Raw genomic sequence first — 57,671 nt, 5'->3', positions numbered from 1 at the left:
TGCATTCATATCCATGCTCCTTTTCTTGTTATAATAGATGTGATTCGGATCTAATCATTGATCCTTACAATGAATTAATATAAAGACCAATTCTTAACAATTTATGAAGAAGAAAATTTTGGGAAATGAATGTGACAAATTGATGGCAGACCTTCACTTTCATATCCTGTTAAGATTTATACCGTATTCTTTTCACGTTGTTAGATGATATATAGTAAAGACATAAGAAATTCACGTATCATGAGGTGAGAGAGACATGACGCATCGAATATTAATCGTAGAAGATGATCAAGATATTGGAGACCTTTTGCAGGAATCCCTTACACGTGCTGGATATGAGGTGCTGAGAGCGATGAATGGCGAGCAAGCATTGAAACTTGTGAACGATTCACTCGATTTGGTGATTTTGGATGTGATGATGCCCGGTATATCAGGTATCGAAACGTGCCAGCAGATGAGAGCCTCCTCTAACGTCCCGATTCTATTTCTGACAGCCAAATCAAGTACATTCGATAAAACCGAAGGCTTACTCGCCGGCGGGGATGATTATATGACAAAACCTTTTTCACAAGAGGAGCTTCATGCTAGAGTCATTGCACAATTACGCAGGTATACTGTCTATCAGGAAAAGAAGGAACAGGAAGAAACTTTTCTTGTTGGGGGCAAGCTAAGGGTGAGCGAAGAATTTAATGAAGTGTGGAAAGAAAATCAACAACTCAAGCTATCTGATTTAGAATATCGTATGTTGAAGCTGCTCATGAGCAGGCGAAACAAAATCTTTTCAGCCCAAAATATTTATGAGAGCGTGTGGGGACAGCCTTATTTCTATTGTTCCAATAATACGGTGATGGTGCATATTCGAAAGCTACGTGCCAAAATTGAAGATGATCCTGCACGTCCTGTATATATCAAAACAGAATGGGGAAGAGGATACCGATTTGGCACATCGTAAATATACACTAGCTAAAAAGCTGGCACTGCTGATTTTGACTGCTGCGGTGGTAAGCGGTCTTGTTTTTTTGACGCTGCAAAAGATCACCAATGACCTCATTGATGGATACTTGAGTTCGGACGAGTATTACGAGGAGGAGTCAGCCAGGTATATTCAAAAATTCAGCCGCTATGTGTCTGAGAATGAGCTGTCTTCAACAGACCGAAAAGCGTTTGGTGAGTGGGTAAAAAAAGAGAATTACATTAATTTGACCATCTTCAAGGATGAAGTGCTGCAATATGACTCCATCTATTCGGCTGCTGATGAATCGGCGTATGGAAAAGAAAAGGTGACCCAGTACGCTGAGCATCATTCGTATCCAGTTCAGTTTAGCGACGGTGAAGGTCGCGTCATGGTGGATGGTTTCTATTCATCTCGTTACCACGATCTTGCCTTTACACTCGAGCTGCTCGGGGCGACGCTTATTTTTCTCCTCATTGTTCTGCTTGGCATTCGCAAAAGTTTACGCTATCTGCAAACGATTCACCAAGACATTCATATTCTTGAAGGCGGCGAGCTGGACTATGAGATGACGGTAAAAGGGCATGATGAATTAGCGATGATTGCCAAAAGTATTGAGGATCTTCGTAAAGCTTTTCTGGACAAGCTCCAAGCCATTGACGAGCTGCAAGAAGAGAGTCGCAGTCTGGTGACCGAAATGTCACACGATATGAGAACACCGCTGACGTCGCTCATGATGAACCTGGAGTTTGCGAAAAAAGAGGAGGCTGGAGCGGATCCCCGTAAAGATCAATATATAGCAAGTGCTTATGAGAAAGCATTGCAATTGAAAAATCTGTCTGATAATCTGTTTGCCTATTTTCTACTTGATAAAGAACATGAACCTGAGCTTGAGACCGTTGCAGTCAAAGAGGTCATTTACGATCTCTTATCAGATCAGGTGGCGATCTTGCAGCAAGAGACATTCAAGGTTCATCTTTTAGGAGAGCTTCCTGACAGCTATATCAACGTGAATGTCGAGGAACTTGGCCGAGTGTTTGATAATCTGATGTCCAACATACTGAAATACGCCGATCCGAAAAAAGACATCAATCTCACGTTTCTATCCGATCAAGAAATGTTTGAGATCCATGTGAGCAATGCGATAAAAGAGACAAATGACACGCAGGAAAGCACTGGACTTGGTGAACGAAGCATAAAACGAATGATGTCCCGCATGCACGGGCAGTTTGAAAAGATGGAAAAGAACGATGTTTACTACATCGTGCTGCGTTTCTGGCACATCAAAATATAGATGACAAATGAATAACATGGAATGGAGAGACAATCTAATGAAACGATTCAACAACTTCCAAAAGGTACCCGATCTCTTGCAAGGTCTTCTGAATATCTGTCTATTCTTTCTGGCCATTGCATTAAGCGTCCTCTTAATTAGTGAAACTTGGTATATTGTCCAATTCGTCTACAAGAATGTGGTCAACAAAGGAGACAGCTATTATGAAATGCTTGGTGAGCTGCTAATCTTCTTTATGTACTTTGAGTTTATTGCCTTAATTATTAAGTACTTTAAATCAAACTTTCATTTTCCGCTTCGCTATTTTATTTACATTGGCATCACAGCCGTCATCCGTTTGATTATCATCGATCATGAAGAGGCTGTATCGACCTTCTGGTGGGCGCTGACCATTCTAGCCATGACCGTTGCACTCTTTATCGCCAGTAAACGACATGCGGTTCAGGAGCATGAAGAAGTGAAGTGAGGGAAGAAGACGAACGATGACTGTTCGTCTTTTTTCGTGTAAGGGTATTGACGAGGTGAACACTTAGTCGTCATCTGTCTATTAATGAATAGAAGTGTATTTAGTTGAGTGATCAGCGGGATGAAAAAGGTTTTTAAAAAGCAATTTATCTGATGTACGTATTCTTATATGCTTTAGAAGCGTTTTCCTTCCAACGACATTCATCATCATGATTCTAGGAACAGGTGGCGATTGTATGCAAAGTTTTTAGTAGAACAATTCCCTATACTTGAAACAAACAAGCGTTAAAATAAGTCATTGGTATTATACAAAGTCAGGATTTTCTTATAAAATAGGTATATATGAATCATTTAATATGTTAATTTATTTGTTGTGAAACTTTTTTTGGAGTGTGCTTTCTTCTACACAATCATTTTCTATGGTAAAATACTCTAAAATACTATGTTATTGCTATAGAAAATCTTTATCTTTATTTAACAATAAAATTTTTGTTGGATTTCTTATAAAGGTATATAATTTAAAATAGGAAACTAAATTTAGAAGATTGTCTGGAAGCAAGAGGATTGAAAGTAGAGGTCTTATATGGAGAAATTATTATCGATAATCATTCCTGTATACAATAAAGAAAAATTCTTAAAGAATTGTGTTAACTCCATTATCAATATTAATTTTGATAAAGAGAAAGTAGAAGCCATTTTTGTAGATGATTGCTCAACAGATTTATCTGTTGATATTTTGAAAGAATTTCAAAAACAACATTCATTTATAAAATTAATTCAATTAAGTAAGAACTCAGGCAGTCCTTCCTTACCGCGAAATGTAGGAATTTCAGAAGCAAAAGGAAAGTTTATAACACTTCTTGATGCAGATGATTGGCTAGATAAAGAGGGCTTTCCGAAATTATTACTTCAAGCAGAAAAAAATGATGCCGATATAGCTTTTGGTCTACTAGTAAAACATACAGATCATGCAATCAAAAAAGGAGCAAGGTTTACTTCCTTCGAAGAAAAAAATAGGTTAATTCCATATGAAATAGACAAAATTTTTAGATCTGTAGGTCCGCCTGCAAAAATCTTTAAAAAATCGATTGTGGACAATCATCAAATTGAGTTTAAACATATGAAGTATGGAGAAGATAAATTATTCTTTATTGAACTCATCTCTAAATGCAAAACAGCGTCTATGAATACAATTCCTGTATACCATATTAATCGATATAAATTTAATCAATCTCTTGTTGGAGAGACAAGTATACTTGAAAAAACAGAATATAATTTAAAAGTACTAGAAGCAGTCTTGAAATTAGACATCCCAAAACAAGCAGCATATAATGCCATAAATAGAATTATTGAGCTTGATTTTTTAATTAGACTTTTTAAGAGAAAACGATTTATCATAAGTGAAGAAAAAAATAAATATTATGAACTCTTTTTCCGTTTAGTTAAATTAATGAAAAGAAATGGATTGAATATTGAGGATTTTATTCAATGTGATAAACTTTCTCTTTTGTTTCAACTTATTTCAAATCAAGAAGAAGAACAATTGTTAGATTATCTTCTTATCTTAACAAATGAAGGAGCAGCTAATAAATATATAGAAGATAATAAGGTTTATTATACTTTGCCGCCTTCAATCTCATATGATAAACGAATATGTGAACCTTTTTTTGCAGTATATGATGGAACTAAAAGAGTAGATGGGGAAATGTATGAAACCGTCCGTATTTATTGTGATTCACAGAAGCTTGTAAATAAAGTGTTATTAGTTGAACTAGGTAACGATTTAAATGAAAAAGAAGTACCAACAATTATAAAAGACAATATAGTTTATATTAAATTGAACGACCTCAATAAAATTGATTATGACTATAATATTGTCATAATATATGATCGTTATAATCCTGTCATAGTTAATGCAACATACCCTAGTGCGAATCCATTACATCAATTAAATAGGCAAAAATTCAAAATTGAATTTATACAAGAAAAAAATCATAAAAATATAAATCTTGACCTTTATCTAAACAAAGCACCTGTATCAGTTGTTACAACTACAAAGATTAAAGTTTATGATGATCGTGATTTTAAACACTTTATAGGGCATGAAATTGAAAAGGGACAACTTTTAAAAATTAAAGATATTACCTATAGTAAAAAAGGTACTCCTAGATTAATTTTAAATACGAATCAATTTATTACAGCTAATAAAAAGTTTATACAAGAAATAGAATTGGATCAGTTAGTGAATTACATTACTGACATTCCGCGAAGAGTAAAAATATTAAAAAAATGCAATTTGTATGAAACTAAAAACTTTAAAAAAGATCCTATTTCTGTTTTGAAAAAAAACGATTTAATTGAAGTACACTCTATAGAATTTACAAAGAATTTAATCCCGAGACTCAAAACATCAGAAGGTTTATATCTAACAGCAAATAAAGAATTTGTGAATCAAGTTATTGAATAAAGATAAAAGGCTATAAGTAAAAAACTTATACTCTAAGATTGTAGAGAACTCATGTTTTTCTACAATCTTTTTTATTTGTTAACTTTTGTATGAAGAATTAAAGTATTTAAAAAGGTCTATTACCTGCTTAGTCTCGCTAAGCAGGTGTGTGGTAATCTGACTCTTAGCTGAATTTCGCACACTGGCATTTTGTTTTCCTGTCAATCAGTAGTAGTGAAGTCTTTCTTTTCATCGACATTCATCGTCAGTATTCTACCAACAGGGAGCGATCGTATGAGAACTATTCAAAGTTTATTACGAAAAAGAAATTTCATATAGTTGGTTATTTTAATCTATTCTTATAAGTTGAAATCAAATATCCAGATAAAGAGTCCAAATCTTCGGCATCATTGAAAGTAAAACCTTCCCATTGCGGAATATCACTCATTAGGATATAGGAATGAGGATGACTAGCGCTTGCTGGCCATTCTCGCTTCTGTTTGAAGGAGCGAAAAAAATTGAAAGATATCGAGACAGAACCGTTCTCATTTGCAAGTATGCAGCAGGCAGCTCCTGTTCATATTCCAGAAAGACAATTCATGCCATCACACGACGGCACAAGCCTTGCGTATTATCCGTTTTTAGCAGAAAAAAAGAACGTGGCAAATGTCATTTTGATCCATGGCGGAGGCGCTCACAGCCTAGCTGGTTACGAGCATATCGCCGATACGCTGCAACATGATTTTCATGTGAATACGTTTTTAATCGATTTAAGAGGTCACGGCCATTCGGAAGGGAAAAAGGGTGATACACCTAGTGTCACAGATGTGTGGCACGATATTTCGCAGTTTGTGGATACGGTCAAACAGCAGCATAAAGGAGCCGTTTATCTCTGCGGTCATTCATCTGGAGCGGGATTACTGCTAAACTACCTATCTTGGCCGAAAAAAAGAGAAGTAGACGGTTACTTTTTTATTGCCCCTGAATTTGGCTATCAATCAGGCACTTCGAGCCCTAATCAAATCCCTTTTGCAACCGTTCAAGTATGGAAATTCGTTCTGTCTGCCATGACAAAAGGATTGCTGATGAGTCATTCTGAAGCCGTTCGTTTTCACTATCCAATATGGGCAGTCGAGCAGGATCCGCTTTTGTTGACAGCCATCACCGTCAATCTAGCACTTGCCTTAACCCCATCTGCACCTAAAAAACAATTTGCGATGATGGATCGGCCATATGCGATGTTAGTAGGAAGTGAGGATGAGCTGTATGATATAGAAAAATTTCCTGCCTATCATGAACTGCCCGATGAAACGATCAGAAAACAATCAGTCTATCAAGTGCTGGATGGACACACCCATTTGTCGGTGTTACTAGAAGCGGGAAAACGGATTGGAAGGGGCATCCAAATATGGAATCGTTCTATTTAGTATGAACAACTAGTCAACACTCTCCCTTTTTCTTAAAAATTTACATTGACACCATCCTTTTCTATGATAAAATCATAGTGTGATAATGAGAATCGTTATCAAACGATATGACTACATATAGAATGGATAGGTGAGGTACATGTTCAAAAAATCTTTTTGGTCGCTATTAGTTGTGCTCTCCATCGTTTTACTTGCAGCTTGCGGCAGCAATAGCAGTGAAGGCAAGTCAGATAGTAAAGAGAAAACGAGAACCGTTGAAAGCGCTATCGGTTCAACTGAAATTAAAGGATCGCCTAAACGTGTGGTGACGCTGTACCAAGGAGCAACAGATGCAGCAGTCGCGATGGGCATTAAACCAGTGGGTGTTGTAGAATCTTGGCTTGAGGCACCTACGTATAAATATTTAAGAGATGACTTAAAGGATGTCAAAATTGTTGGGCAGGAAATACAGCCAAACTTAGAGGAAATTGAAAAGCTTAACCCAGATTTGATCATTGCATCAAAAGTCCGCCATGAGCAAATTTTTGATCAGCTGAAAGAAATCGCTCCAACTGTTGCAACAGAAACAGTGTTCACATTTAAAGATACAGTGAAATTAATGGGTGAAGCGTTAAATCAGCAAGACAAGTCAAAAGAATTGCTAACGAAGTGGGATGACCGCGTCGCTGACTTCAAAGAAAAAGCGAAAAAAGACATCAAAAACTGGCCAATGAGTGTGTCTGTAGTGAACTTCCGTGCAGATCATGCTAGAATCTATCAAACTGGATTTGCAGGGTCAATCTTAACAGAGCTAGGCTTTGAAGGACCTAAGAATGTCAAAGATAAAAAGCAAGACATCATTACACTGACAGACAAAGAGAGCATTCCGCAAATGGATGCAGATGTGATCTATTACTTCATGGATGATCAAGATAAAGCCGTTGAAAAAGCATATAAAGAGTGGACGAGTCATCCTTTATGGAAGCAGCTTGACGCAGTGAAAACGAAACAAGTGCATAAAGTCGATGAAATCACTTGGAACATGGGCGGCGGTATTATTGCTGCAAACATGATGCTTGATGATATTGATGATCGTCTCGGAATTGATAAATAAGGATAACAGAGGAGAAAATGTGAAAAACCATTTTCTCCTTTTTCCATAACAGATTGAAAGCGGGAATCAGATGAGAAGTTTATTAAAAAAGGATTCGAGCAAGGCGCTGCTGTTTGCTGGATTCGTCGTATTGATGGTGGTCTTTTTTATACTCAGCATTTCTCTTGGGCAAACCTCGATTTCCCTCAAAGCCACCATCCATGCGTTTCTTCATTTTGATGAATCGGATCCAAACAGTGTCATTGTCATGACATCCAGATTATCAAGAGCTTTAATTGCAACAGTTGTTGGATCAAGTCTAGCCATTTCAGGTGCACTGATGCAGGCATTAACGAGAAATCCGCTTGCAGCGCCAGATTTGTTAGGAATTAATGCAGGTGGACTATTTTTTATCGTCATTTCGATTGTTTTCTTTTCAACAGAGTCATTAACAGGCTATATGTGGACAGCCTTTTTAGGTGCGGCAATTGCAGGGATGCTCGTTTTTCTCTTGGGCTCCATTGGAAGAGATGGATTGACACCGGTCAAAATTGTCCTTGCAGGTGCGGCGATATCTGCACTGTTTGCGTCCTTTACACAAGGTCTTTTAATCGTGAATGAACAGTCGATTCAAAGCATCCTGTTTTGGATGGCGGGTTCAGTGTCTGGAAGAAGCATTGATATGCTGCTGCCTGTTTTGCCTTATATTTTAGGTGCGACAGTTGTGGCGCTGCTTCTTGGACGCTCCATCAATGTCCTTTTGTCAGGAGATGATATTGCAAAGGGGCTTGGTCAGCGTACGCTGGTGCTAAAAATCACGATGGGGGTTCTCGTCGTCTTTTTAGCGGGTGGTTCCGTCGCTGTCGCAGGATCGATTGGGTTTGTTGGTTTTCTAGTGCCGCATATTGTGAAAAAGCTTGTCGGACCTGACCACCGCTGGGTACTGCCGTATTGTGCCGTAGTGGGGGCGTCGCTTTTACTTGTCGCAGACCTTGCGGCTCGTTTTCTGATCATGCCGCAGGAAGTACCGATTGGTGTCATGACGGCGGTAGCAGGAGCGCCTCTATTTGTTTATCTCGTGCGCAAGGGGTTGAAGACAGGTGGCTAAAACATATACAGTGCGTTCAAAGGGCGGGCGCATTTCATTTCAATTTTCAAAGCGGACGTTTTTGATTTTACTTTTATTGACGGCCATTGCTTTTGGGTTATTTATTCTCAGTCTCTGTATGGGCAGCCGATTTATTTCGCCTGTGGATGTGCTTCTTCATATAATCGGTCAGGGAGAGGGAAACACCTTTGTGCTCAATACACTGAGGATTCCAAGAACACTGCTGGCTGTCTTAGTGGGGGCCGCGCTTGCGGTATCAGGGCTTATTTTGCAAGGTTTAATTCGCAATCCGCTTGCATCGCCTGACATCATTGGGATTACGAGTGGTGCTTCGTTCGGTGCGATTATGTTTATTGTTTTTTGGATGGGCACTGTGCCTATTGCGTATCAATCCTTATGGGCGATTGCAGTGGCTTTTGCTGTCTCTTGTCTGATTTATTTGCTTTCATGGAAAAAAGGGGTTAAGCCGATTACACTTGTCCTAATGGGAATTGGGATTTCTGCCATTATGAAGGCGTGTGTGACATTTACTCTTGTTCTTAGTGATACGATGACGACGACAAAGTCATATATCTGGCTGACGGGCAGTTTATATGGTTCTACGATGAAGGACGTCACGTCGATGCTTCCTTGGATCATGATCATTTTACCGATTGTCATGGTGTTAGCAAGAACGATGAATGTGAAGGAGCTTGGAGATGATCTCGCAACAGGTCTCGGGGTGAAAGTGCAGGCAAAACGGTTATTCTTTCTGCTGATGAGTGTGACATTGGCGGGGATTGCCGTTGCTTTTGCTGGCGGTATTGAATTTGTTGGACTCATGGCGCCGCATGTTGCACGGATGATCATCGGCCGTTCGTTCATTGCGCTGGTCCCGGCATCTGCGCTTGTTGGAAGTATTCTCGTGATGCTCGCAGATTTAGTTGCTAGAACGGCTTTTCTACCGTTAGATGTACCTGCAGGTGTATTCACGGCCGCAATTGGGGCACCGTTCTTTATTTATTTGTTATACCAGCAGAGAAATCGATAAACAAAAGATGGAGGTTTTGATATGAGGCCAGAGTGGGTTGAGAGAGAATTACTTGATTTCGGGGTACACATCACAAATGAACCAATGACATCTGATCGCACACTTGCTGCGCTTTTTTCAGAAGCATCTGTCCTGCGTTTATTAGAGGCTGAAAAGGAAGCTATGCATGCACCGAATGTAGCTGTAGCGGCGTCGATGTTTTCAAAGCGTTATGCTTACTTAGCCGTCAGTTCCTCTTTGTACATGATGACGCTGTATGACGGTGTCTATCAGTTTCCACCGGAGGCATGTGTCTTTAGAGAGGATCGGAAAATTGAAATTGATGAGTCATTGTGTTCGTTTGTTCCATTAGAAGGAGATCGATATGAATGGAGAGAGCAGGTTGTGCATGCGCTGTTTACGGAGTGTGTCACACCTCTTTTAGATGTACTGAAGCGTACGTCAAGACTTCCGTATACCATTTTGTGGGAGAATATAGCGGTTCGTATCAATTCTCTTTATCGCAGCATGATGCGGGAGGCTGAAGACCCTGCGGTGAAGCAGCGCGTGCGGGAGGATTATCTGTATTTGAAGCAAGCAGCTGGTGATGTATTCGGAGCAAAACAAAATCCATTTCATCACAGCTTAAACTTAGATGACAGTTTACTAGAAACATCCAACCGAAAGACTTGCTGTATGTATTATAAGCTCGAGAAAAAATCGGAGAGTCTCGATTATTGTCTTGTCTGTCCGCTAAAATAAAAAAACACCTTATACTGAAGGTTTTTCAGCGTGTAGACAAACCCTCGCATTCGTTGTCAGGTCTGCGCGCTGGTGCTCGCCCTTCCTAGGGCTGCAAAGGTTTTCTATCAAGCTGAAAAGAAGAAAAAGGGCTAAAATCAAGATCATTTTAGCCCTTTGTCAACAATCTGAAACACCTTATACTGAAGGTGTTTTTTTATTGGTTAAATAGTTAGGTGTAAAATTAAATAAAGTTTTTATGTTATTTCATCACCTCATATTTTATGAAAGGAACTCATATGAAAAAAATTATAATATGTATCATTTTTATGATGACAATCATCGTTGGCTTGTTTTTTATTCAACCACTTAAAAACCAAATTTCTTTTCTTACAGTAAAAAATACAAATCTGACTGAATTAAAGGTAGGACATTTGAAGTTGGGGTTGAAAAAGGAAAAAAGTAGTGAAAATGAATGGATGAAAACTTCAAATTCAAATTATTTTAAAGTGAATAGAAGAAAAGAAATAGTGGCAATTTCTTTAGAAAATAATCAAAGTAATATAAACAACACAATAAATATTCATTCAACTAAGAAAGATATATATGATTATTTTGGTGAAAATACATACCGTAGAGACGATGATCAAGGATATAACATAATAGGTTATAAGGATTCGGAGCATGATATCAAAATAGAATTTTTCTACTTAGATAAAAATTTAGAGAGAATAATCATTAGTGAATTTAAGGAATAACGAAATATCCAGAATGTTTAGGAGTGGTGTAGTCATTTTATTTTAAAAGGCACTGCTTGTTCGTAGCAGTGCCTTTCTTTTTTATTCCCAAATCTCACTTGCCCATTCTGGGTGATCGATAAAGGGATTGCGGTTGTTCTGGTATGTTTGATAAATGATCTCGTTGCGGTTCTGTTCGATTTGATCGACAGGATCTTGTTTGTGCCACTTGAGAAGTACGGACATTTTGCCGTGAAGAGGGGCGCTACCATTATTCACTTTGTCGTTTAATTCTAAATCTGGAAAGCGGTCATCTCCTTCGTACCGCACCGCCATATAAAAGAGAATTCTTGCCACATCCCCTTTCACCCGGCTATGAGGTTCGAATGAGTCGCTATCGTAGAAGTTGCCCGGCGCTCCCTTATATTCATTTCCGCCCAGATCAAAATCTAAATTTCCTCGTGTGCTATTCGTTTGCACGTCTGTTGCTCGCAGATGATGGAGATCTGTACCTGGGCCCTGGCTTGTCCCAAAATTGCCGTGTGACTTAGCCCAGACATGCTCCCGGTTCCACTGGCCAACATTTCCGCCATTCGCTTGCTTTGAGCGAGAGACACCGCTATAGAGCAAGAGCACGTTGTTTGGATTTTTTGGATCTTCATCTGTTTTCTTTAAGGCATCCCAAACTTGGCTGTAGGATAGCTGCTTATGATGATCAATAATATCGTGTAAAGCTTTCTTTAAAGCGGGTCCTGATTTGCCATTAGCAGATTGATAATAGGAATCGATTTGACTTGCAGCGGCTATTTTTGCTTGTTGTGCAGATGTTTCGTTTTGAAGCTGTAACGGGGAAAATGTGATGGTTTGGCTCGGTTCATTCAGAGTAAAGCTTTGAGCATTCGCAGCTTGCGGCAGTGGGGCGGCTAACGTACCGAATATCATGATTCCGGCAGCCACAGTTCCAAATAAGGTTCTCTTCATTCGATTTCCTCCTTGATAGGGAATGTATTCTCTTTATTTCTATCATAATGCCAGAAAGAAATAAATGGATTTATCGTAAATTTTATGTAATGAGTTCATAGGAAAAGAGATTGCTATTTTATCAGCATTACTGTATAAGTGGGCATATAGGATGACAGCAAGGGAAAGGATGGATAACGTGAAAGAACTGCAAATACCTTCAAGAACGATTATGACACCAGGACCTGTTGAAGTAGATCCCAGGGTGCTCCGTGTAATGAGTACGCCCATTCTCGGTCAATTTGATCCAGCATTTACACATATTATGAATGAGACGATGACCTTATTGCGGTCCCTTTTCCAAACAGAAAATGAATGGGCTTTTCCAATTGACGGCACGTCTCGTTCAGGGCTTGAAGCTGTGCTTGCCAGTGTTATTGAGCCGGGAGATTCAATGCTTGTGCCTGTTTTTGGCCGGTTCGGTCATCTTCTCATTGAAATAGGACAGCGCTATGGTGCTGAGGTACATACAATGGAATGTGAATGGGGAACCGTTTTTGACCCTAGCGATATCATTCAGGAAATGAAGCAGATCAGGCCTAAAATCGTTGCGATGGTCCATGGTGAAACATCCACCGGACGAATGCAGCCGCTTGAGCAAATTGGTGAAGCGTGCCGAGCACTGGATGCATTGTTCATTGTAGACGCTGTAGCAACCATTGGCGGGGTCCAGGTGAAAGTGGACGAATGGAAGATTGATGCGGCAATTGGTGGTACGCAGAAGTGCTTGTCAGTTCCATCAGGTATGTCACCTATCACGTATAATGAACGGGTGGCAGCTGTCGTTGAATCGAGAAAGAAAGTGGAAAAGGGAATTGCGACTCAGGATGAATTGCAAGAGCAAATGGATATTTCTCCAATTAAAAGCAATTACTTTGATCTCAGCCAGCTCCAGGATTATTGGAGCCCTAGGCGATTAAATCATCATACAGAAGCGACAACGATGCTCTATGCACTTCGTGAAGGGGTTCGTGTTGTGCTGGAAGAAGGTCTGTCTGAGCGTTTCCAAAGGCACGCATTTCACGAGAAAGCCTTGATGAAAGGCCTTGAAGCGATGGGACTTGAATTGTTCGGTGATCCACATTGTAAAATGCCAGTTGTGACATGTATTGAAATTCCAAGTGGTATGGATGGAGAAGCGGTACGTGCCGATCTGCTTAAGCATTTTGGTATTGAAATTGCCAGCTCCTTTGGACCGCTAGCCGGACGTATATGGAGAATTGGCACAATGGGCTATAGTTGCCGAAAAGAAAATGTGCTGTTTGTGTTAGCAGGGCTGGAAGCAATTCTAATCAAACACGGTGCATCTATCCATTGCGGCGCAGGGCTTCAGGCGGCTCTTTCTATCTATGAACAAGATGAATAAAGTCAGACGGATACTCGCTATTTGCGGGTATTTTTTTATTTGGAAAAGAAAACTAAATTTTGAAAAACTAGACTTATAGACAGTGATATCGCTATACTGAAGAAGTTCTGATCATTTTTGTCATCATTTTCATTTATTTTGCAGAAAGAGGTTTTTTGATATGAAGAAAATGGGCAGATTATATATTTTGATGCTCAATATTTTTATTGCCATGCTTGGCTTTGGCCTCATTGTCCCTGTCATGCCAAGTTACATTGAAGCCTTTGGCGCAACTGGAAAAACACTCGGTTTTCTTGTCGCTGCAACTGGTCTTACACAGTTTGCTTTATCGCCGGTTGCAGGCGCATTGACCGATCGATTTGGACGTAGAAAATTGATCATTGCCGGAATTGCCGGCTTTACCATTGCCCAGTTTATTTTTGCATTTGCAGATCAGCTTTGGATGCTGTTTGTGTCTCGGTTTTTAGGTGGTGCAGCCGGGGCTTTACTCATGCCAGCCATGTTTGCATACATCGCTGATATCACAAGTGAGAAGGATCGAGGGAAAGGAATGGGGCTATTTAGTGCAGCAATGACGTTAGGCTTTGTTATTGGACCAGGCGTAGGCGGCTATTTGGTCGAGTACGGAATCGCTTTTCCTTTTCTCATTGCAGGTTCCTTTGCAGCTCTTTCTACCCTATTATCCATCCTGTTTTTACCTGAAACATTAACAAAGGAAAAGCAGGAAGAAGCACGGTTAAACAAAGACATTCATTTCAACCCGTTTGTACAAATGATGCAAGCTTTAAAGACATCGTACGGTTTTTTGTTTATATTGGCGTTTGTCCTCAATTTTGGCATCATTCATTTTGAATCGATTTTTGGCTTATATGTAGACCAAAAACATGGATTTACACCGAAGGATATTGCGTTTGTGATTACGGTTGCGGGTCTTGCTGGCGTGCTTGTCCAAGGTGCGTTGGTGAATGCCTGTGTGAAACGATTTGGTGAAATGCGCGTCGTACGTTATGCACTGCTTGGAGCGGCTTTGATGCTCATCGTCTGCCGTGTTGCGCCGTCCTTTTGGCTGATCTTTGCAGGCTCTATTTTATTTTTGTCGGCTACTTCATTTGTTCGTCCAGCCCTCAATACATTGCTGTCCAAAATGGCAGGTAATCAGCAAGGAGTAGCGGGCGGCCTCAATACATCCTTTATGAGCCTTGCCAATATTGTCGGACCGAGCCTTGCGGGGATTTTATTTGATGTGAATATCGAGTTTCCTTTTATGCTCGGAACACTGGTGCTTTGCATAAGCTTCATTGCATCCATCGTGTGGGGAAAAAAAGTGCAGCATCCTTCTGCAATTTCTTAAAATTCAATTATAAAAAACCGATCAGCACAGATGGATCGGTTTTTTTATAATGGTCATCACCTTTTATATGTCACGACAGGTGATTTTTCTTTATGAAGTGCACGAATCATGGCATCATCTACATGCAAATGCTCTTTCACTAATTGAGGAGGGGTTAAGGCCATCCACTGGTTCAACGAAATATCTGCAAAGCGATCACTTTTAAAAATTTCTAAAAACCAAAGGCTCGTTTGGCCGATATTTTGGATGTAATGTCCCATACCAAAAGGAACATATCCGACATCACCTGCTCTGTAATTAAAGGTGCGGGCAGTGCCCCCGGCTCCAAAGACCGTCATTTTGGCTGTACCGGTTAAATAGTATTGCCACTCATCATTATTAGGGTGCCAGTGCATTTCTCTCATGCCGCCAGGCTTTACTTCAACAAGCGCAGCTGCAATGGTTTTTGAAACCGGGAAATTTCGTGAATCGACGATGCGGACAGTTCCACCAGAGGTCGTCAGCGGTTTTTGGCGAAGCAGCTGGTACGTAAATGACGGCTCGATACTTCCGTATGGATCAGATACCGTTTGGCTTTCTAATGATGCTGGCGGAGAGCCTTGAAACATGTAGCGCTGCTTATTCGGAATATCATCAAACAGCTTCTCAGGAACGCCAAAATTGTCGGAGAGAATGTTTTTCGGTGTATGGGCAAACCAGTCTGTGATGGTGAACGTATCAAATTCAGAAAAAGCGCCATCATCAAAGACTAAAAGAAATTCACACCCGTCCTCAAGTCCTTGAATGGAGTGCGGAATACCTGGGGGGAAATACCATAAATCTCCTTCTGCTACATCAGCGATCATATTTCGCCCTTCTGCATCTACAGAGGTGATGCGGGCTTTTCCTAAAATCATATACGCCCATTCAGCCTGTTTATGCCAATGAAGCTCTCGCACTCCGCCTCGAGTCAGCCGCATGTTGACACCCGCAATCGTTGTGGAAACAGGCAGCTCTCGCTTCGTAATTTCTCTCGACCAGCCGCCATGATTCAAATGCATATGTGTATCGGAATATGAAAATTTCAAATTGGGAATGGTTCCGGCATCTGTTTTAGGTGGAACAAGCATATCTGGGTTCTCAATATCTCGAAGGACGTCCCGCGGGCCTAGATCGGTGGCACCAGCGCCATCCTCTCGAATTGGCTGCGGGATGTGACGCAGCTCATCATCCATTTCTCTTCCCTCCTTGTGTATCACTTTTCTCCTCCAAACTATATGAAGCTTCGGAAGAAAACATTCAATCAGGATGGGGTGAAAGAAGCATCTGAATACGTAATGCTAAGCGCAGCCTTAATGTGGTTTCAGGGTCTTTTAAGCTGATCCGAAGCAGCTCCTCACACTTCTCCAATCGATAAATGACCGTGTTGCGATGAATATACAAACGTTTTGCTGTTTCTGAAATGTGGCAATGCGTTTCTAAATAGACAGATAAGGTGTGGAGGAGATTTTGACCGGCTTCATATAACGGGTGAAGGTGCATCTGGTGAAACGTGACTAAGTCCTTTCTTGGAATAAGCTTTAATAAATCTGGCACATCCTTTGCCTGATAGAACTGAATATATTCCGACTGCGCCGAGAGATGTCCGGCTTGAAGCGCTTCTAATGCTTCACTATAGCCCTCAGACAGATGGGTGATGCGACAACTAGTCAAGCTCGCGCCAAAGGAAATGGTGTGATTTACTTGAATGCTAACGAGCATCTGCAGCTGTTTCAAAAAAGAAAGGAGCCTTTCACTCATCTCTGACCAACTGCTCGTCTCTTCCATTAATACAATGCCCATATCACCTTTGACAAATAAAAAGGAAGGGAAAGGAGAGCTTGGAAGTGCGCTGTCGAGCAGATCAACGACTTGTTCTAACATCAGTTGCTGCTTCAAAAAATGAGTGGTCTCATGATACTGATCAAGCTGACAGATCATACATAGATAGCTGCTATCTACATTTAATCCAAACGCCTTCGCAATGTATGCAGCGTCTTGCTGAGAATACGATGAACCCTCTATCCATCTGCGAAACCCTTCATTTCTAGCACGCTTGGCCGTTTGCTGGGCAGTATATTGTCTCATTCGCGCAATCGAGATTTCGTGTACTGCTTGGTCAATGATGACTTGCAGTGTTTCATCCAGCGGAAGAATGAAGGAAGGGATGACCACATACTCGCATGTTTGTTCGGTTAGATCAATCGGAAAGACAGAAAAGGTTTGCTTCGTATCTATTATCGAAAAATAATGAGGTGTCCTGCTTTGGAAAAAGGGGAGAATGCGTATCCAATCTGGGCTCGTGATGTGCGAGTTGCAGAGAAGACGCCCATGCTGGTTACACAAATAGACAGGCTTGTGAATCTTTTCGGCGATTTTTTGCAATGCTTCAAACTGGTTATCGTCTATGTTCATATCCACTAAGTCTCCTTTATTGAGAACTTAAGTTCTTGGTGAAGATGAATAAATAAATGGACAATCACTGTTCACTTCTCTGATATATATTATGTTATCAGCTCACATCATTTTAGATAGAATGTTGTCAACTAATATGACAAACAGAACTCATAATAAAATCACATACCATCAGTCATCTTCATTCAGAATTACCGGCAAATATGATATGTTGTAGACAGAAGAATTTCTTTCAGAAATATGGGTATCCCAAGAGAAAAAGGCTTTCATGTGAGGAAGCCGTCTATACATGAAAGTGGCAAGAGGTGAGAAACATGATTTATATCGGATTAACTGGCTGGGGTGACCATGACAGTCTTTATCCGCCGAAAATCGGCAGCGCGCAAAAGCTGTTTCACTATTCATCTACGTTTCCCATTGTGGAGCTGGATGCCAGCTTTTATGCAGTTCAGCCTGAACGTAATCATGAAAAGTGGATCAAGGATACGCCAGATACCTTTCAGTTTGTCGTGAAAGCATATCAAGGAATGACTGGTCATCAGAGGGGCGAAATTCCGTTTACTTCGAAGGAAGAGATGTTTGACGCATTTATCCTTTCATTGACTCCGCTCATTCGTGAAGGGAAACTAGCCATGGTTCTATTTCAATTTCCACCATGGTTTGATTGCAAAAAAGAGCACGTCCTTTATTTAAGATGGTGTAAAGAGAAGATGGGGGACATTCCATGTGCCCTCGAATTCCGTAACCGCACATGGTTCTCAGATGAATTTTATGAGCAGACCTTGTCCTTTATGGAAAAAGAAGGCTGGATTCATTCTGTCTGTGATGAGCCGCAAGTTGGAGAAGGCTCCATTCCGCCAGTCATACAAGCTACGCACCGTGATAAAACTTTGGTCCGTTTTCATGGAAGAAATAAACAGGGCTGGCTTCACCCAGCAGATCATGAAAATTGGCGTGAAGTGCGATACTTATATTTATATAATGAAGCTGAATTAAAAGAGTGGAAAAAGAATCTCGACATCCTGCATCAGCAATCAAAAGATGTCTATGTCGTGTTTAATAATAACTCCGGCGGAGATGCAGCGACGAATGGCCAGCAGATGATTGATTTGCTGGATATTACGTATTCAAGCCTTTCTCCGAAGCAGTTAGATTTATTTAGTTAAATGAGAGCTGCGGCTTTCAATTTGAATGAGACGGTTCAGTGACAACTTGAGGGAGAGATCAACATGCTGCAGAAGCTATGGTTATATCATACAAACGATTTGCACAGCCACTTTGAGAACTGGCCAAAAATCGCAGCTTATATTGAGGAAAAGCGTCAAGTTCACGATCAGATGCTCTTGTTTGATATTGGCGATCATATGGACCGAGTGAACCTTGTGTCAGAAGCTGATTATGGAAAGGTAAACGTCAAGCTTCTCAATCAACTTGGCTATGATGGGGTCACGATTGGGAATAATGAAGGCATTACGCTGCCTCATGATCAGCTCGATCAATTGTACGAGCATGCACAATTTCCAGTGATCCTGTCTAATTTATTTGAGAAAGGCAAAAGGCCAGCGTGGGCAAAGCCTTATCATATAATCCAAATGGAAAACGGACTGAAAATATGTCTCTTAGGCGTGACCATTGCGTATACACCTGTCTATGAAAAGCTGGGCTGGGAGATGACAGATCCGTTTGACAGCATACGGGACATGCTGCAGGAAGTGAAGGGACAAGCGGATATCATTGTGCTCTTATCCCATCTTGGTATCATCCATGATCGGGAGGTCGCCCGTGATTTTCCAGACATCGATATTATCCTAGGCTCACACACGCATCATTTGTTAGAACAGGGTGAAATGGACAATGGGGTACTGCTTGCATGCGCTGAAAAGTATGGGCATTATATTGGCTGTGTCGAGCTGACCATTGACACAGCGAGCAAAGAGTTAATCGAGAAAAAAGCAACGGTGCAGTCAGTGGATCAGCTGATCAGTCAATCAGATGAAGCGATCACTACCTTACAGCAAGCAGAGAGAAGAGCGAAAGCCCTCATGCAGGAGAAAGTAACAGCGATTGAATCAAGGCTAGAAACGAAATGGTTTGATGAATCCCCGCTTCCGCAGCTCTTAACAGATGCTATTAAAGATTGGTGCGGGGCAGATATCGGCATGATGAATGCAGGCATGGTGCTTGATTCATTAGAGGCAGGAATCGTGACAAGAGAAGAAGTCCATCGAATCTGCCCGCATCCCATTAACCCAATTAGGGTGACGCTTTCCGGTCAACAGCTCATTGAAACCGTTCGGCGTGCATGTGAAGAAAAAATTGAACAGCTACGCATCAAGGGCTTTGGCTTTAGAGGTGAACTGATGGGGAAAATGTTGTATAGCGGCCTCACTTATACAGTAGAAGAAGGCGGAACCAAACGGGTAAAGGATGTTTTTGTACACGATCAATTGATCAGAAAAGACGCCTTATATACGGTTGGCACAGTCGATATGTATACATTAGGCTCTCTATTTCCTCATATCCGTGACCATGAACACATTGAATATTTCATGCCGGAATTTTTACGTGATGTGCTTACTTGGCGCCTGAAGGAAGCCACATGAAATCCGCTTTAGCCTAACAACACTCGCCCTCTTGTCACATAGATTGTGATGAGAGGAGTGAAGGGATTTGGTGAATTTAACACCTATAACAATCGATGGACATTCCTTTACAGCCGTCACCGTCAAACTGCCGAAAACGAATTTTATGGCAGTGACAAATGAACATGGATATATCATGTGCGGTGCACTGGATGTCGGGCTCTTAAATGAAAAGCTTGCAGATAGAGGCATTATCGCAGGGAGAGCAGTTGGTGTGAGAACGATTGAGCAATTGCTTGATGCCCCTTTAGAATCTGTGACATACGCTGCAGAAGCGTTAGGCATTACAGCTGGAACCATTGGAAGAGACGCCTTATTAAAAATGGTCAAATAAAATGGAGAGATGATTCCTATCCCCCCGCCTGTCTGCATACACTTGTAGTGGAGAAGGGGGGATTTTTTATTGAGAATGAACCGCCGCTATCGCCCCTATAAAAAGGGCCCTTTGCCATTCCGATACGTCATGCTGCTTGCCATCTTATTCTTTGTACTCTCAACCGTCATTAGTCTATTTTTTATTAACCGCTCCATTAAACCAACCCTTATTCACATTGCTGAACTAGAAACAGAACGTATCGCCAATCATCTGATTCAATATTCCGTCCAAGACTTTGCAGAAGATCAGGAGAATATGAAGGATATGGTGGTCATGAATACAAGTGAGAACGGAAAAGTAACGACCATCGATTTTAATGCGCAGGCAACATCGAAAGCAATGGCTGACCTGTCACGTCATCTTCAAAAAAATTTAGAGGACATTGAAAAGGGGAACTTTCAAAAAGAGGCAAAAGAAGCATTAAAGGATCAAACAGATGGACATGATGGCATTATATATAACATTCCGCTTGGGCAAGCGTCCGGAAATGCACTCATCGCCAACCTAGGACCAAAAGTGCCTGTACGGTTTAGTGTCATTGGTGATCCGCATACGGACGTTGAAAAAAACATTAAGCCTTATGGCATCAACAATGCCTTGATTGATATTAGTGTTCTAATCGAGGTCAAGGTGAGAGTCATTATCCCGTTTGCATCTGAAACAATCGTGGTCAAAAACTCAGTTCCCGTCTCCATCCAAGCCGTTCAAGGAGACGTACCAGATTATTACAATGGCAGCGGAACGAACTCAGGCGCTCCATCGATTGTTCTCCCAGAGAAAAAGGAGAAGAAAGAATAACAGCCCAAGGAATGGGAACTGACCCCATAAGATGAGACAAATAAAAAACACCTTCAAGTTTGAAAATGGATCGTTGTGATCCGAAATAAAACATGGAGGTGTTTTTTCTATGGGGACAAGAGTGAGTTATCCGGTTGAAGTCAAACAGAAGGCTGTAGAAATGAGATTGGCAGGCGTACCTATGAAAGAGATCATGCAGAAATTGAATATCAAGAATAAGACGCAGGTTCAGACATGGGTGAGGTGGCATAAGGCTGGGGATACACACCGGTTCGAACAGCCTGTTGGAAAACAATATACCTATGGAAAGGGTCCCGAGTACTCTTCCGAATTAGAGAGACTGCAGGCAGAAAATCGCTATTTGAGTCAACAGAATGAAGTTTTAAAAAAGTACAACGAATTGGAAAGGAAGTTGATAAGGAAACGTCAATCAAACTGGTAGAAGAATTGTGCAAAACGATGACGGTACAGGACATCTGTGTCCATTTAGGCATCTTACGTACTTCGTATTATAGATGGAAAAAGGATCTGACTCAGAATCATTCTAAAAGACAACTAGAGAAACAGGTCGGCACGTTGTGCCGAAAGCACAAATATCGATATGGTTATCGAAAAATCACAGCTATACTAAAAAGGAGAATGCGTATTAACCATAAAACTGTTCAACGCATCATGCAGAAAAACCAGTGGCAATGCCGGGTTAAAATGAAAAAGCGTAAGAAGAATGGGCAGCCCTATGCCGTGGCCAGTAATATACTGGATCGGAACTTTCAGTCTGATCGCCCTCTTGAAAAACTAGTAACGGACATCACGTATTTGCCTTATGGACAGAAACAATTGTACCTTTCCAGTATATTGGATTTATATAATGGAGAAGTGATTGCTTTTACGATTGGTGATAAGCAGGACACAGACTTTATCTTAAACACACTTAATCAGCTCCCAGCACTGCCTGAGAATTGCGTGTTACATAGCGATCAAGGTTCTGTGTATACATCTTACGAGTATCAGAAAGCTGTTCATATAAAAGGCATTACCATGAGCATGTCCCGTAAAGGGACGCCCGCTGATAATGCCTCCATCGAATCGTTTCATTCCTCACTAAAGTCTGAAACGTTCTATCTTAACAGGATTGACCGCACTACGACCAGCATCGTAGAACGCACTGTCAAAGAATACATTTATTATTATAACAACATCCGTATTCAAACGAAACTAAACAACCAATCACCGATAAACTATCGGCAATTGGCTGTATAAAGGTGTTTTGATCCCTGTCTCAAAAACGGGGGTCAGTCCCAATGATTGGGCTGTTTTTTATTTGCGTTTCCGCTCAGCTCTTTCCCACGCCCTTAAATGAGGGTATGGATCAAAAGACCATTCAGTTCTGCCATTGTCTTTATACATGCCATAGTGAAGATGCGGCGGAAATTTTCCTGCTGTGCCTGGAGGGCCATAACCGGAGCTTCCGACAGATCCAATGACCTGTCCGGGTTCAACAATTTGACCTGCTTTGAGTCCTTTTGCAAAGCCATTTAAATGAGCGAAGTAATGATAATGGTTATGAATATCTCTAATCCCAATCCGCCAGCCGCCAAAGCGGTTCCAGCCTTTCATTTCAATCACACCATACGATGTCGCACGAACGGGAAGTCCATAATGGGCAAATAAATCCGTACCCTCATGAATTCTTCTGCCTCCAAATCCTCTTGCATCTCCCCATGTACTCCGGTAGCTGTAGTCAGCTCCGACTGGAAGAGGGAAAGCGTGCTTTCCGAGGTCAAGATGACCATAGTGCTGATATAGCTTCATAAAAGATGAAATGATTCCAACGGTTTGATCTCGTCCATAATAGTCCCATAAAGCAATTTTTAATTGATCAATGCTGTTGCCGTAATGAAGCAAGTATTGAGCAAACGTGAATAATACATCCTCATCGTCATCGCTGTTCGCTTTTCCATCCCCGTTTCCATCAAGTCCAATTCCATCAAACACTTTAATGCTTAAAGGAGAGGTATCCTGCTTATTCGGGTTTTCAGGGCCGATCCACATTTCCCGGGGAATGTAGATACCAATGACGCCTTTTTGTTTCGGTAAATCTCTTCTGCTTTTTCGAATATTGTGCTCATACTGATCAACCGCAGCAAGTACATACCATGGAACCTGTGTCGTGATGGCGACTTTTTCGTATAGTGCCATTCGCTGCTTTAGTACATCTGGCTGCTTGCCTTCCCCTTGTGCATGAACAGGTAAAGGGAGCATTGAAAGAGCGATTATGATGGCTAAAACCACTTTCACAAACGTCCATCTCCTTTCATCAAGCATCGTCTTCTACCGTTTAGTGTGGTTAGATCACCCTATTTCATAAGAAGAAAATGTTAGTAATTTTCTTGTGATTTTTTTAGGAGGCTTTTGGGTATTTTTGCAGCTCATTCCCTTGTTGTTCAATCTGTACTATGTTAAAGTGTCTAAAGAAAAGGCTTTAGGCCGAAGATTCAATTTTTTGCAGCTTCTTAGCTGCATCCATCGTATATAGCAGGAAGATTTTTGTAGATGCACCTTTAACGAATTCATATGGAGATGATGGAATTGGCAAAGAAGGAAGAGCACGTAAGAAAACCGGACTGGCTTAAAATTAAGCTGAATACGAATGAAAACTATACCGGTTTGAAAAAAATGATGCGGGAAAACAACCTGAATACCGTTTGTGAGGAAGCAAAATGTCCGAATATTCATGAATGCTGGGCAGTGAGAAGAACCGCTACATTTATGATCCTTGGATCTGTTTGTACGCGCGCATGCCGTTTCTGTGCGGTGAAAACTGGACTTCCAACTGAGCTAGACCTGCAAGAGCCAGAACGAGTGGCAGATTCAGTGGCTTTGATGAACTTAAAGCATGCTGTCATAACAGCGGTTGCAAGGGATGACCAAAAGGATGGCGGAGCAGGTGTGTTTGCTGAAACCGTTCGTGCCATTAGAAGAAAAAGCCCATTTACGACAATTGAAGTTCTCCCTTCAGATATGGGCGGCAATTACGATAATTTGAAGACGTTAATGGACACACGTCCTGACATTTTAAATCACAATATTGAAACAGTTCGCAGATTAACGCCAAGGGTTCGTGCGCGTGCTACATATGATCGTTCATTAGAATTCTTGCGCCGTGCAAAAGAAATGCAGCCCGACATTCCAACGAAATCAAGCATTATGATTGGACTCGGTGAAACGAAGGAAGAAATCATTGAAGTTATGGATGATCTTCTTGCTAACAACGTCGATATTATGGCGATTGGTCAGTATTTACAGCCTTCGAAAAAACATCTAAAAGTTCAAAAATACTATCATCCAGATGAGTTTGCAGAGCTGAAAGAAATTGCGATGTCAAAAGGCTTTAGCCATTGTGAAGCTGGACCGCTTGTGCGCTCTTCCTACCATGCAGATGAACAAGTAAACGAAGCGTCTAAAAAGCGTCAGGCGCAAGCATAACAAAGAAAACGCCAGAGATCTCTGGCGTTTTTTCTCGTGTTAATTTTGGCCGTAAGGGGCGTTTCTTCTCATGGTACGGTCGGAATTCGTCATACCATTTGCATCTTCTTTCGTAGAAATATCTCCACCTTGAGGAGAATATTTCATTTGTTGAATTGTTTTGGTTAAGATTTGATCAAAATCACGTGAATTGGTTTGAAGACGTGAAAAGTTGGTAATGGATTGAAAGTGCTCTGGATTATCAGAGACGTATACATGATAATAACGAGGGAGAACAGAAACCGCCGTTTTCTTTACTTGATCGGCAGATTCATCCCGGTTTTTGTTGCCTGTTCGATACACAATCAGTGCATCCTCATCTGTCACAAGTGTGGCTGCATCTTTGATGTTTGGCAGCTGCACAGTTAAACTTGTAATAACGTGGGCAAGATGCTCGCGATTTAAAGCAGGTGTTCTTTCTTTCTGATCTGTTACTTGCTGGCGCTGATAACGAACATACCCTGCTCTGTTTGTGTCTGCTTCCGGCATGTTGGAATTATTTCCTTCATGACGATCCGACAGACGGATGGTTTTACTTGGAGAATCTTCATCCACTTGCCGGTTCATACCTGATTGAAAGCCGCACCCGCCTAAAAGCATGCTGAGGAGAATCGCGGCTGTCAGTTGTTTCTTCATAAATGTGACCTCCTTTTTTCTTTAGCTTCGGCTAAAACGGAAAAAACATGCTTTAGCAATTGATGGAGTTCTTCCAATGAATTATCATTAAAGATGGATCGTTTAAAAAGAGGTGAGAAGATGATCGTCATTCAAAATGCTACTTTTGATCTTGTAAGAGATATTAAAGACGGTTTTGATGAAGAAGCGTTTAAAGCAAGGTACTCAGATATTTTAAATAAGTACGATTATATTGTGGGGGACTGGGGCTACAATCAGCTGAGATTGAAGGGGTTCTTTGATGACCAAAACCAAAAGGCCACATTTGATACAAAAATCAGCACACTCGATGAATACATTTATGAATACTGTAATTTTGGCTGTGCCTATTTTGTCTTAAAACGAATCAGAAAATAACGCAAAGGGGAGCGTCATGATGTATTTCGTAGACAGGAAAAAAATTGAAGAGACATTACGTTTTTTCGAGGAGCAATATGAGTTGATGCGCAGTCATCAAACATGGACAAGTCCACTAGAGAAAAAAGCGCTGGAACGAATTGTTCATTTGCTCGTCGAATGTATTCTTGATACAGGAAATGACATGATTGATGGCTTTATTATGCGTGATCCAGGAAGCTATGATGACATCATGGATATTCTTGTTGATGAAAAGGTTGTACCAGAAGAGGAAGGCAGTCAGTTGAAAAAGCTTGTCTCGTGCCGTAAAACACTTGTACAGCAATACCAAGAAGTGGTTCATCACGACTTGCTGCAGGTGATCAGCGAGGTTGAGCATGCGCTACAGGTTTTCCCAAACCGCATCCGTACCTACTTAGAGCAGGAGCTTGGCCCAGTATCAGCATTTAAATAAACCATTGGAGATGTGAGCATCATGAAATACAAAGGCTATTTAATTGATTTAGACGGGACGATGTATAAAGGAACAGAAAAGATTGAAGAAGCAGGTCAATTTGTTCAAAAGTTAAATGAGCTAAACATTCCCTACTTGTTTGTCACGAATAACTCGTCACGCACGCCAAAGCAGGTAGCAGAAAAACTTGTTTCATTCAATATCCCAGCAACAGAAGAACAAGTCTTTACAACAAGTATGGCAACAGCCAATTATATTGCAGAACAAAAGAAAGACGCGTCTGTTTACGTCATCGGTGAAGAAGGAATCAAGCAGGCCATTGAAGAAAAAGGGCTGACGTTTGGTCAGGAAGACGCTGATTTCGTTGTTGTTGGAATTGACCGCAACATTACATATGAAAAATTCGCAGTCGGTGCGATTGCCATCCGTCAAGGCGCACAATTTGTTTCAACAAATGGAGACATTGCTATTCCAACAGAAAGAGGGCTTTTGCCAGGCAACGGCTCGTTAACATCTGTATTGACCGTTACCACTACGGTCCAGCCAACATTTATCGGGAAGCCAGAATCCATCATCATGGAACAAGCCATGCGGGTGCTCGGGACCGATGTGTCTGAGACGCTCATGGTGGGCGATAACTATGATACGGATATTATGGCAGGGATGAATGCAGGAATGGACACATTACTCGTTCATACAGGCGTGACAACAAAAGAGCTGCTTCAGAAATATGACAAACAGCCAACCTATGTCATTGATTCATTATCAGAGTGGATTGAGCGATGATCATAAAAAAAGAGGACAAGCGTTATGCGCGCGTCCTCTTTTTTGCTTTATTCCACATTTCTCGCACTATGTGCCAGCCTGCTTGATGCTGCAGCAGCAATGGCGCCGACAATGTCATCTAAAAAGGTGTGGCACTCTCCTGTGGATTTATCGTTGAGTGTCCCGAGAATTCCTGGTTTTTCTTTATCGATATATCCGTAATTCGTAAAGCCGATCGAACCATAAATATTGACGATAGCAAACGATAAAATTTCATCAACACCATACAGGCTTTCGTCTGTTTCTAGAATAGACTGAAGCGGCTCGGTCAGTTTTTTTTGCTCGGCGAGTACGTCTAGTTCGATGCCTGTTAATATCGCATTTTGGACTTCTCGTTTTGCGATGACACGCTCCACATTGTGGATGCATTCTGACATGTCTAAGCCAGGATGATATTTTTCCTGTAAAAAGTAGACAAGGTCTGCTATATCTTGAATGGATACGCCTCGTTCTTGTAAACGACGTCTTGCTGTTTTTTCTACTTCGTTCATCTCATGATGATGCGGCATATATTCCTCACCCAATCCTCGTAATTTGTCCACAACGTGTAAAAAGCTTCGGATAGTAAATAGTATTCATAAATCCCTCAACCTGCGACTACGATATGATAAGAGATCGATCATATGAACGCAGGTGAAAACATGAAAGAAACCATTTATCACACATTTGGTATTGATGTGCGTCAACTTATGCCATATGGCAGTTATCAGAGCTTTCAAACGTCGGAGGCTCTCTTTATCATTGTTCCTGTGTCTCATTTGCGAGAAGAAGAACTCACAGAGCTGTTTCATATCAGTCAGTATTTACTGAATGCCGGAGACCCATACGTCGCTGTGTTTGAATTAACAAATGAAGAGAAGCCCACCTTTACTCATGGAAAGGAGCTTTATGCTTTACTAAAGGCAGCACCGCCGATCTCAAGCCGCTCGTTTCAACAGGCGTCAGAGCTGGCGGCCTTTCATGTCAGGGGAAGAGGATTTCCATATGAGGTGTCTGAAACAAAACGTGTGGGAGCCTGGAAGGAATTGTGGGCAAAACGGTTAGATCAGCTTGAAGGCTTTTGGATGCAGCAAATGCACCAAAAACCACTGGAACGGTTTGAAAAAAAATTCATCGAATCCTTTCCGTATTATCTAGGATTAACGGAAAACGCCATTCAATATTTAGTGGATACTGAGCTGGATGATGAACCGAAAGAATGCGACTCAGGCACTGTCTGCCACCAGCGTTTTTCGCGGAGGACGTGGCCGCATGAGCAGCCGCTTCGTTTACCTGTAGATTGGGTCTTTGATCATCCAACCCGGGATATTGCTGAATACTTAAGAGAAACCTTTGTCCAGCATAAGGAAGATTTAATTGAAGAGGGTTTTTCCTTTCTTCAGCAATATGAGCAGGTGACACCACTTTCTTCTTTTTCTAAGCGTTTGTTATACAGCCGCTTGTTGTTCCCGCTTCATTATTTTGAAATTGTGGAAGGCTACTACATGTCGGGAGAAACTGAAAAATCATATTATGAAGAACGGCTAGATTACGTCTTAAATGATGCCAATCGCTATGAATACTTTCTAAAGGTCTTTCAAGAAATGAGTGCCATGCGAAGCGGCGGGAGCCTCATTCCACCTGTTGGCTGGATCACAGGTCCACTGATTTGAAGTTTCAGTGAACAGATGAAACGTCTCTTTTCTCTGGAGGCGTTTTTCGTTATGCTTAAAGAAATCAATCAAAGGAGTGTTCTTCTTGACGAAACCTTATGTCTATATCACAAGAAAGCTGGATGAAGCATCACTTACACCACTAAAAGAAGTCGCTCATATCGAGATGTGGCCAAGCGAAGATGAGCCGTGTCCACGAGAAGAATTAGAAAAACAAGCAGCGAAAGCGGATGCGCTTCTCACCATGCTGTCAGATCAAGTAGATGAAGCCCTTTTATCAAAGGCTCCACATGTTAAGGTGATCGCAAACCTTGCTGTGGGTTATGACAATATTGATCTTGAAGCCGCTAAAAAGCGCAACATCACCATTTGTCATACGCCTGATGTATTAACGGAATCTACGGCTGATTTAGCCTTTGCCCTTCTGATGGCATCAGCGAGACGGATTGTGGAGGCGAGTGATTGGATTAAGGAAGGAAATTGGACAGGCTGGGGCCCGCTTCTTCTTGCAGGAGCTGATGTTCATCACAAAACCCTTGGAATTGTCGGCATGGGCAGCATCGGAACAGCGCTTGCCAAGCGGGCAGCAGGTTTTGACATGAAAGTGCTGTACCATAACCGGTCAAGAAAGCCAGAGGCAGAAGCGCAGCTCGGCGTGACCTATGTGGCTTTTGAGGACTTGCTCACGCAGTCTGATTTCATTGTCTGCCTGACGCCGTTAACCCCAGAAACGAAAGACATGTTTAATGAAAAGGCATTTGATCTGATGAAGAACTCTGCTTATTTTATTAACGTATCAAGAGGACAGACTGTGGATGAGGATGCTTTATATGAGGCAGTCACGACAGGAAAAATTGCCGGTGCTGGTCTGGATGTATTTAGACAGGAGCCTGTCAGCCCATCTCATCCGTTAACAACATTACGTAACGTCACGGTTCTCCCTCATATTGGCAGTGCAAGTGTCGAAACGAGAAAAACGATGATGCGTTTATGTGCTGAAAATATTGCGCTTATCTTACAAGGTCAGCAAGCTAAAACGCCGGTTCGTTCATCATATCAGGCTCCCTGAGTTTCGGGAGCTTTTCTGACAAAAATATTTTGAAAATATAGAATCTTGATATAAATAGCTATTAAGCGGTTTCATTCTCACAATCTCATATTTTATTACCTTGTCAAAATGAGGATACCCCTTTATAATGTGTGTACATTGAATGTCTGTGTTAGGTTAACAAATGTCTTTTTAGAGAGGACATTGACAGAGAAAGGTGGAATTTCAGGTGAAGGCAATTCGAGTTGGGCTATTAGGATTAGGAACAGTGGGGAGCGGTGTCGTCAAGATTATCCAAGATCATCAGGATAAATTAATGCACCAGATCGGCTGTCCGGTATTAATACAAAAAGTGCTTGTGAGCAATCCCGATAAAAAGAGAGATGTGGATGTGGCAAGAGAGGTCTTCACAACTGAAGTATACGATGTGATTAGAGATCCAGAGATTGACGTCATTATTGAAGTGATGGGCGGCATTGAAGAGACAAAACAATATTTAATAGATGCGTTAAATGAGAAGAAGCATGTTATTACCGCCAATAAAGATTTAATGGCACTTTACGGAACTGAGCTTTTACATGTGGCGAAAGAAAATGGTTGTGATCTTTATTATGAAGCAAGTGTCGCCGGAGGAATACCGATTCTGCGTACGCTGGAGGAAGGATTAGCCTCTGACCGAATTACGAAGATGATGGGGATTGTGAACGGCACAACGAATTTTATTTTAACGAAAATGAACGTCAATAAAAGCGCATATGAAGATGTCTTAAAAGAAGCGCAGGATCTTGGCTTTGCAGAAGCAGACCCAACAGCTGATGTAGAAGGACTAGATGCAGCAAGGAAAATGGCGATTCTTGCAAGACTCGGATTTTCCATGAATGTGGAATTAGAGGATGTAAAGGTCAGGGGCATCTCTGACGTTTCTGATGAAGACATTAATTTCAGTAAACGATTTGGCTACACAATGAAGCTCATCGGAATTGCCCAGCGAGACGGAGAAAAAGTAGAAGTTAGTGTCCAGCCAACTTTACTCCCTGATCACCATCCGTTATCATCGGTCAACAATGAATTCAATGCGGTGTATGTCTATGGGAGTGCTGTAGGAGAAACGATGTTTTACGGACCTGGAGCTGGAAGTCTGCCAACGGCAACCGCTGTTGTATCAGACTTAGTCGCAGTCATGAAAAACATGCGTCTTGGCGTAAACGGAAGCGGATTTATCGCACCGCAGTTTGAGAAAAAGATCAAATCACCATCGGAAGTATTTGCTCAGCAATTTTTAAGAATTCATGTTAGAGATCAAGTCGGGGCATTCTCCCGTATTACATCTATTTTTTCTGAAAGAGGCATCAGCTTTGAAAAGATCCTTCAGCTTCCTGTGAAAGGGCATGATGAGCTGGCTGAAATTGTGATTATTACACACCAGACCTCAGAAGAAGATTTCTCAAATATCCTGCAAAAATTAAACGATCTCGACGTGGTGGTTCAAGTGAAGAGCACGTACCGAGTAGAAGGGAACGGTTTAAGCTGATGAAGTGGAATGGACTTATTGAAGAATTCCAAGAATTCTTACCAGTAAACGAATCAACACCAAAACTAACATTAAATGAAGGGAATACCCCGCTGATCCACCTCACCAAGCTTTCGGAAAAGCTAGGGATTGAGCTTCATGTGAAAACAGAAGGCGTCAACCCAACAGGCTCTTTCAAGGACCGCGGGATGGTCATGGCTGTTGCAAAGGCAAAAGAAGAAGGCAATGATACGGTCATGTGTGCTTCGACAGGGAATACCTCTGCAGCGGCAGCGGCTTATGCAGCCCGTGCTGATATGAAATGTATCGTCATCATTCCAGACGGAAAAATTGCCTTTGGCAAGCTTGCACAGGCTGTGATGTACGGAGCAGAGATCATTGCGATTGACGGTAACTTTGATGATGCACTGAAAATCGTCCGCAGCATCTGTGAAAAATCGCCGATTGCCCTTGTGAACTCTGTCAATCCGTACCGAATTGAAGGACAAAAAACGGCGGCATTTGAAATCTGTGAGCAGCTAGGCTCGGCTCCGGACGTACTGGCGATTCCTGTTGGAAATGCAGGGAATATCACCGCCTACTGGAAAGGTTTCAAGGAATACCATGAGAAAAAAGGAACTGGACTACCTGTCATGCGCGGCTTTGAAGCAGAAGGCGCAGCAGCGATCGTGCGAAATGAAGTGATTGAACAGCCAGAAACTGTGGCAACTGCCATCCGTATCGGAAATCCTGCAAGCTGGAAACAAGCTGTGGCGGCGGCAGATGAATCAAACGGAAAGATTGATGAAGTGACAGACGAAGAAATTCTTCATGCATATCAATTGATTGCACGTGAAGAAGGCGTGTTTGCAGAGCCAGGCTCATGTGCGTCTATCGCAGGTGTGCTAAAGCAGGTGAAATCCGGAGAAATCAAGCCAGGCAGTAAAGTTGTTGCGGTATTAACAGGCAACGGATTGAAAGATCCGAATACGGCCATTGATATTTCACAAATCAAGCCGGTCACACTTGATGCAGATGAAGACCAAATTCTTGAACACTTAGAAAAGGCCGCGCGCGTATGAGTAAAGCCTCCATGCTTTTTTCAATCACAGTACCGGGAAGCACTGCCAATTTAGGACCAGGCTTTGATTCAGTTGGAATGGCGCTCAGCCGCTATATAAAGCTATCGGTCTATGACCATGATAGCTGGCTGTTTGAAGCAGAATCAGATGTCGTGTCTGGGATTCCATCAGGCACCGACAACCTCATTTATCAAACAGCCAAAAAGGTCGCAGATCACTTTGGAAAAACACTCCCGCCTGTTTATGTCAAAGTGTGGAGTGATATTCCATTGGCACGGGGGCTGGGAAGCAGTGCTGCTGCAATTGTGGCAGCCATTGAGCTAGCCAATCAGCTTCTCGAATTAAATATGCCGGATGATCAAAAGCTCTTTTTTGCAAGTGAGGTAGAAGGCCATCCAGATAATGCGGGTGCCTCTTTATTCGGAGGTTTACTGATTGGTCTTCATGAAGAAGACAAGACACATGCTGTCAAAGTGCAGCATGTGGATATAGATGTTGTTGTCGTGATTCCTTTTTATGAAGTGCTGACAAAGGATGCCCGTAATGTCCTGCCAGAGGATTTTTCCTATAAACATGCCGTCAGTGCGAGTGCTGTGAGCAACGTGCTTGTTGCGGCATTAATGACGCAAAACTGGCCGCTTGTTGGAGAAATGATGAATAAGGATTTATTTCATCAGCCTTACCGCACAATGCTCGTCCCAGAGCTGTCGAAAGTAGAGCATGTCGCTTCGCTAAAAGGAGCGTATGGAACGGCATTAAGCGGTGCTGGTCCGACAATCTTAACCTTAGTTGAAAAAGGGAAGGGAGAAGCGCTGAAAAAGCAGCTTGCCCAAAACTTCCCGCATTGTGAAGTAGATTTGCTGACAGTACCAGTAGAAGGTGTTGTCGTGGAGCATGATCCTGTCAATCAAGTAAAGAACGTGCTGTAAAAATGCACGTTCCAGCGTGTAGGCAAACCCTCGCATTCGGTGTCAGTCCTGCGTGCTGGTGCTCACGAATGTCAAATTCGCTCCGCGCCAGTACTCGTCCTTCCTAGACTGCAAAGGTTTTCTATCACGCTGAAAAGAAGAAAAAGAGCTAAAATAAAGATCATTTTAGCCCTTTTTCAATAACCTGAGAACGTGCTGTAAAAATGCACGTTCTTTTTTTTATTCTTGTTTTTATAGGATAAAGCAGGGATTATTATTTAGAGGATCGAACTATTTTTTATGCATAAAAGGAGGAGATACATTCATGAAGAAATTGATGACAGCAGAAGATTTAACGAAGATTGTTTCTGTTTCTCATCCGGTTTATTCACCAGATGGAAAAAAGGCGGTTTTTACAAAGGTCATGGTGAATGACAAAAAGGACGATTACAACATCCATTTATGGGTTCGAGATGAAGAGACAGAGGAGCTGTCACAATGGACATTTGAGGATGGAAAGCATCATCAGCCAGTGTGGTCAAAAGACAGCAGGCAGCTTGCGTTTATTTTGCAAAAGCCAAAGGAAGCTCCTCAGCTTGCACTGATTCAGAGCGAGGGAGGCGGTGTGCGTACCTTAACGGCGATTCCATACGGAGTATCTCATCCTGTCTTTTCACCAAATGGAGCTTTCATTTATGCGGCTGTGTCACTGAAACAAACAGAGTCTATACATGATGAAAAAAAGGAAGAGCGAGATGATTTCGCTCCTGCGGTATATGATGATTTAACCTATAAAGCAGATGGCAGAGGTTTTTTAGATGGGCGTTTTACGCAGATCATTCAAGTGGATGCTCACTCAGGAGAGGTAGAGGCTGTCACAAGCGGGCAGCATCATCATGTGAATCACACGCTCTCTCCGTGCGGGAAAGGGCTTGCCTATATTCAATCAAATCCTCAGAAACCTTACATAAGTGACGTGTGCCTCCGATTATTAGAGGATGGTACGACAAAGAAAATCACACAATCATCAGGCGCTTATTCTACCATGACTTTTGCTCCTAATGGAGAAAGCCTCGTGTATATCGGACATGAGCGCGAATTTCAAAATGCTACTTTCCCAGCATTATGGCTGTATGATCTGAAGGAGGGAAATGTCGTTCAGTTGTCAGAAATGCTCGATATGTATGTGGGCAACTGTATGGCAGGGGATAGCGTTATGGGCGAAGCCAATCAGCTTCCGCAGTGGACAAAGGATAGCCAGGGATTTTATGCACTTGTTTCTGATCAAGGCAGTACAGGGATTTATTATTTCTCTGTTGAAGGCTTAGCCTATCCTGTTCGATTAGAGGCAGAACATATCACAAACTTCAGCCTTCATCCAGATGAATCCAAATTATTGCTTAGCCGACTGTCACCCGTTTCACCAAGTGAGCTGTATGAGCTGACATTAGGGGAGGCGGATCTAAAGCAAATCACGTTCGAGCATAATGAATTCTTCAAGGAGCATGTCCTATCGGTACCAGAGCCATTTTCGTTTCAGTCAAAAGAAGGCGACGAGGTGCATGGCTGGTTTATGAAGCCCTCCCAAATGGAAGAGGGGAAGACTTATCCGCTTATTTTAGAAATTCATGGCGGACCGCATGCCATGTATGGTTATACGTATTTTCATGAATTTCAAATGCTCGCCGCTGAAGGCTATGCCATCGTATATATCAATCCTCATGGCAGTCATGGATACGGACAAATGTTTACCGACCGTGTGAGAGGGAGCTATGGTGACGTTGATTATGAGGATGTCATGCTGGCTGTTGATCATGTGCTGAAAGCCTATGATTTCCTTGATGAGACAAGACTTGGAGTGACAGGCGGCAGCTATGGCGGTTTTATGACCAACTGGATTGTCGGACAGACCGACCGTTTTCACGCAGCCGTCACACAGCGGTCCATTTCAAACTGGATTAGCTTCTATGGCATCAGTGATATCGGTTATTACTTCACAAGATGGCAGATTGATGGGAATATTTATGATTCAGCCGATAAGCTATGGGACCGTTCGCCGCTCAAGTATGTGAAACAGGTGAACACGCCGCTTCTCATCCTGCACAGCGACGAAGACTATCGCTGCCCAGTTGATCAAGCAGAACAGCTTTTTGTGGCACTGAAGAAGCTTGGGAAAGACACAAGGCTCGTCAAATTCCCGAAGGCTTCTCATGATTTATCCAGAAGCGGACATCCGGGGCAGCGTATTCAAAGACTGACCTTTATAAAGGATTGGTTTAGAGAGAAGTTAAGCTAATAATGAAAAAAACGACCCAAATTCGGGTCGTTTTCATGTCATATATGAATTAGAAAACCTGTTCAACTTCTACAACGCCAGGCACTTCTTCTAATAATGCGCGCTCAATACCGGCTTTCAATGTAATGGTTGAACTTGGGCAGCTGCCGCATGCACCAAGAAGACGTAATTTCACAATGCCATCTTCAATGTCTACAAGCTCACAGTCTCCACCATCACGTAATAGAAATGGACGAAGTTTGTCCAGTACTTCCTGTACTTGGTCTTTCATTTCGACTTCAGTCATTGGATATAATCGCTCCTTTCACAACATATCACCATTATATTCATCTGGACGATAAAAATCTATTGATTGGTTTCAAAGTTTCCTTCTCATTATAGCACAAACTCATCTTGAAACAAAAAGTGATTTTGACTTTTTTCATACAGAAAATTCAGCTAAAATAAAGAAAGAATAGGGGGCTTGCCAAATGAATCAAACCGTCAATCTTTATGTATATGGAAGAGATGTACTTTGCGCTAGCTGCGTGAATCTGCCTTCTTCAAAAGATACATTTGAGTGGTTAGATGCAGCATTAAAACGAAAATATCCGAATCAGCCGTTTCGCATCACATATATTGATATTGAGCACCCACCAGAAAACGAACACCAAAAGGAATTGTCTGAACGAATTCTTGATGATGAATTCTTTTATCCGCTTGTCTTAGTAGAAGATCAAATTGTCGGAGAGGGCAATCCGAAATTAAAAGACATCTATCAAGAAATGGAGAAATACGGATACAAGAAGAGCAGTGAATAAACTGTTCTTTTTTTCAAAAATAAATCGAACAAACGTTCCTTTTTAGGTTGAAAAAGAACGTTTGTTCGATTATAATCAAATGAAAGGAGCGTGAGCATCATGAATTATTTACTGAAACAATCTCTTCATCAGCAAATACCAATTGAGATGATTTATATGAAGAAAAACGGAGAGTGCACGAAGCGTAAAATCATTGTCCACCGTCAAACGGACCAGCTCATTCAAGCGTATTGTTTATCAAAAAAGACGATGAGAACGTTTCGTAAAGACTGCATCCTTGCCCTTGCTCCGATCAAATTGATCCGTTCATCGGCACATGCCGTTTCATAGAAAAAAGCTCCCTCGTCATGAAGGAGCTTTGAGAAAAAAATCACATGATGTTAGCCATTGTGATGCTTGTACATCCAAAGGAGTCCGGATTTTAGAAGTCTTGGTACACGGCCAATAAGTGGACGATCTGCTACTAAGCCAAAGCCGGCTTTTTTCCCTAAAGAGCCTAAGACACCTTTTAGCTTAAACTGAGGATAAGCCTCAGGAAGCGGCTCGTTTTTCCAGCGTTTTTGCAGAGATTGGACAATTTGTTCTGCCTGCGCCTCGGCAAGCTGTGCACTTGGGGCATGCGGCAAGCTTGCGCAATCACCCACGACATAGACGTGCTCATTTCCAGGGAGATTGTGATGAGGTGTTAGTACGACGCGGCCTTGTGCGTCTTTTTCAACATCCATCTCTCGTATCACTTTGCTTGGCTGAATGCCTGCTGTCCATACGGTGACCTCTGCTTCAATGGCGTCATCATGGTTGTAAACAACACCTTCTTCAACCTTCGTAATATTGGCACAGTTAATGATCTTTACGTCATTTTCTTCAAACCACTTTTGCACATATAAACTTAATCTTTTTGGGAAGCTTGATAGAATCAGCTCTCCGCGGTCAAAAAGAATAATGTTTAAATCAGCACGGCTTTCTCTTAATTCACTGGCTAGCTCTACCCCGCTAAGTCCAGCACCGACGATACCAACCGTTGCACCTGCACCCAAATTGTTTAATTTGTTATACGTATGTCTTGACTGATCAATGGTTTGAATGCTGTATGTATGTTCTTTCGCACCAGGGACATTATGATACTTGTCCTCACAGCCGAGTCCAATCACCGTGTCGTCATAAGGAATGGGTTCACGGTCGCTGAATAAGATCTGTTTGTTTTCAATATCAATTTTTTCTACTTCCCCATATTGAATATCCAGCTTCGGATGCTCTGGAAAAGATACTCGGATGTGATGATCAGAGATCGTTCCAGCAGCGAGTGCATAATATTCTGTTTTTAAACAGTGGTAAGGATTTCGATCAATTAATGTGATAGTAACATCATCAGGTAATTGATTTGGCAATAAGCGGTGGAGAACCCGCATATTCCCGTAACCTCCGCCGATCAAGACTAAATTTTTCATGACGATTCTCCTTTTCCCCGTAGACATTGAAAAACACTTATACTAAAAAACTTTAAGTTAAAATACCAAATAAAATTATATCGAATTTACTGTGAAACCACAATAATTGTTTCAAAATAACCTACATATTCATTAGTTAGTCCTAAATAGTAAAACATTTTACGAGTAATAGGCGTAACGATACAGGTGAAGCTCATGTTTTGACTAATAGAAGGAATTTCGGTAGGATGGTAAAGCAATGTGAGGTGAAGCAAAGTGTTCCCACTGATCGAATTTTGTGTAAGTAATCTTGCGCAAGGGTCTCAAGAAGCAAAAGAGAAGCTTGATAAAGACCCAAACCTAGACGTTATGGAATACGGCTGTTTAAGCTACTGCGGCAAATGTATGGACTCCCCATTTGCACTCGTGAATGGAGAATTTGTTTCAGGAGAAAATGCAGAGCAGCTAGTCGAGCGTATTTATGCTTTTATAGAGGAAAATGAGATGTTTTAAATGCACCACATGGGTCATGAGGTGCATTTTTTTCATACTTTCAGTTTCCATTTTTAAGGAGAATCAATAGAAAGCGCATCCAATATGTTATGCTAATAAAATATCATCAAAATGAAGCATCACACGAGAGAAAATGAGGCATATGCATAATAAAAGCCCCTTGCCATGGCAGCAAAGAGCTTTTATGTATGAAAAACGGGGGATGATAAGATTGTCTCCTGAATCGACTCCTTTTATACTATAAAGAAACAACATTTTTGGAGGACGCTCATGACATCATTTCAATTCACGAAAATGCACGGACTAGGAAATAATTATATTTACGTCAATCAGATGAAGGAACAGCTTCCAGAAGAGCAGCTATCAGAGATAGCAATCCGCGTGTCTTCTGTTTATACAGGAATCGGTTCAGATGGTATGATCCTCATTTGTCCATCAGATATTGCACCTGTGAAAATGCGCATTTTCAATAATGATGGATCAGAGGGGAAAAACTGCGGCAACGGTCTGCGCTGCGTCGCAAAATATGTGTATGAGCATCAAATCGTAACAGACACAACGTTTCAGATTGAAACATTGTCAGGACTCGTTGAAGCGACCGTTCATGTGCAGGATGGTCACGTACATTTAGTGACAGTTGATATGGGAAAACCTCGTTTTGAAAAAGAAGAAATGCCGATGCTTGGTGAACCAGCCAGCACAACGATTAATGAACCGCTTGATTTTGGCACGACGACCTTAAATGGAACGGCTGTTTCAATGGGAAACCCGCACATCGTTTTTTATTTAGAGGACATTGAAAAGGCACCGCTTGATACAGTTGGGCCAATCATCGAAAAACATGACATGTTCCCAGAAGGCGTCAATGTAGAATTTGTAGAAGTGGTCAGTGAAACAGAACTGCATTTTCGCGTGTGGGAAAGAGGGTCTGGCATTACTCAAGCCTGCGGAACGGGAGCTTGTGCGGCGGCCGTATCCACGATTGTGAATGGACAGGCGAAAAAAGAAACGGACATGACGGTTCACTTAGCAGGCGGAGATCTCATCATTCGCTGGAAAGACAATGAGCATGTGCTCATGACAGGACCTGCTGAAACGATTTGTGACGGCACATTTTATTTGTAAACCATTTATTTGAGAAAAGGCACCATCACGTTTATAATTGAAAAGAAACATCCAGTCAAAAGGAGGGATGATCATGAGTACACCAGTAACCATTACAGAAGCTGCTGCACTGCAGATTAAAGATATGATGAAAGAACATGAAGAAGAAAATGCGTTCCTACGAGTGGGCGTAAAAGGCGGCGGCTGCAGCGGTCTTTCATACGGCATGGGATTTGACCATGAAGTTTCAGAGAAAGACACGCAGTTCGAACAGCAAGGCATTCAGGTCCTTGTCGACTCCGAAAGCCTTGATATCATGAACGGCACTATCATTGATTTCAAACAATCACTAATGGGCGGCGGTTTCACCATCGACAATCCGAACGCGATTGCTTCATGCGGATGCGGCTCTTCTTTTAGAACAGCGAAGAATACCGGTACGCCGGAAGAGTGTTAACAACTGATCATGGATTAAGATAAGCCTTCTTGTTCGTTTGTTTTTGTAAACAACACGATCGAGGAGGCTTTTTTATTGAGGAAAATCAACCATAAAAAAAGACACTCATTCAGTGTCTCTTTCTCATATAGCTTCTTCTATTTTCAACAGTTCTTTATCCAAGACATCCACCAGCTCTTGGGTGCTAAACATATAGATCACCACTTCTTTATTGCCATCTTCCACATGAACTTCAATCACAATTTTAATCTTTGCTTGTTTTTCATGGTACACCACTTCAAAAGTACCCACTTTTTTCGTTTCATTGTTTTTATTCATTTTTTGAACTTTAGAGAGTATCTGTTTGATTTCTTGATCACTCAAACCAGAATCTAAAATTGAAGTGGACACATGCTTTAAAAAAGGTTCTAGTTGATCAACATCCATATTCAATCCTGCTGCGAACTGAGCATAATGTTTATTGTAGTCTTTTGCAAACAGTTCAACTGAGCCACCAATCATCAGTAACAAGCTCAAACTGATTATTAAACGCTTAAACATCTTTCCACCTATCCTCCATTATATCTTCTTCATTTCCTATATCGGTTGATCAGATAAAACCTTCATTCTCTCTTCAACAATTTATAAATCGCTCAATTTTGTTACAGCTTGCTCTCACAACTGGCTATTTCCACCCGAAAAGAGTATCATGAGAACCAAACATAAACTGTAGGTAGAAAAGAGGTTGCTAAGGTTTGAGTGAACAAATCAATTGCAGGAACTGTCATGAACTGATTCCGTATCGTTCCAAAACGTGTCCAGCTTGCGGGATTGAGAAGCCGCTTCCGAAAAAGGAACGTGTGAAGGATCGGGTGATTTTGGTTGTGGCAGGGATTGTTGTGGTGCTGCTTGCTGCAATGGTACTTGGAATGGCGAATGCCTATATTGGGGTTTTTAAATAAACGAAAAAGGAGTTCCGCTTGTGGGAACTCCTTTTTTGATTTCGCTTATTTGTTTTCAAATAAGCTTGTGGAATGAAGAGGCTGTACACGGGCTTTCGGGTCCATGTAGGCTTTCGCATTATTGACAGCCGTTGGTGCTTCACCGAATCCGCTGGCAATCAATTTGACTTTTCCTTCATACGTACAGATGTCTCCTGCCGCATAGAAGCCTTCAATGTTTGTTTCCATTGTGGATTTCACGACGATCGAGTTCTTTTCGATTTCAAGACCCCATTGCTTAATTGGTCCAAGAGAGGAAACAAAACCGAAGTTGACGATCACGTCGTCCACATCAAGCACTTGTTTTTTGTCGCCTTTGACTTCTTCTAGCACAATCTGTTCAATGCGGTCTTCACCAATGAGCTCAGTTGGCACAAATGGTGTCACGACATTGACTTTCGAATTGTGCAGGTTTTCTACACTGTGCTCATGCGCACGGAATTTATCGCGGCGGTGAATAATGGAAACCTCTTTTGCGATAGGTTCAAGCATCAGTGCCCAGTCCACCGCAGAGTCTCCGCCGCCAAGAACAGCGACACGTCTGCCAGCAAATTGATTCAAATCATTAATGAAGTAATGCAGGTTGCTTCCTTCAAATGATTCTGCTGCATCTAATTCAAGCTTTCTCGGTTGGAATGCACCGTTACCAGCTGTGATGATGATCGTTTTAGAATAATGAATCTCTTGATTTGTCACAAGTTTAAAGATACCATCTGCCTGTTTTTCAACTGTTTCAACTGCTTGCTCTAAGCAAATGGTTTGATCAAATTTATCCATTTGTTCCTTTAAGTTATCAATTAATTCTTGTGCGCGGATTTTTGGAAAACCAGCCACATCATAAATGTATTTTTCAGGGTAAAGAGCGGATAATTGACCGCCGAGCTGAGGAAGGCTTTCAATGATTTTCACACTTGCCTGTCTCATGCCACCGTAAAACGCAGTAAACAATCCTACTGGGCCGCCCCCGATAACGGTAATGTCATATACCTTAGAATCTTCTTGCATTCCTCTAATCCTCCCAAATGAAAATTGTTATCACTATATCATATCATACCACACATCGTCGTTTGACTTGTTTTGAAAAACTTGTCGTTTTTTGATGCCGAAGCTTTGAAAAAGAGGGAAAAGTGAGAAAGACCGTTTATCATGAGGATTTTCAGTTTAAAGCCTTGAAAATTGGATCAGAACTCGCTATTATTGTTAAGGGAACTAAATATTAATTTTTTATGAATTTTTGTCGGATACGGTCAAATGCTTTCGTTTTATGTAGGTGAAAGTTCAGATTTTCACATACTTATTTTTTTGTTTAAATTTCATAAAATGCCGGAAAGCGGTTGAGAATAACGATATGTAATTCTTTATCCGTTTTACAGCAAATTTAAAAAAGGTGGATGTGATTCCAGTGAATAAACCGAAAATCGTTGTATTAGGTGCAGGTTATGGCGGATTAATGACTGTAACAAGATTAACAAAACAGCTTGGCACAAATGATGCGGACATTACTCTTGTGAACAAGCATAATTATCATTACGAAACAACATGGTTACATGAAGCAAGTGCAGGTACACTTCATCATGACCGCTGTCGTTATCAAATCAAAGATGTGATTAACAGTTCCCGTGTCAACTTTGTACAAGCAACAGTTGAAAGCATTAATAAGGAAGAGAAGAAAGTCGTGACATCAGATGGCGAACTTTCTTACGACTACCTTGTTGTTGCGCTTGGTGCTGTTCCTGAAACATTTGGTATTGCAGGACTGAAAGAATATGCATTCTCAATCTCTAACATCAACTCTGCTCGTCAGCTTCGTGAGCATATTGAGCTTCAATTTGCGACGTATAATACGGAAACTGAAAAACGTCCAGAGCGCTTGACAATCGTTGTCGGCGGTGCGGGCTTCACAGGTATTGAGTTCCTTGGTGAGCTTGGAAACCGTGTGCCTGAGCTTTGCAAAGAGTATGATATTGATCAAAAAGATGTGCGCATCATCTGTGTAGAAGCTGCACCAACAGCTCTTCCAGGATTCGATCCTGCATTGATCGACTATGCAATGAACTACCTTCAAGGTAAAGGTGTTGAGTTCAAAATTGGTACAGCGATCAAAGAATGTACGCCTGAAGGCATCATTGTTGGAAAAGACGATGATACTGAAGAAATCAAAGCTGAAACTGTTGTTTGGGCAGCTGGTGTACGCGGTAACCCAATCGTTGAAGAAGCTGGATTTGAAAACATGCGCGGCCGCGTAAAAGTATCTCCAGATCTTCGTGTACCAGAAAATGATGATGTATTCATCATCGGTGACTGTTCATTGATCATCAATGAAGAAATCAACCGTCCATACCCACCAACTGCACAAATCGCGATGCAGCAAGGTGAAACAGTAGCGAAAAACCTTGCCGCACTAGTGAAAGGTGGTTCTCTTGAAAGCTTTAAGCCAGACATCAAAGGAACAGTTGCTTCTCTTGGTGAACACGACGCTGTAGGTGTTGCGTTTGGTAAAAAACTTCAAGGAACAAAAGCTTCAGCAATGAAGAAAATCATCGACAACCGTTCTTTATTCATGGTTGGCGGACCAGGACTTGTTCTGAAAAAAGGAAAATTCAAGTTCTTCTAAACCATCATAGACAAAAACGTGTATCCTCGTGATACACGTTTTTTTTTGACATATTTTCTTACTTGGTTATCGGCAGTAAAGTATGGTATGATAAATTATCAGAAAATTTAGATTAAGGGAGTGAGCAATATGAATGCACATACAAAAGAAAAGAAGTCCACCTGTCAATATTGTTCGGGGAAAGGATATTTTCAGCTATTGCTCGGCGGATCTGAAACATGTGAGGAATGTAAAGGGACAGGAAAGAAGCTTTAATCCATCTGCTTTTTCCATTGATTGACTTCATCTCTATTTCCAAGTTAAACTAATGATGGGATATTTGGGGGTGGAGATGAAGTGATCAGTTTACCAGTCGTTATCATTTCAGTTATTTTATTTTTCGTGTTATTCTTCGGCATTGGCTTTTTGCTCAATATGCTGCTGAGAATGTCATGGATTATGGCTATTTTATATCCAATTGTATGCCTTTTCATTATCAATAATCAAAAGATGATCGCTTATGTCAGAGAACCGGGCACCGCTTTTTCAGGAATAGGAGACCGCATTGTCTCTCTCGCTGCGGCCGATATCATGATCTTGTTAAGTGGTCTGATTGGTGCAATTGCATCAGGTTTTGTCATCAATGCACTTCGAAAAAGAGGATATCAAATGTTTTAACTCACTTGTGGACATGCAAGTGGGTTTTTTTGTTTCTCCTTTGCATAGTTTCCATTTTGTTTGGAAACAAATAGATGGGTAGAGGAGTGACAAATAAAGATGAAAACATGGATGAAACGATTGTTCATGACAGCCCTTTTTATGCTTGCTCTTTTGACAAGCTTTACGGGCATATCTGGAGTTGAACCAAGTGATGTAGCTGCCTGGGTGAAAGAGACTGACCCTGGCAAGCAAGTATCTTCTTTTTTCCAACAGCAAAAAAGAGAAACGATGGCACTCAAAAGTGATGACTTGCGGGCTATTTCTCTCGAAGAAGCGTTTAATTGGAACGATTACCCGAAGCAAAAGGTTGTCGCCACAGGCTATACAGCAGGTGTGGAATCAACAGGTAAAACGAAGGAACACCATGCATATGGCATTACATATTCAGGCGTCAAAGTGAAACGTGATTTATATTCAACCGTGGCAGCAGATCCATCAGTCTTTCCGATTGGAACTGTTCTCTTTATCCCAAACTATGGCTACGGAGTGGTCGCAGATACGGGAAAAGCCATTAAAGGTCATAAGCTTGATTTATACTATGAAACCGTAGATGATGTGTATAGAGAATGGGGTAAAAAAGTGCTCGATGTGTATATCATCAAAAAGGGCGAAGGAACGTTAACGGAAAAAGACTTAAACCAGCTTAATGAAGCAAAATCAATGCAAGTATTCCGTCAGCAGTTTCAAGCCAATAAAGAATAAAAAAGCTTTGGACAAGTTTTAGGTCCAAAGCTTTTTCGCTTCTACATGAAGTAATAATCTAAGATGAGTGTCAGTAAGACCCCTGTCAAGCCGCCAAAGAAGACTTCAATCGGCTTATGACCAAGAAGCTCTTTCAATTTCTTTTGCTTTTCTTTTTCTTCCGCACTCGGGAAATTCTTTGCTTCAGAAACAAATCGGTTAAAATCTGTTACCAGCTTGTTCAGTACAGTCGCCTGTTCTCCTGCCTGTCTGCGTACACCTGTTGCATCGAACATGGTAATAATCGCAAAGATGGCTGAAATCGCAAAGATCGATGTATTTAGCCCGTGCTCTAAAGCCACTGCTGTTGAGAGTGCTGTTACGGCTGCGGAGTGTGAACTTGGCATTCCGCCTGTGCTTGTAATGAGCGACCAATCTAGTCGTCTAGAAATGATAAATTGAATCGGTACTTTTACAAATTGAGCAAAAAAGATGGCTGCAAGGCTGGCAAGCAGCGGAAAATTCGTCAGTACGCTCATGAACAAGAAACATCCTCTCTGTAAGAAAAAATATCGTGCAAAATGATGGACTGTGTACCCTAGTATGATGAAAAAATGATAGCAGATTCAAATGCTGCCAAGTCCATGTTCAATTATAACATTAAAGAAAGTAGATGTGGAACGGGGAGACGCGGACGGGCTGTACAAGTTTTCATCGCTTTTTCATGATGCCCTTCCGCGTGTGAAAATATAAATGTTCATCAAGTAAAGACAGACTGGCAATGATCGTATAGACCCGCAAATTTTGATATAATAGAAGTTCCAATGTGAAAAATGGAGTTCATTGAAGGAGCGTGTGATAAATATGTTTTTCTCGACAAATGAATGGCAACATAAAGATACACTGGCGATCGGACTTTTTCAAAAGAGCCAATTATCAGGAAAAGCAAAAGAAATGGATGAATTACTTGAAGGACGAATCACTGAATTATTAAAAGAAGGCGATATTTCATCTAAACGAAATCAGCTTTCGAAGTTTTTCCCATCCCCTGAAACAGGCATCAAACGCATTTATTTTGTCGGGCTTGGGAAGGAATCAGATTACACGTTTGAAGAGGCAAAAGAAGGATTTGCCCATCTATTTAAAAAGCTTCATCAAGATAAAAAGCAGGCGGTTTCTGTCTTGCTAGATACGTTTATTGGAAAGGATCTGCCTGCCCAAGATGCAGCCCATGCCCTTTCTGAAAGCTGCCTTTTAGCTACATATGAATTACAAGATTTTAAACATAAAACAAATGAACCGGATCGCTTTATCGAGTTTGTTTATGCAACGACGGATCATGATACAGCAGAAATTCAGGCAAGTCTGAAAGTGGGCGAGGTCTACGGACAGTCTGTCAATTCGGCTCGTACCCTTGTGAATATGCCGCCGAATATGCTCACATCCTCTGATCTGGCTTCGTACGCGGCAGAGCTTGCGTATAAATACGAATTTGAGATTGAAATTTTAGATAAAGAACAAATGGAAGAGCTCGGGATGGGCGGGATTCTAGCTGTCAATAGAGGCTCAACAGAACCACCAAAGCTCATCGTTCTGAAATATCAAGGCAAGGAAGAATGGACGGACGTGATTGGGCTTGTCGGTAAAGGCATCACATATGATACTGGTGGCTATTCGTTAAAGCCAAGAGCCAGTATGGTTGGGATGAAAACTGATATGGGCGGCTCAGCCTCTGTTTTAGGTGCTATGGAAATCATCGGTGAACTGCGCCCAGAGCAAAATGTCATTGCTGTCATTGCCTCAACCGATAATATGATCTCGGCTGACGCCATGAAGCCAGATGACGTCATTGTGTCGCTTAGCGGTAAAACAATCGAAGTACTGAATACGGATGCAGAGGGGCGTCTTGTTTTAGCAGATGGGGTGACATATGCGAAGCAGCATGGTGCCTCTGTCCTTGTAGACGTGGCGACATTAACAGGCGGAGTCATTGTGGCACTTGGAAATGAGACAACAGGCGTCATGACGAATAACGATGAACTGTATGCCCAGTTTAAAGAGGCATCAGAAGAATGCGGTGAAATGATTTGGCAGCTGCCAATCACTGAAAAAGATAAAAAACGCGTACGAAACAGCAAAATGGCGGATCTCAATAACTCACCAGGCCGTGATGGACATGCGATCATGGCAGGAGCATTCATTGGTGAGTTCGCTGAGGATACGCCTTGGGTTCACTTGGATATTGCAGGAACAGCAACAACAGAAAAGCCTTCATGCTTTGGGCCAACAGGGGCGACAGGTGTGATGGTAAGATCACTCGCAACGTTTGTGGAACGATTTGAAGGAAAGAAATAAAGGATGAGGCTCTGCCACATGGCGGGGCCTTTTTTATGTAGGACAAACGCCATTTGACGTAGTATTTTTTCTATGGTAACATACGTTGGTACTTTAATTATCTACTACATTAGTAAACTAAAGGATTTCGGGGGTTTCACCATGAATGCAGTTGTTCTAGCGGTTGTTTTAATGTTGATATTAAGCTTGCTGCGGGTCAATGTCGTGATTGCACTGGCACTTGGTGCTTTAGCTGGCGGACTTGCGGGTGGATTAGGCCTGGGAGGAACAGTGGAAGCCTTTACTGACGGGCTCGGAGGAAATGCGACAGTGGCGATTAGTTATGCGCTTTTAGGGGCATTTGCTGCGGCGCTGACAAAAACGGGTCTTCCAGATGCCATGGTTGAAGGAGCAGTGAAGCTTTTAGGAAAAGAAGGCGACTCAAGAAGAAAAACATTATCAAAAGTACTGATCATTCTTGTGATTTTGATCGTATCTTGTTTTTCACAAAACGTCGTTCCTGTTCACATTGCCTTTATTCCAGTCTTAATTCCGCCATTATTAAAAGTGTTTAACGAGCTTCAAATTGACCGTAGACTGCTAGCGTGTGTCATGACCTTCGGACTCACTGCACCATATATTTTACTTCCAGTCGGTTTTGGACAGATTTTCCACGGAATGCTCCGTGACAATATGAAGGATGCAGGTCTGGCTGTGAATTTAGCAGATATTCCATATGCCATGCTGATCCCTGTTGGGGGGATGGTGCTAGGATTGATCGTCTCCCTTTTCATGTATCGTAAGCCAAAAGTATATGAGAATCGCGATATTACAGATGTAGAGAAATCAGCTTATACGACAAAAAGTCTATTCTTTGCCGGTCTTGCCATTCTCGTGTCCTTGATTGTCCAGCTTTATCTGTCTCAAAGCCTTGGCGTGGAAGGAATGATCTTCGGTGCACTTGCAGGACTGCTTGTCTTGTTTGTAACCGGAATGATGAAACGCGATGAAGCAGATCAACTGATTACATCTGGAATGAACATGATGGCATTTATCGGTTTTGTCATGCTTGTTGCGGCTGGATTTGCCAACGTTTTAACCAAAACAGGAGACATTGAAACGCTTGTTAAAGCATCTTCTCAATTTATCGGCAACAGCCAAAGTCTCGCGGCCATTTTAATGCTGCTTGTGGGTCTGCTTGTGACAATGGGGATCGGATCATCATTTGCCACGATTCCGATTATTACGACCATCTTTGTTCCACTTTGTTTACACCTTGGATTTAGTCCAATGGCGACCATTGCCATTATTGGTTCAGCTGCGGCTGTTGGGGATGCAGGTTCACCTGCAAGTGACAGTACGCTTGGACCGACATCTGGATTGAACATGGATGGACAGCATCACCACATTTGGGGTACTTGTGTCCCGACTTTTATCTATTATAATATTCCGCTTGTTCTATTCGGCTGGCTTGCGGCGATTATCCTGTAAGATGAAAAGCTTGTAGAGAAAACGATGATGTTTTTTCTATAAGCTTTTTTGTTGTTCACAAGCGAAAAAATAATTAGGACTAAAGTATGAATTAAATGAATCTTTCTTCCTCTATTTTACGTATATATGCTGATAAAAACGAAAAGGGGAAGATGGGACATGTCATTTTTTAAAAAGCTAGCGGCAAGTGCAGGGATTGGTGCGGCAAAGGTAGATACCATTTTGGAGAAAAACGCTTATTATCCTGGACAAGAGGTAAGGGGAACTGTCCATGCAAAGGGCGGAAAAATCTCTCAGGCCATCCGCTATATTGATGTTAAGATTCAAACACAGTATGTGATTGTGCAAGATGATGAAGAGCGTCGAAAATATGTGGATATCATTTCTTTACGGGTGACGGATTCTTTTACCATCCAGCCTGGTGAAAAACACGAATTTCCGTTTTCATTTATTCTTCCGATTGATACCCCGATGACTATTGGAAAAGTAGAAATTGCCGTAGTGACAGACCTTGATATCCAAGGCGGAATTGATAAATCTGACTATGACCGTATTTTTGTGGAAGCACATCCTTGGGTGAAAAATGTACTGGAAGCAACTAGTTATCTAGGCTTCCACTTGAACGAAGCAGACTGTGAACAAGCGCCTTACTTCCAGCGTCGTCTGCCATTCGTTCAAGAATTTGAGTTTATTCCGACATCAGACGACTATCGTTATATGCTTGATGAGTTAGAGCTGATTTTTCTGATAGATGAAGGCGGATTAGACATTGTTTTCGAAGTCGACCGCAGAGCAAGAGGACTCAGAGGGTGGCTTGAGGAGATGTATCATGATGGAGAACAGCTTGTGCGCTACCGCTTCAGTCCATCAGATCTTGAAGATGTAGAAGTGCTTGTAGGGATGCTAGAAGGAATCATCAATCAATACGCTGAGTAATGATGAAAAAAGAGCCTAAATGAAGAGAGGCTCTTTTCTCTATGTTCAACTTGTAGATGATGTCTGCCTTTATGATGCGGCTTGTTGTTTTCGAAAGGACGTGGCTTTTGAAACAGAGCGATAAATTTTAGGTGCCAGCATCGCAAGCAATATCGTCAAAGCGTAGTCTTTCACCATAAACCAGATCATAAAGAACCACGTGGTTTGATAGGAAATGGGTGCATTCAGCCACACATTTAATGCGAGATACGTATAAGTCGTTCCGATCACATACATGACGGTCGTACCTGCAATAGCTGCAAGCAAAAAGCGGCCAAAGCCAGGATTTTTTCTTTTTTCTAAAATGAATCCAGCTAACCAAGCAGCAGGAATATACGATAAGACAAAACCACCGCTTTTACCTAAAATCACCCCAAAGCCTGCTGAGAACTGTGCGAATACAGGTGCGCCAGCAATTCCGACCAAGGCATATACAATCATAGCTAATGCACCAAGCCGTCTGCCGAGCAAAAGACCAGCAAGTACACAAAAAAACGGCTGCATCGTAAGTGGAATTCCGCCGACTTGCAAAAACGGCACAATGGATGTGATATTGGCTCCAATCGCCATGAGTGCAGCAAACATTCCGACTAACACAAAATCAGCGGTTCTTGTTTTCTGTTGCATGATGTTTCCCCCTGTCTTATCTGTACAAATAGATTAAGGGGAGGAGGACTATTTGTCAACCTGGTTTTATTGTTGGTTAACAATAAAACCCGCCCATCAAAAGGGCGGGTCTGTATTAAGCTTCTGTCATAGAAGACGCATCGATCGCTTGATGAACAGGTACATAATCATAGCCGAGATCACGAGCGACGGCTTCATATGTGATATGTCCGTTCATGACATTGACACCTTCTGCAATGGCTTTGTTTTCTTGAATGGCTTTTGCAGCGCCTTTATTAGCAATTTGCAGCGCATATGGAACGGTGACATTCGTTAAAGCAACAGTCGATGTCCGTGGAACTGCTCCAGGCATATTGGCGACAGCATAATGTAAAATACCGTGTTTTTCATAAGTAGGTTGATCATGTGTTGTGATATGATCTATGGTTTCGACAATGCCGCCTTGGTCAATGGCTACGTCTACGATGACGGAACCGGGCTTCATTTGCTTCACCATTTCTTCCGTCACAAGCGTTGGTGCTTTGGCACCTGGGATCAGTACCGCACAAATGAGAAGGTCTGCCTCACTGACTGAATCGGCGATGTTGACAGGGTTAGACATTAACGTTTTCATTTGATGACCAAATTGATCGTCCAGCTGACGTAAGCGTTCTGCGTTTACGTCAATAAGAGTGACATCTGCGCCAAGTCCAATCGCCATTTTCGCTGCGTTTGTTCCAACAACACCGCCGCCTATAATCGTGACCTTCCCTCTTGATACCCCTGGTACGCCTGCGAGCAAGATGCCTTTACCGCCTTTTGGCTTTTCTAAAAATTGTGCACCGATTTGGGCGGCCATTCTGCCTGCCACTTCAGACATAGGCGTTAAGAGAGGGAGTGATTTTTCGTCCGTTACAGTTTCATAAGCAATAGCTGTGACGCCTTTTTGTTTTAAAGCTTCAGCCAAGGAGGGCTCTGCAGCAAGATGCAGGTACGTAAATAAGATGAGTCCTTCTCTGAAAAATGAATATTCCTCAGGTAATGGTTCTTTTACCTTCATGATCATATCAGAAGATGCCCACACATCTTTCGCTTGATCAAGAATTTCTGCACCAACAGATACATAATCGTCATCAGTGAATCCGCTTCCAAAACCAGCGTTTGTTTCAATCAAAATCTGATGTCCAGCTGAAAGTAATTGAGAAGCTGCTCCTGGTGTTAATGCCACTCGGTTTTCATTGTTCTTAATCTCTTTCGGAATGCCGATGATCATGTTTATTCCTCCCATGCTTATCTATTCATATTGTATGTCTAGTGTATCCTGAATGTTTAAAAAATGCTTCGGTTGAAATAAAAAATAAAAAAACGCCTCTTTGTGAAATTTCACAAATGGACGTTTTTTAGCTTCATATCAAGGTATATGGTCATTTTCTCATTCATGTTTTTTAAATCGATTTCTGCAATGTCTGTAATGCGTTTTAATCTGTAATTCAATGTATTGATGTGGATGTTTAATTGCTTTGCCGCAATATTGGCATTGCTGTCACAGTCAATAAATCGTTCAAGGGTTTCGACTAGGTTGGAATGGTGCCTCAGGTCGTAATCTTCCAACTTTGATAATGAGTAACTGGAGTAAGATGAGCCCCTTCGTTTTTCAGCGAGGACATCTAAATATTGATAAATACCAAGTTCAGAAAAACTGTGTAAACGTTCGGTTTCAACAGGGAAGCGCTCTTTTGTTTTTAATACAGCGAGTGCTTCTTTATAGGATGGCTGAATATGAGAGATGTTATCGTAAATTCCACCAATCGCTGCTTGAACGTGATGGATATGATAACGGTCAGACAGCTGCTGCAGCATGCCGCTTGTGAATTGTTTAATATCCTGCAGCGGGTGCTCTGTTTTTGGTGAGACAAGAATAATGAATTCGTGAAAATCAACAGTCGTTAACAGCACTTGGACTTGCTGCGTTGTTTCAAGCAGATAAGATAGCTTTTTTTCTGTGTCCTCTGTGAGTTCGTCACGAAGGCGGAAGATGATGATGGCATACGTGTCTGGACATCTGATGCCGAGTCTTAAAAATAGGTCGAGCATCTCATCCTTTTCATGAATATGACCTGTGAGCATCTTCCAAAAAAGCTCCTGATTGCGTACTTCTGTTTTCGTTTTACGAATTTGTAAGTTAAGTAATTTGTTTTTAACAGCATGTGCTGCCATCTTCAGAAGGTCCATGTCTTCTTCTGAAAAAGGCTGCGTGGATTCAATCGCCCAGATAAATCCGAGTACTTCATTGTCCTTCCAGATTGAAATGGCAACCCTGCTAGATAAACCCACCTCTGCAATTTGAGGGACACGAAGCGGTTCGTCTGTTTTAAGGAGTGTAGGAATGATGCCGTCCTTCCAAAGCCGATTAATGACCTTTTCCGGTACGCGGCGGGAGATAATGGTTGAAGTTCTGGCGGGATCAGTAAAATCATTATGTGTGCTATAAGCCAACAATCGATGATGCGTATCTTCTATAGTAATAGGGCAATTGAGCACATCACTAATTTGGTCTGCCACATCCTCTAAACGATCAAGACTATACTTAAATGGATCCGTCTTTTTTGTCATAAAAACCCCTGCTTTTTCGAATATTTCACGTACTTACATTATGAAGAGAAAGAGGTACGTAAATCAATAACAAAATGCCATAAATTTAAAAAAGAGATCGCTATGAGAAGCGAGCGCATCGATGCTGAAAGAAGGCGAAAAAGAAATAGTACAATAATAACGTAGTAATAAATCAATAGGTGGAAAGATTCAGTGAAGTGTGTCTACACTTATTAAGAATATATGACCAAAAAAATGTTAAATACTAGATAAAAAGCGAAAATACAGTAATTCTATAGACTCATTTTGTAAAATAAAAACAGATTTGTTTGACTGTGTATCATTTCTGTTTTTATAATAATAACGTCAAAAAATAAGTGGATTAGCCCATTATATGGCGGCTATGCACGGGAGGTAATGAGGAATATGTCAGGAATTATTCGTGTAACCCCAGAAGAACTAAGAGCGACCGCTAAGCAATATGGTGTTGAAAGTCAAGAAGTGTTAAACCAAGTTGATCGTCTAAATAGAATGATCTCAGATTTAAAAGGAATGTGGGAAGGTGCTTCTAGTGAAGCATTTGCTGATCAATACGAGCAGTTAAAGCCTTCATTCATCAAAATGTCTGATCTATTAACAGATGTCAGCAATCAGCTTGATCAAACGGCAAATACACTTGAAAGCACTGACCAAGACATCGCCAGCCAAATCCGCGGCTAATCAAAGGGATTTCCTTTCTAAGTGTGAAAAGCAGAAAAAGCGCCGAGTCTGTCAATGGATGCCGGCGCTCTTTCTATTTTGTGAGGTGGAAATTTGTGTATATCGATATTACCATCGACTTAAAAAATTATGATGGCAGTGTGTTTGATTTGAGACTATCAAATTATTTACATATTAAACAAGTCATCCATATCGCCTGGCAGGCAAAACAAATCTCACTTCCTAAGCGAGAAGGCGGCTGGGTGCGAGTAGTCAATAAGAAAGCTGTGTTTTCAGGCGAATATAAGCTGTCAGACTGTGGAATCACCACAGGAGACAGGCTGGAAATACTATGAAAGGACTTTTGTAAATGGCAGATAAAAAGAGTTCCTATTTAGAAGAACAATTAGAAGCAGTGATGAAAAAAGAGGGCGTAACCTACAGCTTCATTTTTCAAAGAGAGACCATTAAACTCTTAGACGGTTTAGAAGCGGCACCAATCAAAGACATCAATCCTTCATTCAAAAAAGAGATTCAATTAACTGAAGATGAGGTCATTATTTCTATTCAACCGCCTCCTGCCTATCAGGAATTTCGTTTCATCCATGCGAAGGATGAAAAAAGCAAATGGATTTTTTCATACCAGCTTGTCGATGCAGTGTGCAAACACGACGTGAAGCGGCTGCATCCTATTGTTTCTCCTGAAAACATTGTTTTTCATCAAGGCTTAGCTCCTGCACTTTTGCATTACGGCGTCAAAGAAAGCATCCCGCCATATGAAACGGATGAGCATCGTCTGTTAAAAGAGGTCAAAGCCGTCATTCTTCGAGTGGTGGACCATGAATATCAGTTTCAAGAATATGTTGCTTACAGCGAGACGCTGAAATTATCTGAACTGGCAAAAGAGATCAGCGAAACGCAGTCTCTGGAAGAATTGTCTGCCCTGATTCAGCAAAAGATCGAAACGATTGAAACGAAAGAGAAAACGCTATTGACCATTCCGAAAAAGAAATGGAAGGTCGAACGATATGTCGGACTAGGTCTGCTTGTCCTATTAATCCCTGCATTGGTGTACACCATTTACACCTTCTTTTTTGCGATGCCGAAACAAGAAGCGTATGTCGAGGCAAACAAATATTATCTCAACAAACAGTACAGCCAAGTGGTGGATACGTTAGAAAAATATTCAGCCAATCAAATGCCGGTCTCTCTTCAATATGAACTGGCCATTTCGTATGTACAAACAAATCAAGGCAATCTGTTACTCGATCAGCATAAAAAAGAAATCACAGATACATACACATTACAGACTGATCCGCAATATTTCCTTTTCTGGATTCATATCGGACAAGGCAATAGCAAGGAAGCACTTGATATTGCACGTGTACTTGGAGACGACCGGTACATATTTACGGCACTCGTCGCCTACCGCAATGACATTCAAAACGATGACAGTCTTTCTGCTGAAGAAAAACAAAAACAGCTAGATCCGATCATTAAGGAAATGGCGAAATATGAAGAAAAAGAAACAACGGAGACAAGCACCAATGACTCCTCGGGCGCAAGCCAAACAGATGAAACAGCTGAACAAAAAGAGCAGTCAAAAGCCGATCAAGAGAAAAAAGAGAAAGAATCTGAAGCGAAAAAGAAAACCTCTCAGACGAAAAAAGATGAGAAAAAATAATTCTTTCGATACAACTGACAGTTGGTGCTGTCCCATGAGGAGGTGGAGCGTTTGAGTCTTCTTTGGGTTTTTTATGAGGAGGATTATCAAACCGTCCGTTTAGACGAGCAGTTCAATCGAGAAGCTGTGATTGGACCTGAAATAGAGCATACGGTGACAATCCCTTCACTTTCGTTTGATGAAGGGGTCATCCGTTTAACTCCCGATGAACCGAATGATGGCTTTTCCATTTATCAGGGTGAAAAGAAGAAAGGCACATTGCTTCCACATGAACCATATAAGCTTAATACACTGACACTTATTTTAATGGAAGCACATCATGATCAACACATTTATTACCTAGGAAATAGAGTCGAGCTGTCTTTTTCACGTGAGAACAAAGATGAGATCGATGTGTGGAAAGAACAAGCGCATTCTATGTTTCAAGATGCGAGACAGTTTACTTTGGAGAAAATCGAAGGAACTTGGTACGTCATGCCTCAGGACGAAACGATTTATGTGAACGGGAAAAAAATTCACGGTCCAGAGACAATTGATGCTGGAGATGAGCTGTTCTGGAACTTTCTGACGGTGACATTGAAAGATGATGATTTATTGCAGGTGACTGCATATGAACCATTTCAAACACGTTTGGAAAAAACAAGAGCACCAAGCACAGAAACAAAACAAAAATATCCTTTATATAGACGAACACCACGTTTAATTTATGATCTGCCAGATGACCGGGTTTCCTTTAGCTTTCCTTTGCAGGAGAGCGAAAATAACAGCAGAGGGCTTTGGCTTGTTGTCCTCCCGCCGCTTGTGATGCTTCTTGTGATGGGAATTGTCGCTCTTGTCCAGCCGCGCGGAATCTTTATTGTCGTGTCGATGGCGATGTTTATCATGACATTAATCACATCGTCTGTTCAATACTTTAAAGAGAAATCACAACGCAAAAGACGGGAAGAGAAACGGCAGCGAGTCTATTCTCTTTACTTAGAAAATAAACGAAAAGAGCTGCAAGAGCTTTACGACCGCCAGCAATATATTTTGACGTATCATTATCCGTCATTTGAACAAATGAAGTATTTAACGTCAGAAATTAGCGGCCGAATTTGGGAAAAAACACTTGTGAGTGATGATTTCTTGCAGCTGCGTCTTGGGACGGGCGCAGTTCCGTCAAGCTATGAACTATCGATGAGCGGCGGTGATATGGCCAATCGTGATATCGATGACTTAATGGAACAAACGCAGCACATGCAACAGTTCTATCGTGAAGTGAAGGATGTACCTATCACATTCGGTCTTGCCGATGGCCCAACTGGATTGATTGGAAAGCCAGCCATTGTAAAAAAGGAGCTTCATCAGCTTGTCGGACAGCTTGCTTTCTCGCATAGCTATCATGATTTAAGATTTGTGTTTATTTTTCATGAGCAAGAGTATGAGAATTGGGAATGGATGAAATGGCTTCCGCATTTCCAGCTGCCTCATACATACGGCAAAGGGTTTATTTACAACGAACAAACACGTGATCAGCTGTTGTCCTCCATTTATGAAATTTTACGTGAGCGTGATCTAGAAGAAGAAAAAGAGAAGAAGATCTTTACGCCTCACTTTGTGTTTATCGTGACAAATCATGAGCTCATTGCGGAACATGTGATTTTAGAATATTTAGAAGGCAGCCGAACTGACCTTGGCATCTCCATAATTTTTGCTGCTGAAACAAAGGAAAGCTTAGCTGAAAATATCTCGACGCTTGTCCGTTATATTAACGAGGAAGAAGGAGATATTCTCATTCAGCACAAGAAAGCCGTCCGAATTCCATTTCAGCTTGATACACATGAGCGCAGGGACAATGAGCTATTTGCCAGAACGCTGAGAACATTAGATCATCAAGTTGGCATGACCAATTCGATTCCTGAAACGGTCTCCTTCCTTGATCTTTTTCATGCCAAACAGGTAGACGAGATTGGCATTCGTGAAAAGTGGCTCACATCAGAAACGGCCAAATCACTCTCTGTGCCAATCGGTTATAAAGGAAAAAATGACATTGTGGATCTGAACCTGCACGAAAAAGCACACGGCCCGCACGGCCTGTTGGCGGGAACAACAGGATCAGGGAAAAGTGAATTTTTACAGACGTATATTTTATCGCTCGCTGTACACTTTCACCCGCATGAAGTCGCATTCCTATTGATTGACTATAAAGGAGGCGGAATGGCGCAACCGTTCCGGAATATTCCTCATTTACTTGGCACGATCACCAATATTGAAGGCAGTAAGAACTTTAGTGAAAGGGCGCTTGCTTCAATTAAAAGTGAATTGAAGAAAAGACAACGCTTGTTTGATCAATATCATGTGAATCACATCAATGATTATACGAAGCTCTATAAGGAGAAAAAGGCTGAACAGGCAATGCCTCATTTATTCTTAATCTCTGATGAGTTCGCTGAATTAAAAAGTGAAG

Annotated in this window: 58 protein-coding genes and 1 pseudogene (2 of these 59 cut by a window edge); 44 read left to right on the top strand and 15 right to left on the bottom strand. The window is 41.6% G+C overall.

Features of this window, described 5'->3' with window-relative positions; all coding sequences use genetic code 11:
• Window positions 1-9 carry the 5' portion of a DUF418 domain-containing protein gene (locus MKY18_RS14985; RefSeq protein WP_065098064.1) on the bottom strand. 1,191 nt of this gene lie to the left of the window's left edge, so the window shows 9 of its 1,200 coding nt (coding positions 1-9); its start codon is at window positions 7-9; its stop codon lies beyond the left edge, outside the window.
• 247 nt (window positions 10-256) lie between these two features.
• Between MKY18_RS14985 and MKY18_RS14980 the strand changes: the two genes are divergently transcribed.
• The 10 genes from MKY18_RS14980 to MKY18_RS14935 all read left to right on the top strand — a co-directional run bounded on the left by MKY18_RS14980 (window position 257) and on the right by MKY18_RS14935 (window position 11,272).
• On the top strand, window positions 257-952 hold the full coding sequence (locus MKY18_RS14980) for a response regulator transcription factor (RefSeq protein WP_065098065.1): 696 nt from the start codon (window positions 257-259) through the stop codon (window positions 950-952).
• The gene (locus tag MKY18_RS14975) at window positions 939-2,246 is read left to right on the top strand and encodes a HAMP domain-containing sensor histidine kinase (protein ID WP_044140871.1); all 1,308 of its coding nucleotides are present in this window, start codon (window positions 939-941) and stop codon (window positions 2,244-2,246) included. The genes MKY18_RS14980 and MKY18_RS14975 overlap by 14 nt, the downstream gene beginning before the upstream one ends.
• A gap of 37 nt (window positions 2,247-2,283) precedes the next feature.
• A complete protein-coding gene (gene psiE, locus MKY18_RS14970; protein WP_065098066.1) occupies window positions 2,284-2,712 on the top strand; it encodes a phosphate-starvation-inducible protein PsiE in 429 nt (142 codons plus the stop codon).
• 582 nt (window positions 2,713-3,294) lie between these two features.
• The gene (locus MKY18_RS14965; protein WP_065098067.1) at window positions 3,295-5,178 is read left to right on the top strand and encodes a glycosyltransferase family 2 protein; all 1,884 of its coding nucleotides are present in this window, start codon (window positions 3,295-3,297) and stop codon (window positions 5,176-5,178) included.
• 497 nt (window positions 5,179-5,675) lie between these two features.
• Complete coding sequence (locus MKY18_RS14960) at window positions 5,676-6,584, top strand: alpha/beta fold hydrolase (protein WP_231129510.1); 909 nt, start codon at window positions 5,676-5,678, stop codon at window positions 6,582-6,584.
• Window positions 6,585-6,723: 139 nt separating this feature from the next.
• Window positions 6,724-7,677 (top strand): iron-siderophore ABC transporter substrate-binding protein, encoded by a 954-nt coding sequence (locus tag MKY18_RS14955; RefSeq protein WP_106067266.1) that lies wholly within the window; start codon window positions 6,724-6,726, stop codon window positions 7,675-7,677.
• Between the two features lie 70 nt (window positions 7,678-7,747).
• Window positions 7,748-8,764 carry an iron ABC transporter permease gene (locus tag MKY18_RS14950; protein ID WP_065098069.1) on the top strand — a complete coding sequence of 339 codons (1,017 nt, stop codon included), beginning with the start codon at window positions 7,748-7,750 and terminating at the stop codon, window positions 8,762-8,764.
• Window positions 8,757-9,794, top strand: coding sequence for an iron ABC transporter permease (locus tag MKY18_RS14945; protein ID WP_342497559.1), 1,038 nt, complete (start codon window positions 8,757-8,759; stop codon window positions 9,792-9,794). The genes MKY18_RS14950 and MKY18_RS14945 overlap by 8 nt, the downstream gene beginning before the upstream one ends.
• Before the next feature lie 21 nt (window positions 9,795-9,815).
• Window positions 9,816-10,535 (top strand): IucA/IucC family C-terminal-domain containing protein, encoded by a 720-nt coding sequence (locus MKY18_RS14940; RefSeq protein ID WP_106067265.1) that lies wholly within the window; start codon window positions 9,816-9,818, stop codon window positions 10,533-10,535.
• 278 nt (window positions 10,536-10,813) lie between these two features.
• Complete coding sequence (locus MKY18_RS14935; RefSeq protein WP_044140863.1) at window positions 10,814-11,272, top strand: hypothetical protein; 459 nt, start codon at window positions 10,814-10,816, stop codon at window positions 11,270-11,272.
• 81 nt (window positions 11,273-11,353) lie between these two features.
• Here the strand turns inward: MKY18_RS14935 and MKY18_RS14930 are convergent, their stop codons facing one another.
• Window positions 11,354-12,232, bottom strand: coding sequence for an endonuclease (locus MKY18_RS14930; RefSeq protein WP_065098071.1), 879 nt, complete (start codon window positions 12,230-12,232; stop codon window positions 11,354-11,356).
• A gap of 169 nt (window positions 12,233-12,401) precedes the next feature.
• Between MKY18_RS14930 and MKY18_RS14925 the strand changes: the two genes are divergently transcribed.
• Complete coding sequence (locus tag MKY18_RS14925; RefSeq protein WP_065098096.1) at window positions 12,402-13,637, top strand: alanine--glyoxylate aminotransferase family protein; 1,236 nt, start codon at window positions 12,402-12,404, stop codon at window positions 13,635-13,637.
• A gap of 160 nt (window positions 13,638-13,797) precedes the next feature.
• Entirely contained in the window at window positions 13,798-14,988 is a 1,191-nt protein-coding gene (locus MKY18_RS14920; protein ID WP_065098072.1) for an MFS transporter, read from the top strand.
• Window positions 14,989-15,044: 56 nt separating this feature from the next.
• Here MKY18_RS14920 and MKY18_RS14915 read toward each other — a convergent pair whose 3' ends face one another.
• The gene (locus MKY18_RS14915; protein WP_185106789.1) at window positions 15,045-16,202 is read right to left on the bottom strand and encodes an oxalate decarboxylase family bicupin; all 1,158 of its coding nucleotides are present in this window, start codon (window positions 16,200-16,202) and stop codon (window positions 15,045-15,047) included.
• Between the two features lie 64 nt (window positions 16,203-16,266).
• Window positions 16,267-17,421 (bottom strand): helix-turn-helix domain-containing protein, encoded by a 1,155-nt coding sequence (locus MKY18_RS14910; RefSeq protein ID WP_342497558.1) that lies wholly within the window; start codon window positions 17,419-17,421, stop codon window positions 16,267-16,269.
• Window positions 17,422-17,735: 314 nt separating this feature from the next.
• Between MKY18_RS14910 and MKY18_RS14905 the strand changes: the two genes are divergently transcribed.
• From MKY18_RS14905 to MKY18_RS14885, 5 genes are all read left to right on the top strand, one after another.
• Entirely contained in the window at window positions 17,736-18,587 is an 852-nt protein-coding gene (locus tag MKY18_RS14905) for a DUF72 domain-containing protein (RefSeq protein ID WP_106067262.1), read from the top strand.
• A 63-nt stretch (window positions 18,588-18,650) separates the two neighbouring features.
• The gene (locus tag MKY18_RS14900; protein WP_065098075.1) at window positions 18,651-20,024 is read left to right on the top strand and encodes a bifunctional UDP-sugar hydrolase/5'-nucleotidase; all 1,374 of its coding nucleotides are present in this window, start codon (window positions 18,651-18,653) and stop codon (window positions 20,022-20,024) included.
• Window positions 20,025-20,091: 67 nt separating this feature from the next.
• On the top strand, window positions 20,092-20,397 hold the full coding sequence (locus MKY18_RS14895) for a DUF1805 domain-containing protein (RefSeq protein ID WP_012011159.1): 306 nt from the start codon (window positions 20,092-20,094) through the stop codon (window positions 20,395-20,397).
• 69 nt (window positions 20,398-20,466) lie between these two features.
• Window positions 20,467-21,237, top strand: coding sequence for a sporulation protein YunB (gene yunB / locus MKY18_RS14890; protein WP_080772989.1), 771 nt, complete (start codon window positions 20,467-20,469; stop codon window positions 21,235-21,237).
• Window positions 21,238-21,346: 109 nt separating this feature from the next.
• A protein-coding gene (locus tag MKY18_RS14885; RefSeq protein WP_185108217.1) for an IS3 family transposase occupies window positions 21,347-22,497 on the top strand; the annotation gives its coding sequence in 2 pieces (ribosomal slippage) (window positions 21,347-21,620 and window positions 21,620-22,497; 1,152 coding nt in all).
• A gap of 57 nt (window positions 22,498-22,554) precedes the next feature.
• On the opposite strand, the gene MKY18_RS14880 is transcribed toward MKY18_RS14885, so the two are convergent.
• The gene (locus tag MKY18_RS14880) at window positions 22,555-23,499 is read right to left on the bottom strand and encodes a M23 family metallopeptidase (protein ID WP_223252885.1); all 945 of its coding nucleotides are present in this window, start codon (window positions 23,497-23,499) and stop codon (window positions 22,555-22,557) included.
• 327 nt (window positions 23,500-23,826) lie between these two features.
• Between MKY18_RS14880 and lipA the strand changes: the two genes are divergently transcribed.
• Window positions 23,827-24,723: a lipoyl synthase gene (gene lipA, locus MKY18_RS14875; RefSeq protein ID WP_034317455.1), complete on the top strand. Its 897-nt coding sequence runs from the start codon at window positions 23,827-23,829 to the stop codon at window positions 24,721-24,723.
• Window positions 24,724-24,762: 39 nt separating this feature from the next.
• Here the strand turns inward: lipA and MKY18_RS14870 are convergent, their stop codons facing one another.
• The gene (locus tag MKY18_RS14870) at window positions 24,763-25,398 is read right to left on the bottom strand and encodes a YhcN/YlaJ family sporulation lipoprotein (RefSeq protein ID WP_106067658.1); all 636 of its coding nucleotides are present in this window, start codon (window positions 25,396-25,398) and stop codon (window positions 24,763-24,765) included.
• 120 nt (window positions 25,399-25,518) lie between these two features.
• Between MKY18_RS14870 and MKY18_RS14865 the strand changes: the two genes are divergently transcribed.
• Genes MKY18_RS14865 through MKY18_RS14855 form a run of 3 tightly spaced genes read left to right on the top strand, consistent with a single transcriptional unit; the run spans window position 25,519 to window position 27,034 of the window.
• A complete protein-coding gene (locus MKY18_RS14865; protein ID WP_003213192.1) occupies window positions 25,519-25,794 on the top strand; it encodes a YutD family protein in 276 nt (91 codons plus the stop codon).
• 19 nt (window positions 25,795-25,813) lie between these two features.
• A complete protein-coding gene (locus tag MKY18_RS14860; protein WP_050944069.1) occupies window positions 25,814-26,248 on the top strand; it encodes a DUF86 domain-containing protein in 435 nt (144 codons plus the stop codon).
• An 18-nt stretch (window positions 26,249-26,266) separates the two neighbouring features.
• Complete coding sequence (locus tag MKY18_RS14855; RefSeq protein WP_106067673.1) at window positions 26,267-27,034, top strand: TIGR01457 family HAD-type hydrolase; 768 nt, start codon at window positions 26,267-26,269, stop codon at window positions 27,032-27,034.
• Window positions 27,035-27,081: 47 nt separating this feature from the next.
• Here the strand turns inward: MKY18_RS14855 and MKY18_RS14850 are convergent, their stop codons facing one another.
• Window positions 27,082-27,582 (bottom strand): phosphatidylglycerophosphatase A, encoded by a 501-nt coding sequence (locus tag MKY18_RS14850; protein WP_106067659.1) that lies wholly within the window; start codon window positions 27,580-27,582, stop codon window positions 27,082-27,084.
• Window positions 27,583-27,714: 132 nt separating this feature from the next.
• Between MKY18_RS14850 and yutH the strand changes: the two genes are divergently transcribed.
• The 6 genes from yutH to MKY18_RS14820 all read left to right on the top strand — a co-directional run bounded on the left by yutH (window position 27,715) and on the right by MKY18_RS14820 (window position 35,569).
• The gene (gene yutH, locus MKY18_RS14845) at window positions 27,715-28,725 is read left to right on the top strand and encodes a spore coat putative kinase YutH (RefSeq protein ID WP_065099109.1); all 1,011 of its coding nucleotides are present in this window, start codon (window positions 27,715-27,717) and stop codon (window positions 28,723-28,725) included.
• An 85-nt stretch (window positions 28,726-28,810) separates the two neighbouring features.
• Complete coding sequence (locus MKY18_RS14840) at window positions 28,811-29,794, top strand: D-glycerate dehydrogenase (RefSeq protein ID WP_106067661.1); 984 nt, start codon at window positions 28,811-28,813, stop codon at window positions 29,792-29,794.
• A gap of 208 nt (window positions 29,795-30,002) precedes the next feature.
• On the top strand, window positions 30,003-31,304 hold the full coding sequence (locus MKY18_RS14835; protein WP_044140849.1) for a homoserine dehydrogenase: 1,302 nt from the start codon (window positions 30,003-30,005) through the stop codon (window positions 31,302-31,304).
• Window positions 31,304-32,365, top strand: a complete 1,062-nt coding sequence (gene thrC / locus MKY18_RS14830) for a threonine synthase (RefSeq protein WP_065099094.1) — start codon at window positions 31,304-31,306, stop codon at window positions 32,363-32,365. Before MKY18_RS14835 ends, thrC begins: the two co-directional genes overlap by 1 nt.
• The gene (gene thrB / locus MKY18_RS14825) at window positions 32,362-33,294 is read left to right on the top strand and encodes a homoserine kinase (protein ID WP_342497557.1); all 933 of its coding nucleotides are present in this window, start codon (window positions 32,362-32,364) and stop codon (window positions 33,292-33,294) included. The genes thrC and thrB overlap by 4 nt, the downstream gene beginning before the upstream one ends.
• A 304-nt stretch (window positions 33,295-33,598) precedes the next feature.
• Window positions 33,599-35,569, top strand: coding sequence for a S9 family peptidase (locus tag MKY18_RS14820; protein WP_342497556.1), 1,971 nt, complete (start codon window positions 33,599-33,601; stop codon window positions 35,567-35,569).
• Window positions 35,570-35,618: 49 nt separating this feature from the next.
• Here MKY18_RS14820 and MKY18_RS14815 read toward each other — a convergent pair.
• Window positions 35,619-35,918, bottom strand: a pseudogene (locus MKY18_RS14815) (NifU family protein).
• A 121-nt stretch (window positions 35,919-36,039) separates the two neighbouring features.
• Between MKY18_RS14815 and MKY18_RS14810 the strand changes: the two are divergent.
• Window positions 36,040-36,369, top strand: coding sequence for a YuzD family protein (locus tag MKY18_RS14810; protein WP_185106875.1), 330 nt, complete (start codon window positions 36,040-36,042; stop codon window positions 36,367-36,369).
• A 99-nt stretch (window positions 36,370-36,468) separates the two neighbouring features.
• Complete coding sequence (locus tag MKY18_RS14805) at window positions 36,469-36,699, top strand: hypothetical protein (RefSeq protein WP_065099091.1); 231 nt, start codon at window positions 36,469-36,471, stop codon at window positions 36,697-36,699.
• Between the two features lie 50 nt (window positions 36,700-36,749).
• On the opposite strand, the gene MKY18_RS14800 is transcribed toward MKY18_RS14805, so the two are convergent.
• Window positions 36,750-37,817, bottom strand: a complete 1,068-nt coding sequence (locus MKY18_RS14800; RefSeq protein ID WP_065099090.1) for an NAD(P)/FAD-dependent oxidoreductase — start codon at window positions 37,815-37,817, stop codon at window positions 36,750-36,752.
• A gap of 255 nt (window positions 37,818-38,072) precedes the next feature.
• Here MKY18_RS14800 and MKY18_RS14795 point away from each other — a divergent pair, with 255 nt between their 5' ends.
• The 3 genes from MKY18_RS14795 to erpA all read left to right on the top strand — a co-directional run bounded on the left by MKY18_RS14795 (window position 38,073) and on the right by erpA (window position 39,870).
• On the top strand, window positions 38,073-38,309 hold the full coding sequence (locus MKY18_RS14795) for a YuzB family protein (RefSeq protein ID WP_003213414.1): 237 nt from the start codon (window positions 38,073-38,075) through the stop codon (window positions 38,307-38,309).
• A 270-nt stretch (window positions 38,310-38,579) separates the two neighbouring features.
• Window positions 38,580-39,434: a diaminopimelate epimerase gene (dapF, locus tag MKY18_RS14790; RefSeq protein ID WP_044140842.1), complete on the top strand. Its 855-nt coding sequence runs from the start codon at window positions 38,580-38,582 to the stop codon at window positions 39,432-39,434.
• A 73-nt stretch (window positions 39,435-39,507) separates the two neighbouring features.
• Window positions 39,508-39,870 (top strand): iron-sulfur cluster insertion protein ErpA, encoded by a 363-nt coding sequence (gene erpA, locus MKY18_RS14785; protein WP_003212931.1) that lies wholly within the window; start codon window positions 39,508-39,510, stop codon window positions 39,868-39,870.
• Window positions 39,871-39,993: 123 nt separating this feature from the next.
• On the opposite strand, the gene MKY18_RS14780 is transcribed toward erpA, so the two are convergent.
• Complete coding sequence (locus MKY18_RS14780) at window positions 39,994-40,410, bottom strand: hypothetical protein (protein WP_065099088.1); 417 nt, start codon at window positions 40,408-40,410, stop codon at window positions 39,994-39,996.
• Between the two features lie 194 nt (window positions 40,411-40,604).
• Between MKY18_RS14780 and MKY18_RS14775 the strand changes: the two genes are divergently transcribed.
• Window positions 40,605-40,811, top strand: coding sequence for a hypothetical protein (locus MKY18_RS14775; RefSeq protein ID WP_012011136.1), 207 nt, complete (start codon window positions 40,605-40,607; stop codon window positions 40,809-40,811).
• 45 nt (window positions 40,812-40,856) lie between these two features.
• Here the strand turns inward: MKY18_RS14775 and yumC are convergent, their stop codons facing one another.
• Complete coding sequence (gene yumC, locus MKY18_RS14770; protein WP_065099087.1) at window positions 40,857-41,855, bottom strand: ferredoxin--NADP reductase 2; 999 nt, start codon at window positions 41,853-41,855, stop codon at window positions 40,857-40,859.
• A gap of 391 nt (window positions 41,856-42,246) precedes the next feature.
• Between yumC and MKY18_RS14765 the strand changes: the two genes are divergently transcribed.
• The 4 genes from MKY18_RS14765 (at window position 42,247) to MKY18_RS14750 (ending at window position 44,865) form a co-directional block, all read left to right on the top strand.
• Entirely contained in the window at window positions 42,247-43,464 is a 1,218-nt protein-coding gene (locus MKY18_RS14765) for an NAD(P)/FAD-dependent oxidoreductase (protein ID WP_189318741.1), read from the top strand.
• 129 nt (window positions 43,465-43,593) lie between these two features.
• Window positions 43,594-43,719, top strand: coding sequence for a YuiA family protein (locus tag MKY18_RS14760; RefSeq protein ID WP_157957789.1), 126 nt, complete (start codon window positions 43,594-43,596; stop codon window positions 43,717-43,719).
• An 81-nt stretch (window positions 43,720-43,800) separates the two neighbouring features.
• On the top strand, window positions 43,801-44,121 hold the full coding sequence (locus tag MKY18_RS14755; RefSeq protein ID WP_044140838.1) for a YuiB family protein: 321 nt from the start codon (window positions 43,801-43,803) through the stop codon (window positions 44,119-44,121).
• Window positions 44,122-44,220: 99 nt separating this feature from the next.
• Entirely contained in the window at window positions 44,221-44,865 is a 645-nt protein-coding gene (locus tag MKY18_RS14750) for a 3D domain-containing protein (protein ID WP_003212854.1), read from the top strand.
• 41 nt (window positions 44,866-44,906) lie between these two features.
• Here the strand turns inward: MKY18_RS14750 and MKY18_RS14745 are convergent, their stop codons facing one another.
• Window positions 44,907-45,383 carry a divergent PAP2 family protein gene (locus MKY18_RS14745; protein WP_044140837.1) on the bottom strand — a complete coding sequence of 159 codons (477 nt, stop codon included), beginning with the start codon at window positions 45,381-45,383 and terminating at the stop codon, window positions 44,907-44,909.
• Between the two features lie 325 nt (window positions 45,384-45,708).
• Between MKY18_RS14745 and MKY18_RS14740 the strand changes: the two genes are divergently transcribed.
• The 3 genes from MKY18_RS14740 to MKY18_RS14730 all read left to right on the top strand — a co-directional run bounded on the left by MKY18_RS14740 (window position 45,709) and on the right by MKY18_RS14730 (window position 49,605).
• Entirely contained in the window at window positions 45,709-47,199 is a 1,491-nt protein-coding gene (locus tag MKY18_RS14740) for a leucyl aminopeptidase (protein WP_065099085.1), read from the top strand.
• A gap of 141 nt (window positions 47,200-47,340) precedes the next feature.
• Window positions 47,341-48,669: a Na+/H+ antiporter family protein gene (locus MKY18_RS14735; RefSeq protein ID WP_044140834.1), complete on the top strand. Its 1,329-nt coding sequence runs from the start codon at window positions 47,341-47,343 to the stop codon at window positions 48,667-48,669.
• A gap of 159 nt (window positions 48,670-48,828) precedes the next feature.
• Window positions 48,829-49,605 carry a sporulation protein gene (locus tag MKY18_RS14730; protein WP_065099084.1) on the top strand — a complete coding sequence of 259 codons (777 nt, stop codon included), beginning with the start codon at window positions 48,829-48,831 and terminating at the stop codon, window positions 49,603-49,605.
• Between the two features lie 69 nt (window positions 49,606-49,674).
• Here MKY18_RS14730 and MKY18_RS14725 read toward each other — a convergent pair whose 3' ends face one another.
• The 3 genes from MKY18_RS14725 to MKY18_RS14715 all read right to left on the bottom strand — a co-directional run bounded on the left by MKY18_RS14725 (window position 49,675) and on the right by MKY18_RS14715 (window position 52,863).
• On the bottom strand, window positions 49,675-50,271 hold the full coding sequence (locus MKY18_RS14725; protein WP_003212636.1) for a biotin transporter BioY: 597 nt from the start codon (window positions 50,269-50,271) through the stop codon (window positions 49,675-49,677).
• Window positions 50,272-50,386: 115 nt separating this feature from the next.
• Window positions 50,387-51,523, bottom strand: a complete 1,137-nt coding sequence (ald, locus tag MKY18_RS14720) for an alanine dehydrogenase (protein WP_065099083.1) — start codon at window positions 51,521-51,523, stop codon at window positions 50,387-50,389.
• A 110-nt stretch (window positions 51,524-51,633) separates the two neighbouring features.
• Complete coding sequence (locus MKY18_RS14715; RefSeq protein ID WP_106067663.1) at window positions 51,634-52,863, bottom strand: PucR family transcriptional regulator; 1,230 nt, start codon at window positions 52,861-52,863, stop codon at window positions 51,634-51,636.
• A 405-nt stretch (window positions 52,864-53,268) separates the two neighbouring features.
• On the opposite strand from MKY18_RS14715, the gene MKY18_RS14710 reads away from it, so the two are divergent.
• The 4 genes from MKY18_RS14710 to essC form a co-directional block, all read left to right on the top strand.
• Complete coding sequence (locus MKY18_RS14710; protein ID WP_003213769.1) at window positions 53,269-53,562, top strand: WXG100 family type VII secretion target; 294 nt, start codon at window positions 53,269-53,271, stop codon at window positions 53,560-53,562.
• Window positions 53,563-53,657: 95 nt separating this feature from the next.
• Entirely contained in the window at window positions 53,658-53,897 is a 240-nt protein-coding gene (locus MKY18_RS14705; RefSeq protein ID WP_003213579.1) for an EsaB/YukD family protein, read from the top strand.
• A gap of 14 nt (window positions 53,898-53,911) precedes the next feature.
• Window positions 53,912-55,225: a type VII secretion protein EssB gene (gene essB / locus MKY18_RS14700; RefSeq protein ID WP_283923943.1), complete on the top strand. Its 1,314-nt coding sequence runs from the start codon at window positions 53,912-53,914 to the stop codon at window positions 55,223-55,225.
• Window positions 55,226-55,276: 51 nt separating this feature from the next.
• Window positions 55,277-57,671, top strand: partial view of a type VII secretion protein EssC gene (gene essC / locus MKY18_RS14695; RefSeq protein WP_268454915.1) — the 5' portion only. 2,081 nt of this gene lie beyond the right edge of the window; 2,395 of the gene's 4,476 nt are visible here — the first part of the coding sequence; it begins with the start codon at window positions 55,277-55,279; its stop codon lies beyond the right edge, outside the window.

The organism is Bacillus sp. FSL R7-0672 (assembly GCF_038601465.1).
In the GTDB taxonomy this organism is placed as follows: domain Bacteria; phylum Bacillota; class Bacilli; order Bacillales; family Bacillaceae; genus Bacillus; species Bacillus pumilus.
This window is presented reverse-complemented; position numbering and strand designations above follow the sequence as displayed.

Coding starts and splice junctions, on each gene's coding strand:
- MKY18_RS14740 (WP_065099085.1), top strand. CDS start 45,709: ATGTTTTTCTCGACAAATGAATGGCAACATAAAGATACACTGGCGATC.
- erpA (WP_003212931.1), top strand. CDS start 39,508: ATGAGTACACCAGTAACCATTACAGAAGCTGCTGCACTGCAGATTAAA.
- MKY18_RS14920 (WP_065098072.1), top strand. CDS start 13,798: ATGAAGAAAATGGGCAGATTATATATTTTGATGCTCAATATTTTTATT.
- MKY18_RS14715 (WP_106067663.1), bottom strand. CDS start 52,863: ATGACAAAAAAGACGGATCCATTTAAGTATAGTCTTGATCGTTTAGAG.
- MKY18_RS14725 (WP_003212636.1), bottom strand. CDS start 50,271: ATGCAACAGAAAACAAGAACCGCTGATTTTGTGTTAGTCGGAATGTTT.
- yumC (WP_065099087.1), bottom strand. CDS start 41,855: ATGCAAGAAGATTCTAAGGTATATGACATTACCGTTATCGGGGGCGGC.
- MKY18_RS14900 (WP_065098075.1), top strand. CDS start 18,651: ATGCTGCAGAAGCTATGGTTATATCATACAAACGATTTGCACAGCCAC.
- thrC (WP_065099094.1), top strand. CDS start 31,304: ATGAAGTGGAATGGACTTATTGAAGAATTCCAAGAATTCTTACCAGTA.
- MKY18_RS14870 (WP_106067658.1), bottom strand. CDS start 25,398: ATGAAGAAACAACTGACAGCCGCGATTCTCCTCAGCATGCTTTTAGGC.
- MKY18_RS14935 (WP_044140863.1), top strand. CDS start 10,814: ATGAAAAAAATTATAATATGTATCATTTTTATGATGACAATCATCGTT.
- MKY18_RS14760 (WP_157957789.1), top strand. CDS start 43,594: ATGAATGCACATACAAAAGAAAAGAAGTCCACCTGTCAATATTGTTCG.
- MKY18_RS14865 (WP_003213192.1), top strand. CDS start 25,519: ATGATCGTCATTCAAAATGCTACTTTTGATCTTGTAAGAGATATTAAA.
- MKY18_RS14925 (WP_065098096.1), top strand. CDS start 12,402: ATGGATAACGTGAAAGAACTGCAAATACCTTCAAGAACGATTATGACA.
- MKY18_RS14930 (WP_065098071.1), bottom strand. CDS start 12,232: ATGAAGAGAACCTTATTTGGAACTGTGGCTGCCGGAATCATGATATTC.
- MKY18_RS14735 (WP_044140834.1), top strand. CDS start 47,341: ATGAATGCAGTTGTTCTAGCGGTTGTTTTAATGTTGATATTAAGCTTG.
- MKY18_RS14950 (WP_065098069.1), top strand. CDS start 7,748: ATGAGAAGTTTATTAAAAAAGGATTCGAGCAAGGCGCTGCTGTTTGCT.
- MKY18_RS14805 (WP_065099091.1), top strand. CDS start 36,469: ATGAATTATTTACTGAAACAATCTCTTCATCAGCAAATACCAATTGAG.
- MKY18_RS14750 (WP_003212854.1), top strand. CDS start 44,221: ATGAAAACATGGATGAAACGATTGTTCATGACAGCCCTTTTTATGCTT.
- MKY18_RS14710 (WP_003213769.1), top strand. CDS start 53,269: ATGTCAGGAATTATTCGTGTAACCCCAGAAGAACTAAGAGCGACCGCT.
- yutH (WP_065099109.1), top strand. CDS start 27,715: ATGAAAGAAACCATTTATCACACATTTGGTATTGATGTGCGTCAACTT.
- psiE (WP_065098066.1), top strand. CDS start 2,284: ATGAAACGATTCAACAACTTCCAAAAGGTACCCGATCTCTTGCAAGGT.
- ald (WP_065099083.1), bottom strand. CDS start 51,523: ATGATCATCGGCATTCCGAAAGAGATTAAGAACAATGAAAACCGAGTG.
- essB (WP_283923943.1), top strand. CDS start 53,912: ATGGCAGATAAAAAGAGTTCCTATTTAGAAGAACAATTAGAAGCAGTG.
- thrB (WP_342497557.1), top strand. CDS start 32,362: ATGAGTAAAGCCTCCATGCTTTTTTCAATCACAGTACCGGGAAGCACT.
- MKY18_RS14820 (WP_342497556.1), top strand. CDS start 33,599: ATGAAGAAATTGATGACAGCAGAAGATTTAACGAAGATTGTTTCTGTT.
- MKY18_RS14800 (WP_065099090.1), bottom strand. CDS start 37,817: ATGAAAAATTTAGTCTTGATCGGCGGAGGTTACGGGAATATGCGGGTT.
- MKY18_RS14955 (WP_106067266.1), top strand. CDS start 6,724: ATGTTCAAAAAATCTTTTTGGTCGCTATTAGTTGTGCTCTCCATCGTT.
- MKY18_RS14730 (WP_065099084.1), top strand. CDS start 48,829: ATGTCATTTTTTAAAAAGCTAGCGGCAAGTGCAGGGATTGGTGCGGCA.
- MKY18_RS14910 (WP_342497558.1), bottom strand. CDS start 17,421: ATGAACATAGACGATAACCAGTTTGAAGCATTGCAAAAAATCGCCGAA.
- MKY18_RS14810 (WP_185106875.1), top strand. CDS start 36,040: ATGAATCAAACCGTCAATCTTTATGTATATGGAAGAGATGTACTTTGC.
- MKY18_RS14965 (WP_065098067.1), top strand. CDS start 3,295: ATGGAGAAATTATTATCGATAATCATTCCTGTATACAATAAAGAAAAA.
- MKY18_RS14880 (WP_223252885.1), bottom strand. CDS start 23,499: ATGCTCCCTTTACCTGTTCATGCACAAGGGGAAGGCAAGCAGCCAGAT.
- MKY18_RS14940 (WP_106067265.1), top strand. CDS start 9,816: ATGAGGCCAGAGTGGGTTGAGAGAGAATTACTTGATTTCGGGGTACAC.
- MKY18_RS14780 (WP_065099088.1), bottom strand. CDS start 40,410: ATGTTTAAGCGTTTAATAATCAGTTTGAGCTTGTTACTGATGATTGGT.
- MKY18_RS14915 (WP_185106789.1), bottom strand. CDS start 16,202: ATGGATGATGAGCTGCGTCACATCCCGCAGCCAATTCGAGAGGATGGC.
- MKY18_RS14850 (WP_106067659.1), bottom strand. CDS start 27,582: ATGCCGCATCATCATGAGATGAACGAAGTAGAAAAAACAGCAAGACGT.
- MKY18_RS14905 (WP_106067262.1), top strand. CDS start 17,736: ATGATTTATATCGGATTAACTGGCTGGGGTGACCATGACAGTCTTTAT.
- MKY18_RS14860 (WP_050944069.1), top strand. CDS start 25,814: ATGTATTTCGTAGACAGGAAAAAAATTGAAGAGACATTACGTTTTTTC.
- MKY18_RS14980 (WP_065098065.1), top strand. CDS start 257: ATGACGCATCGAATATTAATCGTAGAAGATGATCAAGATATTGGAGAC.
- MKY18_RS14745 (WP_044140837.1), bottom strand. CDS start 45,383: ATGAGCGTACTGACGAATTTTCCGCTGCTTGCCAGCCTTGCAGCCATC.
- dapF (WP_044140842.1), top strand. CDS start 38,580: ATGACATCATTTCAATTCACGAAAATGCACGGACTAGGAAATAATTAT.